The sequence below is a fragment of the Erwinia sp. HDF1-3R genome (assembly GCF_039621855.1).
In the GTDB taxonomy this organism is placed as follows: domain Bacteria; phylum Pseudomonadota; class Gammaproteobacteria; order Enterobacterales; family Enterobacteriaceae; genus Erwinia.
Genome location: NZ_CP155071.1, coordinates 171822 through 229492, shown reverse-complemented (window position 1 = coordinate 229492; position 57671 = coordinate 171822). Strand labels below are relative to the sequence as shown.

Genomic DNA, 57671 nt, shown 5'->3' with positions numbered 1-57671 from the left:
ATAAACGGTGGTCGGGCGACAGCAGGGTGCCATCAAGATCGGAAGCAACAATAGGGTACATAAAACCTCTGGTTAATCGGTTAGCGGACAGCGTTACCTGTCGGTTAAGAGTGATATCTGAGTGGGGCAATCAGGGATGCCGGGCAAAAAAAGCCACGATGGCATCCAGTGCTTCGGCACGCATGCTGTCTTTTTCAAACAAGATCTCATGACGCGCACCGACAATAACCTTCGGTTTTCCCCCTTCGCAGGGTTGACCCGCGGCAGTCATGGCCCGGCAAAACAGATCCTGGGCCCGGTTATCAACCACCTTATCCTCGCCGGCCTGCAGCAGCAGCAGCGGCGTTGAGATTTCTTTGGCTTTACTGAGAATACTTTTACCGGCCTGAATGCCTTCGCGCACCCAGTGCCAGGTGGGTCCCCCGACGCGCAGCTGGGGATCGTCGGCATAGAAGCGCAAATTTCGCCGGTAGCGTTCGCGGCTATGGGTCAGGTCGTTGATGCCAAACGGCCGCGGCCGCCATTTTCCGGTGCCGGGCGCATAACCTTCGCGCAGACCGGGATGCTTATCCGTCCAGTTCAGAATACGCTGAGCTACCCAGTGAGGCATCGACAGATAGATGCCGAACATCGGCGACGCCAGCGCCACCGCATCAAAGGCTTTGGGCTGGCGGGCCAGCATCAGCGTCAGGATAGCACCGCCCATCGAATGTGCCAGCGCATAGCGATGCCGATAGTGGCGGCTGACAATCTCTTTCAGATAGAGCGTTTCCAGGTCGTCAACATAGTGTTCAAACGCGTCCACATGTCCGCGATGGGGATCCGACAGCAGCCGCCCGGATCGTCCCTGACCACGATGATCGGGGATCAGCACGTCATAGCCGCAGTGAAAAAGATCCCAGGCCAGCTCAGGATACTTCACGTAGCTCTCGATACGTCCGGGACAGAGTAAAATAACCTTGTCGTGGTGCGCCGCATGAAAGCGAACGTAGCGGATAGGGATGTTATTTACGCCGGTAAATTCACCCTCTTCACGCGTCTGCCAGAACGCCAGCAGCGGCCCGGTAGCAAATGCCGCAAACGCTTTTTCCCGCGTTGGCCAGCCGTTACGATGGTTTTTCATCCGCTCATCGCTCACATCTTCAAACGCTCTGCATGACCCCGTGTCAGCCCGTAGCGCAACCCTTTAATATGTCGTATTGTGTCATACTTCTGCCTGTCCAGGGAGCCTTAACCAATGACCGTTGAATGGTGGATGACCTACCTTTTAACCACCACTGTTTTAAGCTTGTCGCCGGGTTCCGGCGCGATAAATACCATGAGCACCGGCATCAGCCACGGCTTTCGCGGGGCCGCCGCCTCTATTTCCGGTCTTCAGGTGGGTCTGTCGCTGCACATTCTGCTGGTTGGGATCGGGCTGGGCGCGCTCTTCTCCCATTCGGTACTGGCGTTTGAAATACTCAAGTGGGCCGGTGCCGCTTATCTGGTGTGGCTGGGCATTCAGCAGTGGCGTGCAGGCGGTGGCATCGATCTTCAGGCGGTAGCGAAAGCGATGCCGCGCCGCAGGCTGTTTAAGCGGGCGATCCTCGTCAATCTGACCAATCCGAAGAGTATCGTTTTTCTGGCCGCGCTGTTTCCGCAGTTTATCATTCCCCACCAGCCGCAGCTGATGCAGTACCTGATTCTGGGCGTCACTACCGTGGTGGTCGATATCATCGTGATGATTGGCTACGCCACGCTGGCAACGCGCATTGCGGGCTGGATTAAGGGCCCCCGGCAGATGACGCTGCTGAACAGAATTTTTGGCGGAATGTTTATGGCGGTGGGTGTCCTGTTAGCTTCTGCGCGACGCATGGCATAAAGCGAACAGGCTGAACCCGATTGACCTTTTCGTTCCCCGGGTACGCAAACCCGATTAAGCGTCAGTCCTCATCATCAATATGCTCTTTGATCATCATCAGAAAAGACTTTCCAAAACGCTCCAGTTTTCGTTGCCCCACGCCGTTGATACTGAGCATTTCCGAGGCGGTAACGGGCATCTGCTCCGCCATCTCGATAAGCGTGGCATCGTTAAAGACCACGTACGGCGGGATATTCTCTTCGTCGGCAATCGCTTTGCGTAGCTTTCGCAGTTTGGCAAACAGCTTGCGATCGTAATTACCGCCGAACGACTTCGGACTGCCGCTGCGTGGTTTCACGCTGACCAGGCGCGGCACGGCCAGCATCAGCGGCGTTTCGCCGCGTAACACGGGCCGGGCCGCTTCGGTAAGCTGTAGCGCAGAGTGCATAGCGATATTTTGCGTCACCAGACCCAGATGGATCAGCTGACGCAGCACGCTGACCCAGTGCTCGTTGGACTGCTCCCGCCCGATGCCGTAGACCGGCAGCTTGTCGTGCTGCATGTCGCGGATCCGCTGGTTATTCGATCCGCGCAGCACCTCAACAATGTAGCCCATGCCAAAGCGCTGCCCGACGCGGTAAATCCCTGAGAGGGCTTTCTGCGCCTCTACCAGACCATCGTAGCGACGCGGCGGATCGAGGCAGATATCACAGTTATCACAGGGCTGCTGACGGCCTTCACCAAAATAGTTGAGCAGCACCAGGCGGCGGCAGGTCTGCGCCTCGGCGAAGGCCCCCATCGCATTGAGCTTATGACGCTCAATGTCCTGTAGCGGCCCGGGCGCTTTTTCGTCCAGGCAGCGACGCAGCCACGCCATATCTGCCGGATCGTAAAGCATTAGCGCTTCGGCCGGCAGGCCGTCCCGCCCGGCGCGACCCGTCTCCTGGTAATAGGATTCGATATTGCGGGGGATATCAAAGTGCACCACAAAGCGCACGTTGGGTTTATTGATGCCCATGCCAAAGGCAACCGTTGCCACCACGATTTGCAGATCGTCGCGCTGGAAAGCCTCCTGGACCTGCGCGCGGTGGGCGTTGTCCATACCGGCATGATAGGCACCTACGCTCATACCCCGGCTTTGCAAACGGGCCGCGGTATCCTCAACCTTGGCGCGGCTGTTGCAGTAAATAATCCCGCACTTGCCGCGCTGATCCTGCACGTAGCGGATCAGCTGTTCGGTGGGCTTAAATTTTTCTACCAGCGTATAGCGGATGTTGGGGCGGTCAAAGCTACTGACCTGAATCAGCGGATCGTTAAGCTGAAGCAGCCGGGCAATATCGTTTCTGGTGGTTTCATCGGCGGTGGCGGTCAGCGCCATCACCGGCACGTCCGGTAGCCGCTGGCGCAGCTGCCCCAGCGCGCCATACTCCGGCCGGAAATCGTGCCCCCACTGGGAGATGCAGTGCGCTTCATCCACGGCCAGCATCGCCGGATTCCAGTGCATCAGGCCGTCGAGGAAGTTATCCATCATCAGACGTTCGGGCGCAATATAGAGCAGCCTGATCCGCCCGGTGCGACAGCCCGCCATCACTTCCTGCTGCTCTTCACGCGTCTGCGTTGAATTCAGACAGGCCGCCGCTACGCCGTTGGCCAGCAGCTGGTCCACCTGATCTTTCATCAGTGAAATAAGGGGGGAGACCACCAGCGTCAGGCCTTCGCGGACCAGCGCGGGGATTTGATAGCACAGCGACTTCCCGCCGCCGGTAGGCATGACCACCAGGCAATCTCGCCCTTTCAGCGAGGCCTGAATAATCGTTTGTTGTCCGGGGCGAAACTGCTGGTAGCCGAAGGTATCCTGTAGTACCTGTTCCGCCAACGCTTCCTGATTTATTACTGCTGCCGTAGACACATATTCCCCAAATCTGATGATGAGCGGGCCAGCGCCAGGCGGCCCACCCCGAGAGCATTAAAACAGGTCGTTCAGCATCACGCCGACGCCAATACGCGTCTGGCGATGATTGTAGTCAATCAGTGATTCACCGTAGCCGCTAAACAGCTGGGTGTAGAAGCGCATATGCTCACTGAGTGGATAACTCCAGCCCATCTCCGCGCCGCCGTAACCGGTGTTCCAGTTATAGTTGCTCTTCACGCTGAAGATGCTTTCGCCCCACTGATAGCCTACCGTCAGGCGATAATACCCCATGTACTTAGTGATATCTGGGTTATCATCATTATTTTCACTTTCTGGAATGCGGTACCAGGGTTTCGCTTCCACCATCCAGTTGCCGTTTTGCGCCATCAGCCGGGCGTATACGCGGTTCCAGCTGCGGGAGGTTGGATCGGAACGCCCGTTGGACTCATGGTTCAGGCCCGTTTCCACATCGCGCAGCGTCCAGCCCGCAAACGAGTAATCCGTTGCCCAGCCGATGAAAATCTGCGGCTGATAGTTCGTTTCGCGGAAGGGGGATGAGCCGCCCCGGTTGGAGATCTGCCACCAGGAATCCTGAGTATAAGAGGCCGCCAGCACCGAGTTGTCGCCCGCAATTCCGCGCCACAGCGGAAACGCCAGGCTCAGCTGGAATTTCGCCTCATCGTGCTTCGCCTTATTTGCCCAGTTATAAGACTTGATCGCCTCTTTATTGATGCTGCTGGTATCGGTATAAATGATGTAATTACTTTCATAGGGATAAAGCACAAAGGGGTTGTCATGCTTTTCCAGCAGGTTAGCAATGATACTGCCGCGCACGGCAGGCTGGTCATGTACTTCCGTGACCGTCGCTTCCTGTGCCAGCACTAACGAGGGAAACAGGAGTGCTGTCATCAGCAATCCTTTCAGCATAGCCATATGTGTTCTCCAGAATTGAACGTAATGTGGGTAAAAAGCACGCCATTCTACACAGAAACGTCGGGGGGCATTAGTGCTGATTGTGTAAAGTAAAACGCGGCAGGGGCTGAGCGTAAAACAGTGATGCCGTTGCCCTCTCTCTCTGTGCCATTTTGCCACAAAGGAAACGCCTTATGACCTCAGCTGTCTCTCTGCCTCAGGACGCTGCCCGCCGCCTGATCGGAGATATATTTGTCTATGATATGCCGTTCAATCAGGCACTGGGCCTGCGGTTGGATCGTCTGGAACCGGACTATGCCGAACTCAGTTTTGACAACCAGACAAAGCTGGTGGGCAACGTGGCACAACAAATTCTGCACGGTGGGGTGATTGCCGCCGTACTGGACGTTGCCGCAGGGCTAATCTGCGTGAGCAGTGCCCTCACCCGTCAGGAGAGCATCACCGAAGATGAGCTGCGCCAGCGACTTTCGCGCATGGGCACCATTGATATGCGCGTGGATTATCTGCGGCCGGGCCGGGGAGAGCGTTTTATCGCCAGCAGCAGCCTGCTACGCGCGGGGAACAAAGTGGCCGTTGCCCGGGTGGAGCTGCATAACGACACGGGGGTCTACATCGCCAGCGCGACGGCAACCTATCTTGTCGGCTAATAAAAAGTAAACCTTGTCTGCCCGTACAGCTTTTACCAACAAAAACTGCCTCTTATCCACTCATTTAACGGAGTAAATTTTCATGGACGCGCAACAAACGCGACAGGGCGTACTGTTCGCCCTGGGTGCCTATTTTATCTGGGGTATAGCACCCGCCTACTTCAAGCTGATTCAGGAGGTGCCACCCACTGAAATCATGACGCACCGGGTTATCTGGTCATTTTTCTTTATGCTGCTGTTGGTTAGCCTTTGCCGGAACTGGGAGAGCGTAAAGCTTACGCTTCGTCAGCCGAAGAAAGTGCTGCTGCTGGCGCTTTCCGCCACGGTGATAGCCGGTAACTGGCTGCTGTTTATCTGGGCGGTTAATAATCAGCATTTGCTGGAGGCCAGCCTGGGCTATTTCATTAATCCACTGCTCAACGTGCTGGTGGGGATGGTGTTTCTGGGGGAGCGTTTCCGGCGGGCTCAGTGGCTGGCGGTGATGCTGGCCGCCTGCGGCGTCCTGCTTCAGCTGTGGAAGTTTGGCTCGATACCGGTCATTGCGCTGGGTCTGGCGGTGACCTTTTCCTTTTACGGCCTGCTGCGCAAGAAAATTGGCGTGGATGCCCAGACCGGCATGCTGATTGAGACCACCTGGCTGCTCCCGGCGGCCGCCATTTACCTTTTCGGCGTGGCCGACAGCCACACCAGCCATTTGAGCCAGAATACCTTACATCTCAACCTGCTGCTGATTGCCGCAGGGGTGGTGACCACCGTACCGCTGATGCTATTCACCGCCGCCTGCACGCGCCTGCGCCTCTCCACGGTTGGTTTTTTTCAGTATCTTGGCCCGACGCTGATGTTCCTGCTGGCCGTTATTTTTTACGGCGAACAGATGACGCCCGATAAAGTCCTCTCCTTCAGCTTTATCTGGGCCGCGCTGGCGGTGTTTATTTTTGATGCGATATGGACGTTCAGGCGCAGGCAGCCGCTGCCTGTCTGACAGATGCCATTCACCCTGACCGTCGGGGTGAATGGCATCCGCATGGCGGCGTCAGAGCCAGTTTTTGCGCTTGAAGTAGGCGTAAGGCGCCAGCCCCGCCAGGATCATCAGAGTGATGGCGCCGGGGTAGCCAAAGCTCCACTTCAGCTCAGGCATAAACTCAAAGTTCATGCCGTAGCTGGAGGCCACCAGCGTTGGCGGCAGGAACACCACGGAGACCACCGAGAAGATTTTGATGATGCGGTTCTGTTCGATATTAATAAAGCCCATCGCCGCCTGCATCAGAAAGTTCACCTTCTGGAACAGGGATTCGTTATGCGGCAGCAGCGATTCAATGTCGCGCAGAATTTCCCGCGCCTGTTCAAGCTGATTACCCGGCAGGCGGGCCTTACGCACCAGGAAGTTAAGCGCGCGCTGGGTATCCATCAGGCAGAGGCGAACCTTCCAGCCGATATCTTCCAGTTCTGCCAGCGTTGACAGCGCAGAGTCAAACTCGTCGCCCTGCTGTCCTTCCATAATGACCCGGCTGAGCTTTTCCAGATCGCTGTAGATGTTTTCAATTTCATCCGCCAGCTGTTCGATTTTCGTTTCAAACAGGTCCAGCAGCAGTTCATACGCATTACCGTCAATCAGCACCTGATTACGCGCGCGCATGCGGTAGAGGCGAAACGCTGGGAGCTCACGTTCACGCAGGGTATAGAGGCGGCCTTCGCGAACGGTAAACGCGACCGTGGAGTTGCCGGCGTGGTCTTCTGCATCTTCATAAAAGAAAAAGGAGTGGATGTGCAGTCCGTCTTCGTCCTCGAAGAAACGTGCGGAGGCCTCAATATCTTCCAGCTCAGGGCGGGTAGCCAGGCTCTGGCCCAGCTCGGACTGGACGCGTGTGCGTTCCTGATCGTCAGGCTCGATCAGATCAACCCATACCGAACTGATCAGTTGATCGTTGGGCTCCTCAAGCTCAAGGCGGGTTAAGCGGCTTTGATCCAGTTTAAATGCGCTCAGCATAGCTGTACTCCCAATCTGCAGTAACATGGGACTAGCGTTGGAACACGGGAAACAAGCGTTTCGGTCAGCGAGTGAATCTGACTCAGAGCGACGGGAGGGCGGTCGCCAACAACCACGAAGGCTATCGGCAGAAGAGGATAGCCTTAGGAGTTGTACCTGTTATCCAGGTCAATGAGCCAGTATCTACTGGGTGTGTCCAAGGCGAATGTCCTCTTAGGGTAATGGTGCGCGCATGTTACGCTGTGCTGAAAATGCCGTCAACCTGTCGCCCACAATCATAGAAGGATCAAAATGAAACAAATTACGCATGCAGACCTGGTGAAAATGAGCGGGCAAGCCGCCAGCGTTCCGCGCCTTCGCGCGCACCGTACGCTGCACGAAGAGCTGAGCGATCCGGTTCAGCGTCTGGCAATTGCCATGGAGCCCGGCACTTACATTCGCCCGCACCGCCACCCCCAGACCTGGGAGCTGCTGACCCCGCTGAAGGGGCGCTTTGTGATGTTGCAATTTGATGATGAAGGCGCGGTGACCCATCGTACCGTGCTGGGTGAAGAAGTCCTGCTACAGGAGATCCCGGCATTGACCTGGCATGCGGTTTTGTCGCTGGATGCGGGCGGCGTTATCTTTGAAGTTAAGCACGGACCGTATCAGCCATTAACGGAAGATGACTGTATGCACTGGGCACCGCCGGAGGGCGCTGAGGGCACGGAAGCGGTGATGGCATGGTATGCACATGCCCAGCCGGGCGATCGGTTCGCCGGGTAAGCTACACCTACAGGTAAGTCGCTGAGATTCGTCGGGTAAGCCACACCTGGTAGTAAGTCGCTGATATTTAACCGTTAAGCAGACAGGCTCGCCCAACGGACAGGGCGCAGAGACTCGCCTTGTCCGTTAAAGCATAGGAGGCAAAGGGAACGTGCAAATCAGACCGTTTCCAGCTTCGCATAGGCGGCCACCAGCCACTTAATACCCTGCCCCTGAAACGCCACCTGGAGACGGCTGTGATCGCCGCTGCCTTCCAGGTTGACGATGGTTCCTTCGCCAAACTTAGCGTGGCGTACCCGCTGGCCCAGCGCAAACCCGCTGTCATTTTGCGTGACCGGCGTCCCCATGCGCTGATGGCTGACCGGACGGCTGATACTGGCGCGCAGGCGAACCTCTTCCACACACTCCTCAGGCAGTTCGCCAACGAAGCGAGAGGGACGGTGGAAAACCTCTTTGCCGTACAGGCGGCGGGTTTCCGCAAAGGTCAGCGTCAGTTTCTGCATGGCGCGCGTGACGCCGACGTAGGCCAGCCGACGCTCCTCTTCCAGCCTGCCGCCCTCTTCCAGCGACATCTGGCTGGGGAACATGCCCTCTTCCATTCCAACGATAAACACCTGCATAAACTCCAGGCCCTTCGCGGCATGCATGGTCATCAGCTGCACCGCGTCCTGCCATTTATCTGCCTGACCTTCGCCCGCCTCCAGCGCGGCATGCGAGAGAAAAGCCTGTAGCGGCATCAGATCTTCATCTTCATCCTGATAGCTGTACTGCCGGGTGGCGTTGACCAGCTCCTCAAGGTTCTCGACTCGCGCCTGGCCTTTTTCGCCCTTCTCCTGTTCGTACATTAACCACAGGCCCGAATCCTTAATCACCCGGTCGGTTTGAACGTGCAGCGGCAGCTCGCTGGTTTCCTGGGCCAGCGAATCCACCAGCTCGCTGAAGCGCTGTAGCGCCGAGGCGGCGCGTCCGGCCAGCGCTTTCTCCTGCAACAGCGCGCGCGTACTCTGCCACAGCGTTAACTGCCGTTCACGGGCGGTCTGTCTGACAACATCAAGTGTGCGATCGCCAATGCCGCGCGTTGGCGTGTTCACCACGCGCTCAAAGGCCGCATCGTCATTACGGTTAGCGATCAGCCGCAGATAGGCCAGCGAGTCTTTGATTTCCTGACGTTCAAAGAAGCGCATTCCGCCATAAATCCGGTAGGGCATGCTGGTTTGCAGCAGGGCTTCTTCCAGTACGCGCGACTGGGCATTGCTGCGATAGAGAATGGCGCAGTCGTTCAGCGCACCGCCGTTTTCCATCCATACCTTGATGCGGTTGACCACAAAGCGGGCTTCATCCAGCTCGTTAAAGGCGCAGTAGAGGGCAATCGGCTCACCGTCGCTGTCGTCGGTCCACAGCTCTTTGCCCAGCCGACCGGTATTGTTGGCGATCAGGGCATTGGCTGCCTTCAGTATGTTATTGGTCGAGCGGTAGTTCTGCTCAAGGCGGATTGTTTCCGCACCCGGGAAGTCGTTGAGGAAGCGCTGGATATTCTCAACCTGCGCGCCGCGCCAGCCGTAGATCGACTGATCGTCGTCACCCACGATAATCACTTTGCCGGTATCGCCCGCCAGCATGCGTATCCAGGCATACTGGATATTGTTGGTATCCTGGAATTCGTCCACCAGAATATTGGTAAAGCGCTCGCGGTAGTGATTGAGGATATGCGGCTTGTTGAGCCACAGCTCATGCGCGCGCAGCAGCAGTTCGGCAAAGTCCACCAATCCTGCCCGATCGCAGGCTTCCTGATAGGCCTGGTAGATGCGCAGCCAGGTCTGTTCAACCGGATTCCCGTAGCTTTCAATATGCTTTGGTCGCAGCCCTTCATCTTTTTTGCCGTTGATGTACCACATCCCCTGACGGGCAGGCCACTGCTTTTCGTCCAGATTCATCGCCTTGATCAGACGCTTGAGCAGGCGCATCTGATCCTCGCTGTCGAGGATCTGGAAGTCCTGCGGCAGACTGGCATCCAGATGGTGAGCGCGCAGCAGGCGGTGCGCCAGGCCGTGGAAGGTGCCGATCCACATGCCGCCCTGGCTGGTGCCAATCAGCTGCTCGATGCGGTGGCGCATTTCGGCTGCCGCTTTGTTGGTGAAGGTCACCGCCATGATTGAATAGGGAGAGCAGTTCTCTACCGCCATCAGCCAGGCGATGCGGTGCACCAGCACGCGGGTTTTACCGCTGCCTGCCCCCGCCAGCACCAGTAAGTTGCTGCGCGGCGCGGCAACGGCCTCGCGTTGTTTGTCATTCAAACTGTCCAGCAACTCAGAAACGTCCACAGGCACCACCAGAAAAAGAGAAAAGGAGCGTCACGCGCCCCACTGGATATTTAACCAGCATATTATATCAGCGTGGTCAGCGATGCCAACCGTGAAATTTCCAGCGTGGGCAGCAATCGGGCATCATCAATATGCATCAGATTGCCGCCGTGCAGGTTAATCCAGCAGGCCTGCATGCCGCTGCGCACCGCGCCCGCCACGTCCGTGGTCAGGTCGTCACCCACGTGCAGAATGCTTTCCAGCGGCAGATTAAGCCTTTCTGCAGCCAGGTGATACATGTCCTGGTACGGCTTGGCGCGCCCGTGCGGGCCGGCTCGCAGAATAAAGGTAAAATAGTCTTCCAGGCCAAACAGATGCGGATCGGCATTGCCGTTGGTGATCGCTATCAGCGGCAGCTTTTCCGCCAGTGCAGCAAGCGTGGTGTGGGTTTCGTCCGGCACCGCAATCTGATTTCGCCAGTGGGTGAAATGCGTCATTACCACCCGCGATCCCTTATCCGCTTCGCTGTCGCTCAGTCCTGCCTGGCGCATCGCCAGCTCAATGGCCCGACGACGCCATTCGCTGACGTCATGATAGATGTCCGGCTCCTGCTCGCGCAGGCTGTCGCGCAGCTGCTGGTAGTTCTCTACGCTGAATCCGTTAAGCGCGGGATGATACTGCTGTAAAAAAGCGTGGGATTCCTGGGTCGTACGACGGATAACCGGGTGATTATCGTACAGCGTGTCGTCGAGATCGAACGACATCGCCGCCACAGGTCGCAGCGGGCGGTAAAAGTGCATCAGGATTTTCCTCGTTTCGCACGGGGATGGGCAGCATCGTAGACCGACGCCAGATGTTGGAAGTCGAGATGGGTATAGATTTGCGTCGTGCTCAGGTTGGCGTGCCCCAGCAGCTCCTGTACGGCGCGCAGATCGCCGCTGGACTCCAGCATATGGGTCGCAAAGGAGTGGCGCAGCTTGTGCGGATGAATATGGCTGGAGATGCCCTGCTTTACGCCCCATTCGGCAAAACGCTTCTGCACGTTGCGCGTCGAGATGCGCTTGCCCTGCTTTGACAGGAAGACCGCGCCGTCTTCGGGGGCAAAGAGTTCACGCAGCGCCAGCCAGTGTTCCATCCAGGTTACCGCCGTCCGGCCTATCGGCAGGCGGCGCTCTTTACTGCCCTTGCCCACCACCCAGACTTCACCCGATGCCAGATCAAGATGGCCGGTGTCGATCCCGACCAGTTCAGAGAGACGAAGCCCGGCGCCGTACATGATCTCCAGCATGGCCCGATCGCGCACCGCCAGCGGATCGTTAATGTCGATCTCCAGCAGGCGATTCACATCGTCCACGTCAATATTCTTAGGCAGGTGACGCGGCGCGCGCGGTGTCGCAACGCCTTTTGCCGGGTTGGCTTTTATCACCCCCTGCGCGACCAGCCAGTCGAGAAAGCTGCGCAGCGCGGAGAGGCGCAGCGCCAGGCTGGCAGGCTTTAAACCGGCGCGACGGCTGCGTGCCGCCAGCGAACGAACCCGGGCGGCATCAAGCTGCTGCCAGTCGGGCAGTTTCATCTCTTCCAGCAGGGCGATGCAGGCGGCCAGCTGGCGCTGGTAGTTGATTTGCGTCAGCGGACTTAGCTGGCGTTCAACCTTAAGATAACGCAGAAAGCCCTCTACGGCGTTAAGTAGAGGCGCGTCGCTACTCATACGCGCTCAACCCACCGCGCCAGCAGTTCGGGCAGCATCAGGGAGAGATGCTGGAGCAGTACCGTCCCCATGCCTGACTGGTAGTGTTGGGTGTCGCGACTGCTGAAAATGAGTACGCCCAGATCGCCCTGCTCGCCCATCAGCGACAGGGCAACCGAGCCAATCGCCTTCGCCTGCGGCAGCAGCAGCAGCAGCTCGGGGCCATTCAGGCTGCCTAAGAAGTGCTGCTTATTGCCGAGCCGCTGAATACGAACGGGTTCAAACGCCTGGCGTGACAGCGCAAGCTGGGTAAAATCCGAAGGTGCGCCTATGCGCCACTTTTCGCTGAACAGACGCACATTCGCCCCGGCCAGTCCCAGTTCACGCGCCCAGCGATGCAAGCGGTTAAGCATCTCATGCAGGTTGGGGGCAGAGGCCAGACGGGCCTGGAGCGTCAGCAGACGATCGAACAGCTGCTGATTGGCGCTGGCCTGCTCCATCAGCAGGGTAATCTCTTCTTCCAGCTGGCTGATATGATGCCGCTGACGGCCCAGCTGCCATTCCACCAGGGATACGCTGCCGCGTACGGGGTGAGGCACCAGCATCTGCTCAACCTGCCGCGCATTGCGAATAAAGAAGTCCGGATTTTGCAGCAGGTAATCGCTAACGGCACGATCGTCCAGCATCAGTTCGCTGGTAACCCGTTGTTCCCCGACATTTTTCATAAGTGGATAAGCCCGTCATAAACGTGAGTGGCAGGGCCGGTCATATAGAGCGGATGACCGGGACCTTTCCAGGCAATATTTAAGCTGCCGCCGGGCAGATCGACCCGAACCTGTTCTGCCAGCAGCGCCTGCTGGATGCCAACCGCCACGGCCGCACAGGCGCCGCTGCCGCAGGCCTGCGTCTCACCCGCGCCGCGCTCATAGACGCGCAGGCGGATATGCCCGCTGTCAACAATCTCCATAAAGCCGACGTTAACCCGCTCGGGAAAACGCTCGTGGCTTTCGAGCACCGGCCCCAGTATCGCAACCTGCGCGGTTTTAACGCTGTCGACCTGGAGCACGCAGTGAGGATTTCCCATCGACACCACGCCGCACATCACCGTCTGCTCGGCCGTGCGCATCAGGTAGAGAATTTCGGCTTTATTGGCGCGAAAAGGCACCTGCTGGGGTTCAAAGTTGGGTTCACCCATATTCACGCAGACCCGTTCATCCTGGGTCACGCTGAGCACCATGCGCCCTGACTGCGTACTGACCTGGATATCTTTTTTATTGGTCAGCCCCTTCAGGCGAACAAAGCGGGCAAAACAGCGCGCGCCATTGCCACACTGGGCGACTTCACTGCCGTCAGCGTTGAAAATGCGATAGTGGAAATCCAGATCGGGATCGTAGGGCGGTTCAACGATCAGCAGCTGATCAAAACCAATCCCCAGATGACGATCGGCCAGACGCCGGATCAGCTCGGGCGAGAAATAGACGTTTTGTGTAACGGCATCGACCACCATAAAGTCATTGCCCAGACCGTGCATCTTCGAGAACTGCATTTTCTGCTCCGACGAATATGTCATAGTTTACTGAGCCGACGTCGTGCCCGATTCAGTGGTCTCTGACGACGTACTGGTCTGCGTCGGGTCGGTGGTGGTTGTCTGCTTCTGCGCATCGGCGCGGGTTGGCTTATAGTCGCTTGCGCTGGTTTGCTTTTTTGGCTGTTCCTGAGGAGGAAAGTAGAGTGGCCCTTTTAGTCCACATCCCGTCAGGCTGGCCACAGCCAGCACCAGCGCCATCCGGCAAATCACTTTGTTCATGCTTATTCTGCTCGTTATCAGTGCCTGTTGGATGTCTATCATCGCAGGTGAAGTGCTAAAAGCAACTGAAATGGTGATCCTGTTTCTCAATTGGCGAAGCGAAGCAGGTTTGGCTTAGTGCATCTGAATGTGCTGGGCGTAATCCCCGCCGGAGGCATTATCTGATACGTTGGCGCAGAGCTGCGCCAGGGTCTGACTGCGGAAGGGGATCACCTGAAAACGATCGTCGACCTGCACAATCTGATAAAACTGCGGCAGATTGAAATTGATAAAGCTGGAACCGTAGGTGAAGCGATCGTGTGAGGATGAGTAGAATCGACTGACATCGCGCACCAGCTCCTCTTTGCTGCCTTCACAGTGGTGGTAAATCTCGACCCGGTTGGTTTCATCCAGAATATAGATGTTGAATCCATGGTCGTCTTTGGTGTCCTCAAAGAAGAACTGAATGATGCCTTCACTGGCATAGCCATTCACCACCGAGGGCAGGCGCGACTGATCCGTTTCCACCTTAATAGACAGGCCGTGCAGCTTGTTGTTGGAGATGGCGCCATAGAACTCCACCGCATTCTCCAGCTTTTGCACCGAGACACTCATGCGCTCGAAGAACAGCCCCCACGTCTGGCCTGCCACGCGGACCGCTTTGAAGCGGCCCGGTTCCTGACGCGTACTGGAAAGTCTAAGCTCAATACATTCCGATACCAACTGCTGAACGCGGGTGCGGATCAGCCCCCTGAGATGCTGGCTGTAGCAGAAAACCTCTACCGCATCCGGCGGGGCCGCATCCTGATGCATTTTGCCCAGAATGGTTTTCAGCGCCTCAATCATCGCCTGCTCGCCGTTAAAGTGCAGCGTACGCACCTCATTCCACGAGTTGCGATAGAGCAGATCGATACTGCCAATTAAACACTGCTGCTGCTGGCCGAAGCTAAACACGTCGAGCTTGCGGAAGTCGAAATGCACCACCTGATTACGGAACGCGGCGGTCGGGTCATATTCCAGATTCACGATAATCGCCAGATGGCGAATCTCGCAGGGGCTATAGAGCGCTTTCGCCGTGGGGGACGGCAGGCGCAGCGGGAAGTGATGGGAGACATCCGCCACCAGCTCCTGCAATCGCGCCAGATCGCATACGGCATTACCTTTAATGTGCAGCCGCGTATCGCGGGTCAGCAGGCCGTTAAACCATGCCCAGGCCACCAGTTTGTTGAGGTAGCGGTTATATTCCAGCGGCTGGTGGCTGATAATAGACTGCATATCCGGCGACTGATTGTAGAGATACCAGCCAGCACGATTGGCGCGCCCGTTAGGCACGTGAATAAAGGTCAGATGCGCTTCGGAAAGGTCGGGCGAAATCTGCGGGTTGAGCAGCGTCACCTTGCCGGGCAGCGCTTCAAAAGCCGCATAGAGCTTACGCGTCAGGACGCCGATATCCTGCGGGCTGGCGCTAACGCTCAGGTTATTGCGCCGCGCAAAGCGAATCAGGTTGCGATAGCTCTGCATCATCGCATCCAGCAGTTCGTTATGGGCCTCGCGCACGCGGCCAATTTTCCAGTTGGCACGGTTATCAAGAATTTCCAGACGCGCGTCGTCCCAGCCCCACTCCTTCACCAGCTGGCTCAGGATCTCGCGCCGCCAGCCGGACTGCTCTCCCTCAATGGAGAGCTTTTCGCACACCTTAAGGTAAAAGCAGCGGCGCACCAGGTCCAGCCGGGCAGTATCATCAATTTTGGTGAGGTATTGCGTGACCCTTTCCAGCATCATGCAGTAGGGATCAAGCCCGTAAGAGACGATTTCGCCATCATGCAGGCGCTGCTTAATATCCATCGCCAGCAGCCGGGTCGCCGGATACTCCCAGGAGTAGGCTTCCAGCAGCAGCGTTTTCAGCACCGCTTTATACGGGGAATCAATGCTTTTATAGAGCTGCCACAGGCTGGCACCAAAATACTCTTCCGCGGACAGCGTGCCCAGACCACCCAGATCCAGCCACTCATTCGGCGTCAGTACGCCTTTCTGATAAAGCGACATGACATAGTCGTCGTAGTGCTCTTCCTCTTCGCCCGGCACCATATTCCACAGAATACGCTTGCCAGCCATGCGAACGGCAGTACGATAAAATTCGTCCAGCAGCAGTATATGCTGCGTAGAGCCGCAGTCTTCGCCGCCCAGACTGCCGCTTTCATTATGGCGGAAGCGGTTTTCATCAATCAGGAAGAAGCTGACTTCCACGCCCATCGCCGCACACCAGGTTTGCAGCAGGGTGCACTTTTTCTGTAAGCACAGGCGCTCTTCGTTATCCAGCCATGACTGGTGGCACACCCAGATATCCAGATCCGAGGTAAAGTTCTGCCCGACGGAAGAGGTGCTGCCCATAGAGTAAACCCCGGTAATGGGCATTTCACCCTCGGGAGGTAACGCGGCACTGGCACCAGACTCGCCCTCGAGATCAGCCAGCCAGGCACGTTGGCTTTCATCAGGCGCGTAGAAACCGATGCCATGTGGAACGTTACCCTCAAGGTAACCCGGCATCAGTGGGTGATGATAATGTAATAACGTTGGCAGCAGACTGTAAACCTGTTGAAAGGCAGGCCCCATTGCAGCCAGCGCGCGATCAACGCGCAGCTGGTTGATGGCATCCAGTCTCTGTTTCAGTGTCTCTATATAGAGGTACAAGACGTCTCGCCCGATTGTCCCAGTGCATATAAAAAAGCCTGTTTCCGCCATCCGCCGCGTGTTTTTTGAAAATAGTCGTACGGATTTTTGCTGGAAACGTGATCAATCTAACACCTGGTAGCTTGACCGTAAAGAAAGTTGCGCTACAGAACAGTTTAGCACGATTTACGATATCCCCTGCCCATGTGTACGGAATCCGTTTCTTCCCAGCCGTTTAAGGCCGCGGAAACTGACAGCCTTCACGGTTCAATGATAGGATAATCAATGAACGATAAAAACGGTAAGAAGCATGTTAGACAAAATTTTAAGAATTGCTACCAGACAAAGCCCACTTGCACTGTGGCAGGCACATTATGTGCAGCAGCGCCTGATGGCATGCCATCCGGGGCTTAACGTCGAACTGGTGCCTATGGTGACGAAGGGCGACATCATCCTGGACACGCCGCTGGCGAAGGTCGGCGGTAAGGGGCTGTTCGTCAAAGAACTGGAACAGGCTATGCTCGCCGATCGCGCGGATATCGCCGTGCATTCGATGAAAGACGTGCCGGTCGCCTTCCCGGAAGGCCTTGGACTGGTGACGATCTGCGAGCGCGAAGATCCGCTCGACGCCTTCGTTTCTAATAGGTTTGACTCGGTGGACGATCTGCCGCACGGCGCGGTGGTGGGCACCTCCAGCCTGCGACGCCAGTGTCAGCTGAGCGCCCGTCGCCCGGACCTGATTATTCGCTCGCTGCGCGGCAACGTCGGGACGCGGTTAGCGAAGCTGGATGCGGGCAACTATGACGCCATTATCCTTGCCGTCGCGGGCCTTAAGCGCCTGGGGCTGGGTGACCGTATTCGTCACGCCATGCCTGCCGAAGAGTCGCTGCCCGCCGTTGGCCAGGGCGCGGTCGGCATTGAGTGCCGCCTTGAGGATGCGCAAACCATCGCGCTGCTGACGGCGCTCAATGATGAGGATACCGCGACACGCGTCCGGGCCGAGCGGGCGATGAATACCCGCCTTGAAGGGGGCTGTCAGGTGCCGATTGGCAGCTACGCCGTACTTGTGGATGACCAGATCTGGCTACGCGGGCTAATCGGCGCGCCGGACGGTAAAACCATGGTACGCGGTGAGCGGCGCGGTCCGCGCGAGGATGCAGAGAAAATGGGCATTTCCCTGGCGGAAGAGCTGTTAAATAACGGTGGCCGGGAAATCCTCGCTGAGGTTTATCAGGGAAATCCACCCGAATGAGCATCCTGGTAACCCGTCCGGCGCCTGCGGCTGATGAGCTGGTCAGCCGCTTGCGTAAAGCCGGTCAGGTCGCCTGGGCTATGCCCCTGATTGAGTTCACCCCCGGTACGCAGCTGGAGAGCCTCCCGACACAGATAGCCAGCCTGCGCGACGACGATCTGGTGTTTATCCTGTCGCAGCACGCTATTCACTACGCCCAGCCCGCGCTGGTAAAGGCGGGAGGCAGCTGGCCCGCAAATCTCAACTATTATGCGATAGGCCGCTCTACCGCGCTGGCGCTGCACGCCGTCAGCGGGCTGAATGTGGTCTGGCCGCACGAGCGCGAAACCAGCGAGGTGCTGATACAATTACCTGCACTTCAGCAGGTGGCTGGAAAGCGGGCCCTGATATTGCGCGGCAATGGCGGCAGGGAATTACTTGCTGAAACCTTGCAACAGCGCGGGGCTGATGTACAGTTTATCGAGTGCTATCAACGCTGTGCGAAATATTACCACGGCCCGGTAGAGGGACGACGCTGGCGGGACCGGGGGATTACCACGCTGGTAGTGACCAGCGGCGAGATGTTGCATCAGCTTTTTTCGCTATTCCCCGCAATCGATCGCGAGGAGTGGCTTCTCCACTGTCGGCTGATTGTCGTCAGTGAACGCCTGGCAACCTGCGCCAGGGAACTGGGTTGGCGCGAAATCAGGGTTGCGGATGGTGCTGATAACGACGCATTGCTCCGCGCGTTACAATAAACTTTTAAACGGGAAAGCCACAATGACGGAACACAAAGATCCCTCGGCCAGCCTTGAGGAGACCACGCCAGCGGTCGAGCCCTCTCTGGCTGAGAGTAAAACGCCCCATAAGTCGAAGAATACCGGCACTGCGCTGGCCGTTGTGGCAATTGCTATCGCGCTGGCCGTTGGCGGTGGCCTCTATTTTAACGGCAAGCATCAGGCGCAGCAGCAGGCGGCCGCCAGCAAAGCGCTGGCCGATCAGCTCTCTCAGCTTCAGCAGCAGGCCGTTAGCGATAAACAGACGCTGGGACAGCAGCTGACAACGCAAACCGCCGCGCTGGATGCCGCCAGGCAGCAGCAGGCGGTAATGAGCAAGCAGCTTGATGAGTTAAAACAGAAGGTGGCGACCATTTCCGGGAATGATGCCCATACCTGGCTGCTGGCGCAGGCCGATTATCTGGTGAAGCTGGCGGGTCGTAAACTGTGGAGCGATCGGGATGTGACCACGGCCGCCGCGCTGCTCAAAAGTGCAGATGCCAGCCTGGCCGATATGAACGATCCCAGCCTGATAGAGGTGCGCCGCGCCCTGACGCAGGATATCAGCAGCCTCTCATCGGTCAGCCAGGTGGACTACGACGGCATTATCCTCAAGCTTAACCAGCTATCAAACGGTGTGGATAACCTGCGCCTGGCGGATAACGATAACGACGATACGCCGATGGATGCCGATAGCGGCGAGCTAACCTCTTCTCTGCGGGAGTGGCGCCAGAACCTGGTGAAAAGCTGGCACTATTTCATGGATGATTTCATCACCGTGCGTCGCCGTGATACAACGGCAGAACCTCTGCTGGCTCCGAATCAGGACATTTATCTGCGCGAAAATATCCGTTCCCGTCTGCTGATTGCGGCACAGGCGGTTCCCCGCCATCAGGATGAGATCTATAAGCAGTCCATTGATACCGTATCGGCCTGGGTGCGGGCCTGGTTTGATACCAGCGACCCGGCCACGAAGGCTTTCTTAAGCCAGTTGGACGATCTCAGTCAGCAAAGCATCTCGATGGATCTTCCTGAGTCGCTACAGAGCCAGCCAATGCTGGATAAACTGATGCAGACGCGCGTGCGCAACCTGCTGGCACAGCCCAGTGCCGGGCAACAGCAGCAGGGAGAATAAGCATGCTTAAGGTACTGATACTATTCCTTTTACTCATCGCAGGCGTCGTGCTTGGCCCGATGCTGGCGGGTCACCAGGGCTACGTGCTCATTCAGACCGATAACTGGAATATCGAAACCAGCGTCACCGGTTTGGCCATCATTCTGCTGCTTTCGCTGGTGATCATTCTGTTTATTGAGTGGATCCTGCGTCGTGTGTTGCGCACTGGCGTCAGAACACGCGGCTGGTTCCTTGGACGTAAAGGCAAGCGGGCCCGTAAACAGACCAATGCCGCGCTGGTGAAGCTGGCGGAAGGGGATTATCGCCAGGTTGAAAAACTGCTGTCGCGCAATGCCGATCACGCCGAACAGCCGGTGGTGAATTACCTGCTGGCAGCGGAAGCGGCGCAGCAGCGTAACGACGATACGCGCGCCAATCAGCATCTGGAACGTGCTGCCGAACTGGCAGGAGGCGATCAGCTGCCGGTGGAAATCACCCGCGTCCGCATCCAGCTGGCCAGAAATGAAGATCACGCGGCCCGTAACGGGGTAGACCGCCTGCTCGAAGTAGCCCCACGTCATCCGGAAGTGCTGCGTCTTGCCGAACAGGCTTACGTCCGCACCGGTGCCTGGAGCGCCCTGCTTGATATCCTGCCGTCAATGGAAAAAGCGCAGGTTTCAGACGACGTTCACCGTCAGGCGCTCAAACAGGAGGCCTGGCTGGGACTGATGAATCAGGCCATGGCGGATCAGGGCAGCGATGGCCTGAAGCGCTGGTGGCAGTCGCAGAGTCGTAAAACGCGGCATGAAACGGCGCTCCAGGTGGCGATGGCTGACCATCTGATTGTGTGTAACGATCATGAAACGGCGCAGCAAATCGTGCTGGACGGGTTGAAGCGGGCCTATGACGAACGCCTGATACTGTTAATGCCCCGACTGAAAACCGGCAATCCGGAACAGCTGGAGAAAGCGCTGCGTCACCAGATTAAACAGCATGGCGCGACCCCGCTGCTGCACAGCACGCTGGGACAGCTGTTGATGCAGCACGGTGAGTGGGAGCAGGCCAGCGAGGCGTTCAGGGAAGCCCTTAAGCAGCGCCCGGACGCCTTCGACTACGCCTGGCTGGCTGACACGCTGGATCATCAGCATAAGCCGGAAGAAGCCGCCCAGATGCGTCGTGACGGTTTACTGATCACGCTGAAGAATAACCCGTAATCCTCTTTCTCCCGGCGGTTAAGCCGGGCAGCCCAAAAAAAACACCTGCCGGTCAGGCAGGTGTGAAATCAGGTCGGTAAGACAATTGGCGGATACCTGACTCAACGTCGTGTCCGGGCTTCCCGTAAGGTCAACAACGATACGGGCAGGTGGACAACAGGTACCATAAAGGGCTCTGCATCATTCCGGGTCTTATGAAGCCTGAGCGAGCATAAGCAGTGGAATGAGCATCTACACCTGCGTTATTGCACACATCATGCCATCCTGCTTATTAACCGAAAAATTTCATTTATTCGTCTGTTTTTTATGCCTTTACTCACCTGAATTTCCGTCTCCTCGCTTTGCATGGTCATAAAAGTGCGACCCCCCTCTCCTTTTCTGTCCCTTTTCGGCGACAGCAATCCGATGATTAATTAAATTTCAGGTAATACATCGGCTTATACGTCTCATGCCGGCGACAGTGGGTGAGCGCGTTGCCATTGCAGATGCCCGGGGCATTAACGCACAGTCCGGAACAAGCGCAGCGGGTAGCAGGTAGCAGGTAGCAGGTAGCAGGTAGCAGGTAGTGAAGCGTAAAGCCTGGTGGGGATATGTTACAGGAATCAGAGGGAGATATGTCGCTGGAGTCACAGGGATGTGTCACGGAAGCAGGGGAGAGGTATGTCGCTGGAGCGAGAGATATTTTGCTGGGGCCAGAGGGACGTGTCACGGAATCAGGGGAGAGGTAAGCCGCTGGAGCGAGAGATATTTTGCTGGAGTCAGAGAATGATGCCTTGCCGGAAAGGGTTAGCCGTGTGAGCGACTATGCAAAACAAAAAACCCCGCCGAAGCGGGGTTTCTAAGATGGTCGGCGAGAGAGGATTCGAACCTCCGACCCACTGGTCCCAAACCAGTTGCGCTACCAAGCTGCGCTACTCGCCGAAATACTGCGGTACTGCCCTGCTCAGATCCTCAGACCTTAAGCAAAAAACCTCGCCACAGCAAGGTCTTGAAAAGTGGTCGGCGAGAGAGGATTCGAACCTCCGACCCACTGGTCCCAAACCAGTTGCGCTACCAAGCTGCGCTACTCGCCGAAATACTGCGACTTCTTTACTGCTGCTGATTTTGTGGTGCGAAGAGAGGGACTTGAACCCTCACGTCCGTTAAGACACTAACACCTGAAGCTAGCGCGTCTACCAATTCCGCCACCTTCGCATACCGAACAAAATCTGGGGTGGCTAATGGGACTCGAACCCACGACAACTGGAATCACAATCCAGGGCTCTACCAACTGAGCTATAGCCACCACCCCTACTGCTTACTTCTGTACTGCTTTACTAACGCGGTTGTTACCACCGCAGCTCTTGCACACAACTTAATGGTGCGCCCGACAGGATTCGAACCTGAGACCTCTGCCTCCGGAGGGCAGCGCTCTATCCAGCTGAGCTACGGGCGCATAGCGCCGTTGCGGATGGGCATACTACGGATTCGAGCCGATCCTGTCCAGTGCTTTTTTAATAAAAAATCGCGTTTGCTTACGCTTTGTGCGTTCTGTCTAAAGCACGTACGGAATGTATAGAAAACGGACGAAAAATGTTTGCATTCCAACGATTACCGCAGGACAAAAAGTATTTTAAAGATCGCCGCGTAAATGATACTTCAGGTATTTAAGCAGTTTTAACTGCCTGCGCAGCCGGGAAGGTTGCATAAGAAGCCGATACAGCCACTCCAGACCCATCTTCTGCCAGAACAGGGGCGCACGCTTCACCCGACCGGTGAACACGTCATAGGTACCGCCTACGCCCATATACAGGGCATCAGGATTAATCATCTTACAGTCGCGCATCAGCACTTCCTGCCGGGGCGATCCCATGGCTACCGTCACAATTCGGGCACCGCTGGCGGCAACGCGTGCAAACAGCGCATCGCGATCCGCGGGCGCGAAATAGCCATCCTGCGCACCCACGATATTCACATTCCACTGGCGTCGCAGTTTAGCCTGCGTCTGCTCAAGCACTTCAGGCTTGCCGCCAATCAGGAAAACAGGCGTACCTTCACGGCCTGCACGCTCCATCAACGCTTCCCACAGGTCGGCACCGGCGATGCGGGCAATCTGCGCCTCGGGATATTTTTTGCGTACCGAGCGGACAATACTGATGCCGTCAGCATATTTATATTCCGCCGCCTCAATCAATTCGCGAACCATCGGCTGACTCTCTGCCGTCAGGACTTTTTCGGCATTTATCGCCACCAGCGTTCCGGTCTTCAGGGTGCTTCCCTGATAGAGGTAGTCAAGGAAGCCAGCCATATCGCGAAAACCCAGCAGCGAAAAGCCGCGGATCTGGTAGTGCGGTACAGAAGAAGGGGCATCCATGAGCGTTTCCTTAAGGTAAAAATAGCCTGGCGGACAGACGTGTCCGCTCGGGCTTAATGCGACTGGGGCTGAACCGAGGCCTTTTTCGCCCGGACCACGCCTGCACTATCCAGCAGCCAGTAGAGCAGCTTTGCCACCACGACCGTCGCGACAAAAATCAGGCAAAAGAAGACGACCCGGGATGCAAACGCATCCAGGCCCTCTCTGGCAAGCACAATCATATTGAAAACAGCACCAAAGCAGAAGCTTTGTAATATCGCAGCCTTATAGCGATTACTCTCCTGCTGGCCTTTCTGATACAGCCAGTCAAACCATTTTATAACCATCCCGACTGCGATGGCGCCGGGCAGAATAAACCCTACTCCCCCCATCACCACCAGTGAGCCGATGAGCGTGGGTGAAATCGCCAAGCCTGAGTGGTTATTAAGCACTTCCCAGGTGAAGTAGTTAGCGCTGTTCAGCACCATTGTCGGCCTGTCCGGCCACAGCCAGCTCGGGATAAATACGTAGAAATCCCGCACTATCGGCGCCAGCCCCTGAAAGTCGATCTTATCGTAGTTTTGCAACAGCAGCCCCAGGTTCTCCCAGGGCGAGAAGGTATCGCGCGTCAGATAGAGGAAGGTATAGAATGCCTCTGCACCGCGGACGTCAAGGTTATAACGTTTCAGCGCCAGCCAGAACATCGCCACCACCCCGGCCACGCCCGCCATCGCCAGCATCCACAGCGTGATCCAGCCGCGAATAATGCCGATAAACAGAAACAGGGCAAAGGCGATGATGATGTTAGCGCGCGTACCGCCCACAATGACGTAGGTCAACAGGCCGAATCCCACCGTCGCCACCAGAAACAGCAGCCAGTTTCGCATTCGCTGATCGAGGAAATAGACCACCAGCATGGCGGGGATAAAAAAGTAGAAAAAGCGCTTAAGCGCCACGCCCGAGACGTCGCTGGAGAAAATCTGGCTGTAGCTGTGCAACCTGAATAACAGAAAGCCGTTATGCAGAAAGAACACCAGCACCGTGCCCAGCGCAATCAGGGCCAGAATCCCCCAGGTCAAATGCGTCTCAACGCGATTCATGGTAAAGACAGGCCTGGAGGGCCGCGCTGAGACCGCCCTCAGGCGCGTTTTATAGCTCACGTAGTAAATTGCGTAAAAGCACGTCGCCGAGAGCAGCGCCTCAAGCAGATTTTCAGGCGGCACCACCTGCACGTTGAATCTGAATACCAGCAGGCAGGTCAGCGGGAAGCCGAAATAGAAGGTCAGCAGGAACAGCAGCGAAAAGAAGACGTTAAAATTAAAACGTACCCGGCGAAACTCACGCCACGTCAGCGTCAGCACCACGCCGAGCGATAACAGCCAGACCACCAGCAGGCCAGCAAACTGCGACAGCGTCATACCTGTTCCTCTTCCGCCAGCGTAAGCGCATGACACCAGCCTTCGATATATGCCGGGTCAAAAAAGGCGATGGCCGACTTATCCAGCAGCGCCATTTGCCGCTGAGCTTCCTTAACCCGTGGCCCATCCAGCGTATCACCAGCGAACAGTACCGGGACGTTTTGCTCAACCAGGTCCTGCCAGAACGGGTTTTTACGGTTCACCACAACGGGAATATTGGCCTGGATCAGCAGGCACAGGGTGCCAATCCCCTGCTGGCGCTCAAAAATAAAGTAGCCTAAATCGCAGCGCGAAATCAGCTCAAGATAAGCGGTAAAATCGAGTTTTTCAGTAAGAATATGGAGTTTATCCGCGCTGAACAGCCGCTCGCCTGCCTCCCGTACCTGCTGGATCCAGGCATCGTTATTCTCAGGATACCCGAGTGGCACGATGACCGAGGCTTTGTCGCCAAACTGCTGAGCTATCTCCTGTAGCGCCTGAACGTGACGATTGCTGCTATCCCCGGAGTTACCCACCAGAATCGTCAACTCATCCGCTTTTTTCTCTCCGGCGGGCAGGATCGTCTGTGCCATCCGGGTAGGGAAATAGAGCAGCGAGGCGGGCACCCGCGGGCAGCGCTGCTGAAACCAGGTGATGTCGCCACGCGTTGCGAACACCCGTCCCACGCGCTTCTGCGCCAGACGACGCAGCAGGTAAAACAGCCGGAATCGCCAGCCTTTTCCCTGTTCGTAGAGATCGGCCCCCCAGATATGCCAGTAGCACTGCGCGGCTTTGATTTTCCCCACCAGCAGCGCCAGCCATAATGCGGCATTGAACTGCCCGAGGAAGAAGAAGCGGGTTTGCCGCGACGCCCTGGCCCTGGCGACGATCGCCTGGGCGATCGCGCGTTTATCCGCGAAGTAGCGAATGTCCAGCTGGCTGAACTCAGACGGCACGGGTGCTTCACCCACTACCCAGAAATGACGCGGCGCCGCGCCGGGCATCCGTACGGAAAGTACGTCGTTAAAAAAACGCAGCACGGTCTGATTATGATGGGGAATGGGTGAGCCGAGAACGTAAATCAATGTGGTCATACTTTTCTACGATAGAGAAGAAAGGCGCTGGTGCAGAGCGCAAAATAGACGATGTAGCTGGCCATATAGGCCTGGGCGGCACCTGTTGCACCGTGCAAAGGGATAAGCCAGCGAGCAAACAACGTCAGCAACAGAAACTGGCTGACCTCTGTCAGAATGTAAAATCGTAGCGACGCTTTAGCAATCACCAGATAGCCAAACACATAGGAGCCAACCTTAAAAATATCGCCCGTCAGCTGCCAGATAAACAGGTCGCGCATGGCGTGAAACTGGCTGGAAAACAGCAGCCAGATAGCCACATCCCGCAGCAGCCAGACGGTCAGGCTAACCGCAGCCACCACCGGCAGCACAAAGCTGAGCGAGCGAACGATCTCGCGGGAGATCGCCTGCCGGCTGGTGAGGCGGGAGAGCGTGGGCAGCAGATAAACGCTGAAAGAGGCGGTAATAAATTGCAGATAGGCATCCGAAATACTGGTCACGCCCTGCCAGAGCCCAACCTGATCCCAGCCGCTGTGCGCCGCCAGCAGATTACGCATCATTACCCACGCGATCGGCAGCGTAACCGCGGTGATCAGCGCCATAAGCGTAAATTTGCTCAGGTTCGCGGCTATCGTCGGATCCCAACGGGGGAGCAGAAAGCGCACGGGCAGATGATCCCGGCGGGCCAGTATTATCGCCGCCGGAAAGACCACCAGCGCGGGAACCATCGCCAGCCCTACCAGCGCACCGCTGTAGCCGCCCAGCCAGTAGCAGATAAACCAGGCTACCACGCCCACCAGGCTGCCCAGGATAAGGGCCAGCGCGTTCCCCCGCGCATCGCGGAAGCCTTTCAACACCGCCAGCGTCAGGTTGGCCCAGGCGATACCCACCTGCAAAAAGGCGACGATCCGCACCACGTTCTGATAATGGTCGTGCCCAAACAGGGCGGTGCTAATCGGGGCGGCGAAGAGTAAAAAGCCCACCGCCAGCAGCGTGGAGAAGCCCAGCACCATGGCCGAAGCCGTTCCGGTAATGGCGCGTAATGCCGGCGTCGGCTGCGACTGTTCCGCAACGTATTTGGTCACGCCATTAAAAATCCCGGCGCCCGCCAGCACGCCCAGCACGGTAATAAGCTGCCGGAAATTACCCGCCTGCCCCACGCCAGCCGGGCCGAACGACACCGCCAGCATCTTCACTACCAGCAGTCCCGCCGTAATCTTGACCAGCGTAGAGGCCGCCGTCCATACCGATGCTTTAGCCAGTGACATATCAGGAAAAAAAGCTCAGCAGCGAGTTGATCACCGTTTTCTGATTATTATCAGAAAGGTTGTAAAACAGCGGCAGGCGGAGCAGGCGTTCGCTTTCAAACTGCGTATGATGGTCATCCCCGTGGAAGCGGCCAAAACGCTGACCGGCCGGTGAGGAATGGAGCGGAATGTAATGGAACACCGCCAGGATCTCAGCCTCATTCAGCCAGTCAATCAGCGCACTGCGATCCGGATTGTCGTGCAGCTTAATATAAAACATATGCGCGTTATGCTGGCACTCAGGCGGCATGGAGGGCAGCGTAATGCGTCCAGTCTGTGCAATCGGCTCGAGAGCATCATAGTAACGCTGCCAGAGCGCAAGACGACGGGCATTAATCTGTTCTGCCGCTTCAAGCTGCGCCCAGAGCCAGGCGGCCTGAAGATCCGACATCAGGTAGCTGGAACCTATATCCCGCCAGGTGTATTTATCGACCTGCCCACGGAAAAACTGGCTGCGGTTAGTGCCTTTCTCCCGGATGATCTCCGCACGTTCGATAAGCGCCGCGTCGTTTATCAGCGTCGCGCCACCCTCGCCTCCGGCGGTGTAATTTTTGGTCTCATGAAAGCTGAAGCAGCCGATGTCGCCAATGGTACCCAGCGGCCTGCCTTTGTAGGTGGACATGATCCCCTGCGCGGCATCTTCAATGACGAACAGCTTGTAACGGCTGGCGAGGTCCATGATGGCGTCCATTTCGCAGGCTACACCGGCATAGTGAACGGGCACAATGGCTTTGGTTTTCGGCGTGATCGCTGCTTCAATCAGGGTTTCATCAATGTTCAGCGTGTCGGGGCGGATATCCACAAACACGATTACCGCCCCGCGCAGCACAAAGGCATTGGCGGTCGAGACGAAGGTATAGCTCGGCATAATGACTTCATCGCCAGGCTGAATATTGATTAGCAGGGCCGCCATCTCCAGCGAGGCGGTGCAGGAGGGCGTCATCAGGACCTTTTTACAGCCAAAGCGATGCTCCATCCACTGCTGACAGCGCCGCGTAAAGCCGCCGTCGCCGCTGAGCTTTCCGCTCCCCATTGCCGACTGCATATACGCTAGTTCAGTACCTACAATCGGTGGCGAATTGAAGGGGATCATCATGTTACCTGTCATACCAGTAGGTGAAGCGTTAAACGGATTCATGGTTGTTACCTGTAAAGCCAGTAGGCGGTGCGTTCAACCACGCCACCGCAACGATGATAAAGCCGGAGAGCGGGGAGATTGCTCAGCTGGGTGGCGATATGTAAACGCGACAGGCGGCGAACCCGACACCAGTCTGTGGCAGCAGCAATCATCCGCTGACCGACGCCTAGCCCCTGCGCTTCCGGCAGCGTGGCCAGCAGGCCGACTCTGCCGCTGCCGTCCGGCAGCTCGCGCAATGAAATAAACCCCTGCATATCGCCCTGCTCATTGACGGCAAGCAGGCACTGGTGGTCAAACGTCCCGCGTACGGCGTTTTCTATCCACTGTGCATAAAACCGGCCGCTGTCGGCGGGCTGATACCAGGGCGCACGAAACCGACTGAAGGCAAACGCGGCGCTGGCTGCCTCACGCAGCAGGGGAATATGCTCAGCGCGGGCAATTCGTATGCCGTCCGGGCGCGACGTCGCGGACACGCCCAGCACGCAGTCCACTTCACCTTCAACCAGGCGAAATCCCATCTCGCCCAGTGCATCCAGCTCGGCGGTCTGCTGCGAAAGCACCCGGCACTGGACGATATCAAAGCCCTGCAATCCGTCACTATTAAGCACAGTTCCCCGGGCGTCCAGGCTCAACAGGGCGCTATTCACCGCGAAAAAGTCATTTTCCCATCTCAGGGGCTCAATGCGGCCCAGCACGGTTGTACTCACTGCCAGACGCCTTTGGTATCGACAATCCAGTGCGGTCCGGACTGAGCAACGTCTGCCGTTTTAAAAGCGGCATGGTCAACCAGCATCACCAGAACGTCAGCCTGGTGAAGGGCCTCATCCAGCGGTGCCAGTTCGGCTTTCCCGGCCAGCCGCGCAGGCAGCTGACGAATATGCGGTTCGATTACCAGCGTGGTGCCGAAATGCCAGTTGGCGATCATCTCTGCCACCTCCATGGCCGGGCTTTCGCGCAGATCGTCAATGTCTGGTTTAAACGCCAGTCCAAAGCAGGCGATAGTCACTTCGCTGGCGCGTTTGTCGCTGGCCGTCAGACACTCTGCCAGCGCCTTTTTCACCTGCTCCAGTACCCAGTGAGGCTTACTGTCGTTGACTTCACGCGCAGTACGAATGAGGCGCGCCTGGACCGGGTTCTGTGCCACGATAAACCAGGGATCGACGGCGATGCAGTGGCCGCCGACGCCCGGGCCTGGCTGGAGGATGTTGACCCGGGGATGTCGATTGGCCAGCCGGATCAGTTCCCAGACGTTAATCCCCTGATCGGCGCAGATCAGCGACAGCTCATTGGCGAAAGCGATATTCACATCGCGAAAGCTGTTCTCGGTGAGCTTACACATCTCCGCCGTTCGTGAATTGGTAATCACGCATTCGCCTTCCACGAAGAGCATATAAAGCGCCTTCGCCCGCTCGGAACAGGCTGGCGTCATGCCACCGATAACCCGATCGTTCTTAAACAGCTCAAGCATAATCTTTCCGGGCAGCACGCGCTCGGGGCAGTAGGCAATCTGAATATCGGCTGCCTCACCGGCCTGCTGTGGAAAGCGGAGATCGGGACGTTCCGTGGCCAGCCACTCGGCCATTTGCTCGGTGGCACCCACCGGGGAAGTGGACTCGAGGATCACTAAATCCCCGCGCTTCAGCACCGGGGCAATCGACAGTGCCGCAGCCTTAACCCATGACATATCCGGCTGATGTTCGTCCTGAAACGGCGTTGGGACGGCGATCAGAAAGGCATCAGCCGCTACCGGTTTGGTGGCAGCCCGCAGGTAGCCCTGCCCGACGGCGGTTTTCACCACCTGGTCGAGTTCGGGTTCCACTATATGGATTTCGCCACGGTTAATGGTTTCTACGGCATCGGCATTAATATCAATGCCAACCACGGTGTGGCCCCGCGAAGCAAAGGCAGCAGCGGTAGGCAGGCCAATGTAGCCCAGCCCGATAATTGAGATGGTATTGAACGTCATAAATAAACCCGATTATTTTTTAGCGCCTGCACAATACGCTGACAGGCCTGGCCGTCCCCATAAGGGTTGTGGGCACGACTCATTGAATGGTATGCCAGCTCATCCGTGAGTAAACGCGATACTTCACTGACAATCTTCTGCACGTCAGTTCCCACCAGTCTGACCGTGCCCGCCTCTACCGCTTCCGGACGCTCGGTGGTGTCGCGCATCACCAGAACCGGTTTGCCCAGCGAGGGGGCTTCTTCCTGGATGCCGCCTGAGTCCGTGAGGATAAGCCAGGCATGCACCATCAGCCACACAAAGGGCAGGTACTCCTGCGGCTCGATCAGCACGATGTTATCAATGCCGCGCAGAATGCGATTGACCGGCTCGCTGACGTTGGGGTTCAGGTGCACCGGATAGACGATGAGTACGTCGGGATGTAGCCGGGCGATCTCGGCCAGCGCGCTGCAAATTCGCTCGAATCCGCCGCCGAAGCTCTCCCGCCGGTGGCCAGTAACCAGAATCATCTTCTTACCGGCTTCCAGGAAGGGATAGCGCGCGGTCAGGCTGTTTCTGAGCGTCTCATCGCTCAGCACCCGATCGCGGACCCAGAAAAGGGCATCAATGACCGTATTGCCGGTCACAAACATGCGGTCCCCGCGCAAATTCTCACGCAGGAGGTTATTACGCGCGGTTTCCGTCGGCGTGAAGTGATACGAAGCCAGATGGCCGGTCAGGGTGCGGTTCGCTTCTTCCGGCCAGGGGGAATAGAGATCGCCCGTACGCAGCCCGGCTTCGACGTGACCCACGGGAATACGGTGATAGAAGGCCGCCAGGCTGGCGGCAAAGGTAGTGGTGGTATCGCCGTGAACCAATACGACATCAGGGGTAAATTCGTCAAAGACGCCTTTCAGCCCCTCCAGAATACGGCTGGTGATTTCGCTTAGCGCCTGGCCGGGACGCATAATATTGAGATCGTAATCCGGTACGATCGCAAAAAGTTTCAGAACCTGATCCAGCATCTCACGATGCTGCGCAGTGACGCACAGACGCGCTTCTATCTCGCTATCCTGTGCGAGTGCATGAACCAGCGGAGCCATTTTAATCGCTTCCGGGCGCGTGCCAAAAACAGTTAGTACTTTCACTGTGACTCTCTTCGTTCGTCTGTTAGGTCGCTGAATGCGCATTACGCGCCCGACCACGAGGGCGGCGTACCAGAGCAGTCCCTGCCCCGGCTAAAGCGCCTACTGCACCCCACATAATCATTAAAAACAGGCGACGCGGGCTGTCGCGTTTCACTGGCTCCTCTGGCGTACGCAGATAGCGATAAGTCTGGAAAGACTCCACCAGGGTGGGACCCACGTTGAGGGTGGACAACATCGCTCTGTTTTGCAGGTAGTCCAGCTCGTAGCCGGGGCCGGTGGCCTGCAAATTCTCCAGCCGCCCCTGTAGCAGAGGGCGTCCCAGCAGGAAGAGTTCAGAGTCAGGCAGCTGCTCGACCGGCGTGGAGGTCTTCGCCTGCTCAAAACCCTGCTGGCGGGCAATTTTTAATGCCTGCTCTACGCTGTTCACCTGACGCTGGTATATCGCGTTGGCAACCGCCTCCTGCCGCTTCACCTGCGCTTTCAGCTGAATAGTGCGCGCTGCCCAGGCACCGGTTACGTCGTCGTTCAGATGCGTGGCCGCCCGCTGATTAGCGAAGGCCACGTACTGGCGCAGCAGCGTATTGGCATCCGCAGAGGTTTCTGCCACCAGCCTGACCGTGTCACTGACATTTTTGGCCGTATCCGCGGGCTGAAACTGAATATTGTTTATCATCTCATCCAGTTTCGTCGCGTCGTCATGCGCGTTGCCGGTTTGCCGCTGTTTGTAGTAGCGGGATTGCAGCCAGAAGTCCCGCCGCGTATCCCAGGCCGAAAGCTGCCTGACGAATTCCTGATAGGCCTGATCCATCACGGACGGCGGCGTGACGCTGCCATTGCTGGCATGAGTATCCAGATTATTCAAAAACTGCTGCTGCGAGTAATAGCCGCCCAGCAGAGTAACCGTTGGGCGATCGGTAATGGCAGTCGTGCTCCACTGTGGCGTCATCAGCAGCGAGCCGAGAAAGGCCAGCAGCGCCAGCGCCAGCGCACCGCCGATAATCCACAGCTTCCCCCTCCAGAGGGCGCAGCAAAGGCCGCGAATATCCAGTTCGTTATCGGCAGCATCAGGATGCGTCATACATAATTTTCCTTTTAATCAGCGTATCGGAATCGTGCAATTGGGCTCAGCGGTAATTACTGCGCCCTGCGCAGGCGTCTTTTTACTCTTTTTATCAGCCGAGCCACGCGCCATGCCCGCTTGATGCAGTAGCCGTAAAGCATAAACGCCAGTAAAAACAGCAGCAGCATGGCCCAGTCCGGGACAAAAGAGAGGGATTCGCCCAACACGCCGACGCCGGCCAGCAGCGCGGCGGCAAGCGTAATTAACAGGCAGGCCTGCCGCGAGGAGAAACCCGCCCGCATAATCAGATGATGAATATGCTGACGGTCAGCGGAGAAGGGGCTCATGCCCTTACTCAGGCGGCGATACATAATGGCCACCATATCCATTAGCGGGATAGCAATCAGCCACAGCGCCGTGACCGGCGTAATCGGATGAGACTGGCCCTGCGTCGCTTCCAGCAGGATCCAGATAATGGTAAAGCCGATTAGCGTGCTGCCTGCATCGCCCATAAACACCTTATACCGGCGACCAAATACGCCGAGATTCAGCAAAATATAGGGCACGATGGCCGCGATCATAGCAAAGCACCACATCGCCAGGCTTTGCTGTCCGTCAAGCAGGAGAATAATGCCCATCGCCAGGAAGGTGACGCAGGAGAGACCACCCAGCAGCCCGTCAATGCCATCGACCATATTGAAAGCGTTGATGGCGGCCCAGACGGCAAACAGCGTCAGCACATAGCCAAACGGCCCGACGATCAGTTCCCAGGGGCCAAAGATATACCCCAGGCTCAGCAGGTAGAGCTTACCGAAGGTCATCATCACCACGGCGATTGCCGCCTGGACGATGGCACGGAATTTCACGCTGATATCAAAACGATCGTCAAGCGCACCGACCAGCACCAGCATGCCCGCGCAGCCCAGATAAAGAACAAAATGAGGGAGATAGTAATTACTGATGGTGTAGCTAAAACAGATTCCTGCAAAAACAGAGATGCCGCCTACCAGGGGAACGACGCCCTGATGACGTTTGCGATAGTTAGGCTTATCAACCAGCCCCACCTTTTTAGCTGCTTTACGGGCAAAAAAGAGAAATACCAGTGAAAACAAAAATATTAAGGCAAGCTCTGTACTCATATTGAGTAAATTCACATTAAACAGCTCTCAGCAAAGAATCTCGCAGTGTTATAAGCAACTATTGTGCCATTAAACATCCGCAGATTTCTGATTTCCATTGTGCTTCCATTCAAAACTCCATCATGCGCTGAAATTTTATCCTGAAAGGCACCTTTATTTAATTCTCCGGTAGCTGAATATCGTATAGCCCACAAACGAAAAACGCCACGTTTGAACGTGGCGTTGCCCGAGTTTTCTTTTTGCCCGTTGACCGCCCATAAAGTTCAAAGCGGTCATAATGGCACCTGTCAGCGGCCTGAGGCCGCCGTACAGGCGAAACGCGTTACGAGCGTTTCATCATATCGAAGAACTCATCGTTAGTTTTCGTCATAGCCAGTTTGTTGATGAGGAACTCCATGGCGTCAATTTCACCCATTGGGTGAATGATTTTGCGCAGGATCCACATTTTCTGCAGTTCTTCCGAGCTGGTAAGCAGCTCTTCTTTACGCGTACCGGAACGATTGTAATCAATCGCTGGGAACACACGCTTCTCGGCGATTTTACGCGCCAGATGCAGTTCCATATTACCGGTACCCTTGAATTCTTCGTAAATGACTTCGTCCATTTTTGAACCGGTATCGACCAGCGCTGTCGCGATGATGGTCAGGCTTCCGCCCTCCTCAACGTTACGTGCCGCACCGAAGAAGCGTTTCGGACGATGCAGGGCGTTCGCGTCCACACCACCGGTCAGTACTTTACCGGAAGCCGGTACGACGGTGTTGTAGGCACGGGCCAGGCGGGTAATGGAGTCCAGCAGGATGATCACATCTTTTTTGTGCTCAACCAGGCGCTTGGCCTTCTCAATTACCATCTCCGCAACCTGAACGTGACGTGACGCGGGTTCGTCAAAGGTAGAAGCAATCACTTCACCCTTAACCAGACGCTGCATCTCGGTCACTTCTTCCGGACGCTCGTCAATCAGCAGCACCATCAGCACGCAGTCTGGGTGATTATAGGCGATGCTCTGCGCGATATTTTGCAGCAGCATGGTTTTACCGGCTTTAGGCGGTGCGACGATCAGACCGCGCTGTCCGCGACCGATTGGCGACGCCAGGTCCAGTACGCGAGCGGTTAAATCTTCAGTAGAACCGTTACCACGCTCCATCCGCAGGCGTGAATTCGCATGCAGTGGGGTTAAGTTTTCGAACAGGATCTTGTTACGCGCATTTTCCGGCTTATCGTAGTTAACTTCGTTAACTTTCAGCAGGGCAAAATAACGCTCACCTTCTTTCGGCGGACGGATCTTGCCGGAAATGGTGTCACCTGTGCGGAGGTTAAAGCGGCGGATCTGGCTGGGGGAAACGTAAATATCATCAGGGCCGGCGAGGTAGGAGCTGTCTCCAGAGCGGAGGAAACCAAATCCATCCTGCAATATCTCCAGTACGCCATCGCCGAAGATATCTTCGCCGCTTTTTGCATGTTGCTTAAGGATGGAGAAAATGATGTCCTGCTTACGCAGACGCGCCAGGTTTTCCAGCCCCATATTTTCGCCGAGTATTATCAGGTCAGAAACCGGCGTATTTTTTAGTTCGGTAAGATTCATAATGGTGGGTTCTTAAACTCGGGGTAAATCTCGAAATGTTTGTCGTAAGTGGAATGGCGAAAAATCCATGCCTGTTAATGGCACTCTTGTCTGGGTCCGCTCGATGATTACGTGCAGGATAACGCAAATCTGAGACGAGGGACGGTAAGGACAAGACGCCGGAAATGCTGATGATGCTAACCGTCAGATTGCTGAATATCTGTAAGATTTAGATGAAAACAGTGTTCAACAAGGAGTAAAACTTAGAGTCTTAGTACAGGTAAGTACAGAGTGCAGTAAAAGTAAGTTAGCACGCTTAATGGCCTGCGTCCAGCGCGGAGCTGAAATTTCGCTCTCTGCCGGACGCAGCCAGACTGTCAGCCCAGATTCGCGTTCAGGAACTCTTTAAGCTGACCTTTAGACAGTGCGCCAACCTTGGTCGCGGCCACTTCACCATCCTTAAACAGCAGCAAAGTAGGAATACCGCGAATACCATACTTTGGTGCCGTGCCCGGATTATCGTCGATATTCAGTTTGGCGATTGTCAGCTTGCCGTCGTACTCTTCGGCCACTTCATCAAGAATGGGGGCGATCATTTTGCAAGGGCCACACCACTCTGCCCAGAAGTCGACCAGCGTCAAACCTTCTGCTTTTAATACGTCGGTTTCGAAGCTGTCATCGGTCAGGTGAACAATTTTATCGCTGCTCATGTCTTACTCCAAAAGATTATGCCTGGCTGGTTGGCGTAAAATCTGCCAACTTAGGTTGACTTTATTTCACCGGATACGCTTTCGTAAAGCAATAGTAAGCTGATATTCTACCACACTATGAGCAAAACACACTTAACTGAACAGAAGTTTTCCGACTTCGCCCTGCACCCTCAGGTCATTGAAGCCCTTGAAACTAAAGGCTTTCATAACTGCACGCCTATACAGGCGCTCGCACTACCTTTCACCCTTCAGGGGCGTGATGTAGCGGGACAGGCGCAAACCGGTACCGGCAAAACGATGGCGTTTCTGACGTCAACGTTCCATCATCTTCTTTCTCACCCAGCACCTGTTGGTCGACAGATTAATCAGCCACGCGCGCTGATCCTGGCGCCAACGCGCGAATTAGCCGTGCAAATTCATGCAGATGCTGAACCGCTGACCCAGGCTACCGGCCTGAAGCTGGGGCTGGCCTACGGCGGCGACGGCTACGACAAACAGCTTAAGGTGCTGGAAAGCGGCGTTGATATCCTGATTGGCACGACCGGTCGGCTGATTGATTACGCCAAACAGAATCACGTTAATTTAGGTGCTATTCAGGTTGTTGTGCTCGACGAAGCCGATCGCATGTTCGACCTCGGCTTTATCAAAGATATTCGCTGGCTGTTCCGCCGCATGCCTGCGGCTAACCAGCGGCTGAACATGCTCTTTTCCGCAACCCTCTCCTTCCGCGTCCGCGAGCTGGCGTTCGAAAATATGAACAACGCCGAGTACGTCGAAGTTGAGCCGGAGCAGAAAACCGGACACCGTATCAAAGAAGAACTTTTCTATCCGTCTAACGAAGAAAAAATGCGTCTTCTGCAAACGCTGCTGGAAGAAGAGTGGCCCGATCGGGCGATTATTTTCGCCAATACCAAGCACCGCTGTGAAGATATCTGGGGCCATCTGGCCGCCGATGGCCATCGCGTTGGCCTGCTAACCGGCGATGTGGCTCAGAAAAAGCGTCTGCGCATTCTGGACGACTTTACCAAAGGTGATGTGGATATTCTGGTCGCCACCGACGTTGCCGCGCGTGGCCTGCATATTCCCGCCGTTACCCACGTCTTTAACTACGACCTGCCGGACGATCGCGAAGACTACGTGCACCGTATTGGACGCACCGGTCGCGCAGGGGCCAACGGGCACTCCATCAGCCTGGCCTGTGAAGAGTACGCGCTGAATCTGCCCGCGATTGAAGAGTATATTGGCCACAGCATTACCGTCAGCCGCTATAACAGCGATGCGCTAATGACCGATCTTCCGCCACCTAAGCGCCTGACGCGTCCCCGCTCTGGCAATGGGCCTCGTCGCGGTGGCAATAACAACCGTCGCAGCGGCGCGCCGCGTAATAGTAACCGTAAACGATCGGGATAAGCCTGCCATGCTGAGCGCATCATCACTTTATGCAGCAATAGATCTGGGATCGAACAGCTTCCATATGCTGGTGGTGCGCGAGGTTGCCGGAGGCATCCAGACGGTGGCGCGCATTAAGCGCAAAGTGCGTCTGGCCGCTGGCCTCGACAGTGACAGTCATCTCTCCGACGAGGCCATGGCCCGCGGCTGGCACTGCCTGCGGCTCTTTTCAGAGCAGCTGCAGGATATTCCCCCGCCGCAAATCCGCGTAGTGGCAACCGCCACGCTGCGTCTTGCCGCTAACGCGGGCACCTTTTTGCAAACGGCACAGGAAATTCTTGGCTGCCCGATAAACGTTATCAGTGGTGAAGAAGAAGCCCGTCTGATTTATCAGGGGGTTGCCCATACCACCGGCGGCCCGGATAAGCGCCTGGTGGTGGATATCGGCGGCGGCAGCACCGAACTGGTCACGGGCAGCGGATCGCAAACGACCTCTTTGTTTAGCCTGTCGATGGGCTGCGTCACCTGGCTGGAGCGCTACTTTGCCGATCGCCATTTGGGTAAAGAAAATTTCGAGCAGGCGGAACGGGCGGCGCGCGATATGATCCGCCCTGTCGCCCATTCGCTTCGCGAACAGGGGTGGCAGGTATGCGTGGGGGCGTCCGGCACCGTTCAGGCGTTGCAGGAGATCATGATGGCGCAGGGCATGGATGAGCACATCACGCTGGGTAAACTGCAACAGCTCAGACAGCGCGCCATTCAGTGCGGCAAGCTGGAGGAGCTGGAGATTGAAGGCCTGACCCTCGAGCGGGCGCTGGTGTTTCCCAGCGGGCTGTCGATCCTGATTGCGATTTTCAATGAGCTGAACATCAGCAGCATGACGCTGGCCGGTGGCGCACTGCGTGAAGGTCTGGTGTACGGCATGCTGCATCTGCCGGTCGATCGCGATATCCGCAGCCGTACGCTGCGCACTATCCAGCGCCGGTTTGCCATTGATGCCGAGCAGGCCGAACGCGTACGCCACCTTGCCGATAGTTTTGCCCGGCAGGTTGGTGAGAGCTGGAAGCTGGATGAACGATGTCGGGAACTGCTCGACAGCGCCAGTCAGATCCATGAAATCGGACTGAGCGTAGATTTTAAACAGTCCCCTCAGCATGCCGCCTATCTGATCCGCCATCTCGACCTGCCAGGCTTCACGCCCGCCCAGAAGAAACTTATCGCCACGCTGCTAAAAAACCAGGCAAACAGCATCGATCTGGCGCTACTGAGCCAACAAAATGCATTGCCACCGCGCATGGCGGAGCGCCTCTGTCGTCTGCTGCGGCTGGCAATTATTTTTGCCAGCCGACGCCGTGATAATATGCTGCCAGCGATCACACTGGAGGCCGATGAGGACAATCTGATCGTAACGCTGCCTGACGGCTGGCTGGAGGCGCACCCACTTCGCGCTGAGCTGCTGGAGCAGGAGTGCCACTGGCAGAGCTACGCGCACTGGTCCCTGACCATTCACTGACAGAGTCAGGAACCCGCGCTCCCCTTCGCTTTTTCCAGCATCGCTTTCAGACCGGCTACGCGGCTCTGTCCAGTCTGCATTCGCTGTTGCGGACTGACCACCTTCCGCTCGGTTTCCCAGTTCAGATCATCCTGCGGAAGCTCAAGCAGAAAACGACTGGGTTCAGGACGAATCAGCTCACCGTACTGTCGCCGTTCGCGACAGAGCGTAAAGGTCAGCTCCTTCTGCGCGCGGGTGATACCCACGTAGGCCAGCCGGCGCTCCTCTTCGACGTTGTTCTCGTCAATACTGCTCTGATGCGGCAGCAGCCCTTCTTCCATCCCTACCAGATAGACATAGGGAAATTCCAGCCCCTTAGAGGCATGCAGCGTCATTAGCTGTACCTGGTCGGACTCTTCATCGCTTTCGCCCCGCTCCATCATATCGCGCAGCGTAAAACGGGTAACCACCTGGGTTAACGTCATCGGCTCATCAATATCGCTGCCTTCCAGCATTTCGGACATCCACTGGAACAGCGTGTTGACGTTTTTCATCCGCATTTCAGCGGCTTTCGGGCTGGCGGAGGTTTCAAACAGCCAGCTTTCGTAATCAACACCGCGAATCAAATCGCGCACGGCGTTCACCGGCTCACGTTCCGCCAGCTGAGCGATCTCCCGTAGCCAGCCGGTAAAGCGCTGCAACGATTCCAGTCCCCTTCCCGATAGCGTCTGCTCAAGCCCAATATCAAAGCTGGCGCTAAACAGGCTTTTGTTACGCTGCATCGCCCACTCGCCCAGCTTCTGGAGCGTTGCCGAGCCAATTTCACGTCTCGGCGTGTTAACAATGCGCATAAATGCGCTGTCGTCGTCGGCGTTGGTCAGCACCCGCAGATAGGCCAGCAGATCCTTGATCTCCGGACGGGAGAAAAAGGAGGTACCGCCGGAAATATGGTACGGGATACGGTTCTGCATCAGCATCTTTTCAAAGACGCGGGACTGATGGTTGCCGCGATAGAGAATTGCGTAATCCTTGTACTGGGTTTTATTGACGAAGTGGTGGGCGATCAGCTCGCCGATCACCCGTTCTGCCTCATGATCTTCCTGATTGGCCGTCACCACTTTCAGTTCCGCACCGTAGCCCAGCTCGGAAAAAAGACGCTTTTCAAAGACGTGAGGATTATTGGCAATCAGAATGTTGGCCGCTTTCAGGATCCGTTCAGAGGAGCGATAGTTCTGCTCCAGTTTGATCACCTGTAGCGCCGGGAAATCCTCCTTCAGCAGCACCAGGTTTTGCGGCCTGGCCCCGCGCCAGGAGTAGATTGACTGGTCATCATCGCCCACCACGGTAAAGCGGGCTCGCGCACCCACCAGCAGTTTTACCAGTTCATACTGGCTGGTATTGGTGTCCTGATATTCATCCACCAGCAGATAGCGAATGCGCTGTTGCCAGCGCTCAAGCACCTCGGTATTACGCTGGAACAGCAGCGTGGGCAGCAGGATTAAATCGTCAAAATCCAGCACGTTACAGGACTTAAGATGCCGATCGTACAGGCCGTAGCAGTGCGCAAACAGGCGGTCGCGATCGGTGATCGCGGCGGCCGCAGCGCGTGAGGGATCCATCAGATCGTTTTTCCAGTTACCGATCGTCGAAATCAACTGCTGCAAAAGGTTTTTATCGTTCTCCAGCCACTCTTCCGTCAAATCCTTCAGCAGGGCAAGCTGGTCCTGGTCATCAAACAGTGAGAAGTTCGATTTCATCCCCAGGGCGGCGTATTCACGCTTGATAATTTCCAGGCCCAGCGTATGGAAGGTGGAGATGGTCAGGCCGCGCGCCTCTTTACGTCCGAGCGTCTGCGCCACGCGCTCTTTCATTTCGCGCGAGGCCTTGTTGGTAAAGGTTACCGCAGCAATGTGTCTGGCCTGATAGCCGCATTCGCGGATCAGGTGGGCGATTTTGTTGGTGATAACGCGCGTTTTCCCCGATCCCGCCCCGGCTAATACCAGACAGGGTCCGGTAACGAATTCGACGGCGTGTTGCTGGCCAGGATTAAGACGCATAAGGAAATCGCTCGATGAAATGACAGAGGGAAAGAAATCACAGCGTGGTAGTATAGCCAGCAGCATCCATACGACTCAAGGTACGATCATGGCAAAAACCGCAGCAGCACTGCATATCCTTGTAAAGGAAGAGAAACAAGCGCAGGACATTCTGGCTCAGCTGGAACAGGGCGCCGATTTTGAAAAGCTGGCAAAAAAGCACTCCATCTGTCCATCGGGCAAAAAGGGTGGGCATCTGGGCGAGTTTAAACAGGGCGCAATGGTCCCCGCTTTCGATAAAGTGGTGTTCTCCTGCCCGCTTATCACCCCTTATGGCCCGCTGCATACTCAGTTCGGTTATCACATCATCAAGGTGCTGTACCGTAACTAACCGGTTCCCGATCCTGTCAGCATAAAAAAACCACCGAAAAGGTGGTTTGATCGAAAGGTGGGTCAGCTGACAGAGCGGCATCATCGGGTCATCATTAAAAGCGCGGAGCTCCGCGCTTTTTTTGTTTTCAGCCCGCCGTACGCAACCGCTCAGACCGCTCCATTAACCGGCCACGGCAATGCGCTTCATATCCGTCATGTAGCCGCGCAGCTTGCGTCCTACGGCTTCAATAGGGTGCTGGCGGATGGCTTCGTTCACATCGCGCAGCTGAGCGTTGTCCACGGTGGCGGAAGCCGCCGCAGATTTACCCAAATCGCCCGCCTGGAGGGTGGTCATAAACTCTTTCAGCAGCGGCACCGCAGCATAGGAGAACAGATAGTTGCCGTATTCGGCGGTGTCTGAGATAACCACGTTCATTTCGTACAGGCGCTTACGGGCAATGGTGTTGGCGATCAGCGGCAGTTCGTGCAGTGACTCGTAGTAGGCAGACTCTTCAATGATCCCCGCATCAACCATGGTCTCAAACGCCAGCTCAACGCCCGCTTTCACCATCGCAATCATGACCACGCCTTCATCGAAGTAATCCTGCTCGGCAATCTTACCTTCAAACTGCGGTGCCGTTTCGAACGCGGTTTTACCGGTCTCTTCGCGCCAGCCCAGCAGCTTTTTGTCATCGTTCGCCCAGTCGGCCATCATGCCGGAAGAGAACTCACCGGAGATGATGTCATCCATATGCTTCTGGAACAGCGGGGCCATGATGGTTTTCAGCTGTTCAGAGAGCGCAAACGCGCGCAGCTTAGCGGGATTAGACAGGCGATCCATCATCAGGGTGATCCCGCCCTGCTTCAGCGCTTCAGTTACGGTTTCCCAGCCAAACTGAATCAGTTTCTCGGCGTAAGCCGCATCGGTACCTTCAGCCACCAGCTTGTCAAAGCAGAGCAGAGAGCCGGCCTGCAGCATGCCGCACAGGATAGTCTGCTCACCCATCAGGTCGGACTTCACTTCGGCAACGAAGGAGGATTCCAGCACGCCCGCACGATGGCCACCGGTCGCCGCAGCCCAGGCTTTGGCGATCGCCATGCCTTCGCCTTTCGGATCGTTTTCCGGGTGAACCGCGATCAGCGTTGGAACGCCGAAACCACGCTTGTACTCTTCACGCACTTCCGTGCCCGGACATTTCGGCGCAACCATCACCACGGTGATGTCTTTACGCACCTGCTCGCCGACTTCAACGATGTTGAAACCGTGGGAGTAGCCCAGCGCCGCGCCATCTTTCATCAGCGGCTGAACGGCGCGCACCACGGAGGTGTGCTGTTTGTCTGGCGTCAGGTTAACCACCAGGTCAGCCTGCGGGATCAGCTCTTCGTAAGTACCCACTTTGAAACCGTTTTCGGTCGCTTTGCGCCAGGAGGCACGTTTTTCAGCGATGGCTTCAGCCCGCAGCGCATAGGCGATGTCCAGGCCGGAATCGCGCATGTTAAGACCCTGGTTCAGGCCCTGAGCGCCGCAGCCAACGATAACCACTTTTTTGCCTTTCAGGTAGCTGGCTTCATCCGCAAATTCATCGCGCATCATAAAGCGGCATTTGCCTAATTGCGCCAGCTGATTGCGCAGGTTCAGTGTGTTGAAATAGTTAGCCATGGGTACTCCGTATGAGGTTGTGTTTCGCATTTTATTTATCGGTGTCGCCGCATCCCGGCTCACCCTGTCTGTTCCCCATCATATGACAGGAAATGCATTGCTGAAATTGATATATTAACAATATCATGTTGCATAAAATGCAACGTTAAAACGAGACCTGAAGCCTATGGATCTGCGTGACCTTAAACTGTTTCTCCACCTTGCCGAAAGCCGTCACTTTGGCCGCAGCGCCCGCGCCATGCACGTCAGCCCGTCCACGCTGTCGCGGCAGATCCAGCGGCTGGAAGAAGATCTCGGCCAGCCGCTTTTCCTGCGTGATAACCGCACCGTTACGCTGACCGATGCGGGTGAGGAACTGCGCCAGTTCGCCCAGCAGACGCTGCTGCAATATCAGCAGCTTCGCCATACTCTCGGCCAGCATGGGCCGTCGCTCAGCGGCGAGCTAAGGCTGTTCTGTTCGGTGACGGCAGCCTACAGCCATCTGCCGCCGATCCTCGACCGCTTCCGTGCCGAACATCCGCTTGTTGAAATCAAACTCACCACCGGCGATGCGGCGGATGCCGTGGATAAAGTGCAGGGCACCGAGGCGGACATTGCTATTGCAGGTCGCCCGGCAACCCTGCCTGCCAGCATCGGCTTTATGCCGCTGGGGCTTATCCCGCTGATCCTGATAGCGCCCGCGCTACCCTGTCCGGTACGCAGCCAGGCCACCCAGCCTGACCCGGACTGGTCGCAAATTCCGTTTATCCTGCCCGACCAGGGGCCTGCCCGGCAGCGCATTGACCTGTGGTTCCGCCGCCAGCGCATTCCTAATCCGCTGATTTACGCCACCGTCTCCGGCCACGAAGCCATTGTTTCGATGGTGGCACTGGGCTGCGGCATAGCGCTGCTGCCGGATGTGGTGCTGGAAAACAGCCCGGAGCCGATACGCAATCGCATTCTCGAGCTGGACAACGTCGAGATGGTCGCCCCCTTTGAGCTGGGCATCTGCGTGCAGAAGAAGCGGCTTAACGAACCGCTTATCGACGCGTTCTGGAGCCTGATGTAAGCCTAACCCGCCAGGAAGAAGCGAAACGCAGGGTTACTGGTTTCATCATGGAAATCGTAACCCAGCGCCGCCAGATGCTCCGCAAACTGTGGTTCATTGTCGCTCAGTTCAAAGGCCGCCAGTACGCGACCATAGTCGGTGCCGTGGCTGCGATAGTGGAACAGCGAAATATTCCAGTGTGTCCCCAGCGTTTGCAGGAAGCGCAGAAGCGCGCCAGGCGCTTCAGGAAATTCAAAGCTGAACAGCTTCTCCCGCAGGGGTTTTCCAGGCCGCCCACCCACCATATAGCGGACGTGCAGCTTGGCCATCTCATCATCGGAGAGATCGACCACCTTGTAACCACCCGCCTCAAGCTGATGCAGGATTTCGCTGCGCTCTTCCACACCACGGGACAGCCGTACGCCGACAAAAATGCAGGCGCTATCCGGGCTGGCATAGCGATAGTTGAACTCCGTGACCGCGCGGCCACCGAGGATCTGGCAAAATCGCAGGAAGCTCCCTTGCTGCTCAGGGATGGTGACCGCCAGCAGCGCTTCGCGTTGCTCACCCAGCTCGCAGCGTTCTGATACATAACGTAAAGCATGGAAGTTAACGTTAGCCCCGGACAGCACGTGGGCCAGCCGCTCACCTTTGATCTGGTGCTGCTGGATATATTTCTTCATTCCCGCCAGCGCCAGCGCCCCTGAGGGTTCCGCTATGGCCCGCGTATCCTCAAACAGATCCTTCACCGCCGCGCAGATCGCATCACTGTCAACGGTGACGATGTCGTCCAGGTACTGCTGACAGAGCCGGAAGGTTTCGCTGCCGATACGCCTGACCGCTACGCCCTCGGCAAACAGCCCGACGCGGGACAGATCGACCGGTTCACCGGCCTCAAGCGCCGCTTTCAGGCAGGCAGAATCCTCCGCCTCGACGCCGATCACTTTGATCTGCGGCATCAGCTGTTTGATCAGTACCGCCACGCCCGCTGCCAGGCCGCCGCCGCCCACCGGCACAAATACGCGATCGATATGCGCATCCTGCTGGAGCAGCTCCATTGCCAGCGTGCCCTGACCGGCTATGACCATGGGGTGATCGAACGGCGGGATAAAGGTGTAGCCGCTCTGTTCCGCCATTTCGAGGGCTTTCCCCCTCGCCTCGTCGAAGTTGGCCCCAAACAGATAAGCCTCACCGCCAAATGCCCTTACCGCCTCAACTTTGATATCGGCGGTAGTCACCGGCATTACGATCAGCGATTTTATCCCCAGACGCGTTGCCGACAGCGCCACGCCCTGGGCATGGTTGCCCGCCGACGCGGTGACGACACCCGCTGCCCGCTGCTGCGCATTCAGAGAGGCGATCATGGCATATGCGCCGCGCAGCTTGAAGCTGTGTACCGGCTGCCTGTCTTCACGCTTTACCAGAATCGTATTGCCGAGCCGGGAAGAGATCTTCTCCATTTTCTGCAACGGGGTGACCTGCGCCACCTCATAAACGGGAGAACGCAGAACCGCACGCAGATACTCAGCTCCACTGGGCTGAGCGGATAGCGGATGAGATTCAGCCATCGTTTTTAGCCTCCCAGCTTGCTCTTATCACGGACAGCGCCTTTATCCGCGCTGGTTGCCAGTAAGGCGTAGGCGCGCAGGGCGAAGGAGACTTCACGCTCACGACCATGTGGCGTGTAGGCCTCGCTACCGCGGGCTTCTTCTTCTTCACGACGGGCATGCAGCACGTTATCAGGCACATCAACCCTGATGCCGCGATTAGGAATATTGATGTCAATCATATCGCCGTCTCTGACCAGCGCAATGGTTCCGCCGCTGGCCGCTTCTGGTGAAGCATGGCCAATTGACAGGCCGGAGGTCCCGCCCGAGAAGCGTCCATCGGTGATCAGCGCACAGCTTTTACCCAGGCCCATCGATTTCAGATAGGTGGTCGGGTAAAGCATTTCCTGCATGCCCGGTCCGCCTTTAGGCCCTTCGTAACGGATTACAACCACATCACCGGCAACCACTTTGCCACCCAGGATCGCCGCAACGGCATCATCCTGGCTTTCGTAAACTTTGGCCGGACCACGGAAGGTGTGGCTCTCTTTTTCCACGCCCGCAGTTTTAACGATGCAGCCATCTTCAGCGAGGTTACCGTACAGCACGGCCAGACCACCGTCCTGGCTAAAGGCGAATTCACGTGTGCGAATACAGCCTTCTTTACGATCGTCATCCAGCGTTTCCCAACGGCAATCCTGAGAGAACGCCTGAGTGGTGCGGATACCGGCCGGGCCGGCACGGAACATTTTCTTCACGTCTTCATCTTTGGTCAGCATGATGTCGTACTGGTCCAGCGTTTCCTGCAGAGTCAGACCCAGCACGTTACGAACGCTTTGATCCATCAGGCCGGCTCGGCTTAATTCGCCGAGGATACCGAATACGCCACCTGCGCGGTGCACGTCTTCCATATGGTATTTCGGGGTGCTCGGCGCCACTTTACACAGGTGCGGCACTTTGCGTGACAGACGGTCGATGTCAGACATATTGAAGTCGATATCACCTTCCAGCGCAGCGGCCAGCAGGTGCAGAACGGTGTTAGTGGAACCGCCCATGGCGATATCCAGCGTCATGGCGTTCTCGAAAGCCGCTTTATTGGCGATGTTACGCGGCAGCGCGCTTTCATCATCCTGCTGATACCAGCGTTTGGTCAGTTCAACAATGCGCTTGCCGGCATTCAGGAACAGATCTTTACGGTCGGCATGAGTTGCCAGAAGCGAACCGTTACCCGGCTGGGAAAGGCCCAGCGCTTCGGTCAGGCAGTTCATTGAGTTGGCGGTAAACATACCGGAACAGGAACCACAGGTCGGGCACGCGGAGCGTTCGATCTGCTCGCTGTCGGCATCGCTAACGTTCGGGTTAGCGCCCTGGATCATCGCATCGACCAGATCCAGCTTGATGATTTTGTCAGAGAGCTTAGTTTTACCGGCTTCCATCGGGCCGCCAGAAACGAAGATCACTGGAATATTCAGACGCAGGGAAGCCATCAGCATTCCCGGGGTGATTTTGTCGCAGTTGGAGATACAGACCATCGCATCGGCACAGTGCGCATTCACCATGTACTCGACCGAGTCTGCAATCAATTCACGCGACGGCAGGGAGTAAAGCATGCCGCCATGCCCCATCGCGATCCCATCATCCACCGCAATAGTGTTGAACTCTTTTGCCACGCCGCCGGACGCTTCAATCTGCTCAGCGACCAATTTACCCATGTCGCGCAGGTGAACGTGGCCCGGTACGAACTGGGTAAAGGAGTTAACTACCGCAATGATTGGCTTACCGAAATCATCGTCGGTCATTCCAGTAGCGCGCCAGAGGGCACGGGCACCGGCCATATTGCGGCCATGTGTGGTGGTAGCGGAACGTAACTTAGGCATGCTCATACTCCAGGATCAGATAGTGCGCGGGCGTCATCTGCCGCCCGCTCAGGTATTTTTTTATTATGGGTTAACCGAATCCAGCCAGCCCCATTTGTCTTCTGTTTCGCCAGTGAACAGGCCGAAGAAGGCAGACTGAATGCGGGCAGTAACCGGACCGCGCTTGCCTTCACCGACCTGGATACCATCCACGCTACGTACCGGGGTAATTTCAGCAGCCGTACCGGACATAAATACCTCATCGGCCAGGTAGAGGGATTCGCGTGACAGCACCTGCTCGCGCACTTCGATGCCCATATCTTTTGCCAGCTTGATAATGGCGTCGCGGGTGATGCCCGGCAGCGCTGAAGAGGTGAACGGAGGCGTAAACAGAATGCCATCTTTCACTTCAAACAGGTTTTCGCCCGCACCTTCAGAGATATAACCCTGTGTATCCAGCGCAATGCCTTCCTGATAACCGTGACGACGCGCTTCACTGCCGACCAGCAGTGAAGAGAGGTAGTTACCGCCCGCTTTTGCCGCCGTTGGCAGGGTGTTAGGTGCCACGCGGTTCCACGAAGAGACCATCGCATCAATACCCTGTTCCAGCGCTTCAGCACCCAGGTAAGCGCCCCACGGGAAGGCGGCAATGATCACGTCAGTTTCGTAGCCATCCGGCGGGTTCACGCCCAGACCCACGTCACCGACGAACACCAGCGGACGGATATAGGCGCTTTTCAGTTTGTTGACGCGTAGCACCTCGCGACAGGCTTCCATCAGCTCATCCACGCTCTGGCTGACCGGGAAACGATAGATTTTTGCCGAATCGTGCAGGCGCTGCATATGTTCCCGGTGGCGGAAGACGACCGGGCCTTTGTGCGAGTCGTAGCAGCGAACACCTTCAAACACCGACGTACCGTAATGCAGCGCGTGGGACATAACGCTGACTTTCGCCTCTTCCCACTTAACCATCTCGCCATTGAACCAGATAAAGTCAGCTTTCTTCGTCATTCTTATTTCCTTTGCGCTCAGGCGCTGATTTGTTGTGTTGTCTGTTGTTGGATCTGGACGCTCGCGACATCCATCAATTTAGTTAACTGGGTTGACAGTAAATCGACCGGGCGGAGGCTGGCAACGGTCATTTCAATATTAATATTGTCGCTGCCCGCTCCTGCCGCCATATGCATGGTGCAGATTTGAAAGCCACGGTGGCGGATCACGCGGAGAATGCGTTCCAGTATTTCGGGTCGGAAACGCGCTTCGATAGACAATTGATGCTGCATCATGAGGTTTTCTCCATCATATGTTCGTTGCTGGCGCCCGGCGGCACCAGGGGCCAGACGTTTTCATGTTCGTCTATGGCGACATGGAGCAGGTAAGGCCCTTCACTCTGTAGCAAAGCGTCTAATGCCGCATCGACCTCATCTTTACGGGTAATCCGCTGGCCGGGAATATCGAAGGCGCTAGCCAGGGTCAGAAAATCGGGATTGTCAGATAAATTCGTTTCGCTGTAGCGCTCGGAGAAGAACAGCTCCTGCCACTGGCGGACCATCCCTAAGCGTTGGTTATCCAACAGGACGATCTTCACCGGCAGTTTTTTTCGCTTAATCGTACCCAGCTCCTGCACGTTCATCATGAACGAGCCGTCGCCAGAGACGCAGATAACCGTATCGTCGGGACGCGCAACCTGTGCGCCAACGGCTGCGGGCAGGCCAAAGCCCATGGTTCCCAACCCGCTGGAGGTGATGAAGTTTTCGGGGCGGGTGTGGTTTATATGCTGGGCGGCCCACATCTGATGCTGGCCGACGTCGGTGGTCACCACCGCGCTACGGGGTTTACGGTCGGAGAGCTGCCTGAGGAACAGCGGAGCGAAAATGGCATCCCCCGGATGATCGTAGCGCCAGCCATGTTCCGCCTTCAGGGCCTGCACATGTTCACGCCAGGCGTCGATTTCAACCGGGTGGTAGAGATCCGGCAACAGCTTATTGAGATCACCGCGCAGGGCGATATGCGCCCGACGCAGCTTGTTCAGTTCGGCAGGATCGACATCCATATGGATTACGCGAGCATGGGGGGCGAACGCGTTAAGTTTACCCGTTACGCGGTCATCAAAGCGTGCGCCAACGGCGATCAGCAGATCGCACTGCTGCACCGCCAGGTTGGCCGCTTTCGTTCCGTGCATCCCTAACATGCCCAGATAGCAGGGGTCGTCACTGTCCGGCGACCCCAGGCCCTTAAGCGTAGCGACAACAGGAATGCCGCTCTCTTTGGCAAAGGTGCGCAGGGCATCTACGGCACCCGCCATTCCCACACCACCGCCGACGTACAGTACCGGCTTTTCCGCCTGAGCCAGCAGAGTGCGCGCCTGCTGTAATGCCTGATGAGGATGTTCGGCCTCGGCTTCAACCGGAACAAGATGGGCGGTAAGGTCGCCGCTGGCCAGCTGGATATCTTTAGGGATGTCGATCAGCACAGGGCCGGGGCGGCCGGAGGCGGCGATAGCAAATGCCTCAGCCATGATTTCCGGCAGCTCATTAAGTGACTGAACCAGAAAGCTGTGCTTCGTGCAGGAGAGGGACATGCCCAGCACGTCGATTTCCTGAAAGGCATCGGTTCCGATCACGGCGGTTGAAACCTGACCCGTGATGGCAACCAGTGGGACTGAGTCCAGCATCGCATCCGCCAGGCCGGTAATCAGGTTAGTGGCACCGGGACCCGACGTTGCGATACAGACGCCCACTTTACCGGTCGCCCTGGCATAGCCAATGGCAGCCATCGCAGCGCCCTGTTCATGGCGGCAAAGTAGGTGTTCGACGCCACCGTCATAGAGCGCGTCATAGACCGGCATAATCGCACCACCGGGATAGCCGAAAACTGTTTCGACACCCTGCGTACGCAACGCTTGAACCACCCACTGAGCACCATTCATAGTTATTTCCCCGCCTCTTGTGGGGAACAACAGCATTTTATTCTACTGTTCATCTTCTGTTCCTCTGTCGTTGATGAGTTGCAAAAAAAAACCCCCGGACCTTTCGGTGCGGGGGTTCTTTCGAAATCAGGCTTGATTTTTAAGCCTTTCTTCCTCCGAGCGTAGCCCCGCACGGCGTGATAATAATCACGACGACGTTAATGACGACTAGGCTTAGGACGCGTAGGAGGGCTTTCATTTGTATTCTGTATATTCGCTTGTTCGAAGTAATGCCTACAGAGTTATCACAGTTTCTGCGGGCCTTTCAACTTTTTTTACGTTTTAATTTTTGCCACTCATGAGAGATTTCCAGAAAAAACCCTATTTTTCAGGAAATAAGCAGACAGTGAGAATTATTCATTACCCACACGCCGTAATGAGTTGTGCGGCGTTTGGGTGGGTTGATTAACGGGATCCATTTTGAAGATCGTCATGTAATGATGCGAAAAAAAATATAAATTTTTCGGCGTCGCTCGGTGAAACAGATCTTTGCGCTCGTTTTACGTACAGCATGGATGCAGGGTATGACGTCATAAGGAGATGATATGTCGCTATCCATAGCCTGTACCCGTGCCGCAATCGGCGTTGATGCCCCTCTGGTATCCGTAGAAGTTCATCTGAGTAACGGTTTGCCCGCGCTGGTGCTGGTCGGCCTGCCCGAAACCACGGTCAAAGAAGCGCGCGAGCGTGTGCGAAGTGCAATCCTTAACTGTGGCTTCACCTTCCCTGCCCGGCGTATCACCGTTAACCTGGCACCGGCTGACCTGCCTAAAGAGGGAGGACGTTACGATCTCCCCATTGCTATTGCCATTCTGGGCGCCTCTGAACAGATTCCAGCGGACAAACTGAGCCAATATGAGTTCCTGGGTGAACTGGCGCTTACAGGCGCTCTGCGAGGCGTACAGGGCGCAATCCCCGCCGCTCTGGCGGCTTCCGCCGCCCAGCGCCAGCTTATTCTCTCTACTGATAACCTGAGCGAGGTGGGATTAATCAAAAACGGCAATAGCTTAACCGCCGGGCACCTGCTTGAGGTATGTGCCTTCCTCCATGGGCAGTCACCACTTGGGAAAGCACAATATACCCAACAGGATGCTCTGCCTCAGAGCGAAGATTTGCAGGACATTATTGGTCAGCAGCAGGCTAAAAGGGCACTTGAAATCACCGCTGCGGGTGGACATAACCTGCTGCTGATAGGGCCACCCGGCACGGGAAAGACCATGCTTGCAACCAGACTCAACGGGTTAATGCCTCCGCTGAGCGACGCAGAAGCACTTGAAAGCGCTGCGATCACCAGCCTTTCCAGCATCGGCGCAATGCGGCGACAGTGGCGCCAGCGCCCTTTCCGCTCCCCTCATCATACTTCATCACGCTATGCCCTGGTGGGGGGCGGCTCAATCCCCAAGCCCGGAGAGATTTCACTGGCCCATCACGGCGTACTTTTTCTGGATGAGCTTCCCGAGTTTGACCGAAAGACGCTTGAAGCATTGAGAGAACCCCTCGAATCGGGCGAGATCTGTATTTCGCGTGCCCGCGCCCGGGTGACTTACCCCGCCCGCTTTCAACTGGTCGCCGCAATGAACCCCAGCCCCGGCGGTCATTATCACGGCCCTCATAATCTCTGCACCCCGCAGCAAACGTTACGCTATCTGAATCGTCTGTCCGGCCCTTTCCTCGATCGCTTTGATCTTTCACTGGAGGTTCCACTGCTTCCCTCAGGCACCCTGAGTAATCCGCATATCGCGCGCGAAGGAAGCGAAGTCGTTCGTCTAAGGGTGCTGGCGGCGCGGGAAAAGCAGATGATGAGGGGAGGAAAAATCAATGCACATCTTAATCCCACTGAGATTCATCAATCCTGTCAGCTGGAACGGCAGGATGCATTGTGGCTGGAGGAGGTACTTAATCAGCTGGGACTGTCCGTGCGGGCGTGGCAGCGCATCTTAAAAGTGGCCAGAACCATTGCCGATCTCGCGGGAGATGAACAGCTTCAGCGCGAACATCTGCAGGAAGCGGTAAGTTATCGGGGCATTGACCGGTTGCTTATACACCTGCATAAAAGTCTGGAGTAGCACCATCTACTCTCTTAATGCTAACCTGAAGTTGAACCCTCTGCTGCGCCCGGCCAGATCAGCAGGACGCTCTCGGACTTTAGCGCAGTGGGTTAAGTGATACAGACCTAAGCTCAGGCGAAAAAAAAGGGCCTTTTCAGGCCCTTTCTCTTAATCGTCGCTGTCCGTATAATCCTCAGCCCCTTCCGCTTGAGGCTTACCGCCTGAAAGGGTATGAAAACGTTTAGGACGCTTGATACGCGACATGTATTTCGACCAGACGCGCTCTGCTTCGGTTTGTGGCTCGCGAATACCGCGACATACTTCAATGAACAGACGCTCTTCTTCCGTCACAGGTTCACGCTTTACCAGATCCAGCTCGTTAAAAGCGTAACCATAACGCTCAAGCAGCTGGGCCTCTTTGATTGTGAAATCACCGTGACGGGAAAAACCGCGTGGATAATGTTTGTTATCAAAAAAACGATTTGTTGTTGCGAAGCTTTCCGCCATTTTACACGCTCCTAACTCTTTTATGGCCGTGCTATTTATGGCGCGGAGTATTAGATACGCTTGACAGAGTGTAAAACAAAACATTTAAATCATAACGACAAATGTTTTTTAGGAGATGGCCGTGGATACGGAATTATTAAAGACCTTTCTTGAAGTGAGCAGAACCCGCCACTTTGGACGTGCCGCTGAAGCGCTCTATCTCACTCAATCTGCCGTTAGCTTTCGCATCAGGCAGCTTGAAACCCAGCTGGGCGTGGATCTCTTCACCCGTCACCGTAATAATATCCGGCTGACATCGGCAGGCGAGCGCCTTCTTCCCTACGCCGAAAGTCTGATGAGCACCTGGATGATGGCAAAGAAAGAGGTGTCGCATACGCCGCAGCATCATGAACTGTCGATTGGAGCCAGCGCCTCGCTGTGGGAAGTCTATCTTACGCCCTGGCTACAGACGCTTTATGAAAGCCGTGAGAGCCTTCACCTTGAGGCACGTGTGGCGCAGCGCCATTTATTGGTTAAGCAGCTTCATGAACGCCAGCTAGACCTGTTGATAACCACTGAAGCGCCCAAAATGGACGAGCTAACCAGTCAGCAAATTGGTCATATCTCGCTCACGCTGTTTTGTTCACAACAATCTGGCAAGCGGGAGAAATATGATTATATCAAGCTGGAATGGGGGGCAGATTTTCACCAGCATCAAAGCTATATGGCCGGTGCGGATGATGTTCCGGTTTTAACGACTACTTCAGCCCACCTGACGCGCCAGCTCCTGCACACCACTGGAGCCTGTGCCTTCTTACCCGATTTCTGGCAAAACGAATACGCCGATCTCACAGTCATTCCAGATACGCCCGTCGTAGTCAGGCCACTGTATGCCGTTTGGTTACAAAATAGCGACCAGCAATCACACATCCATCAGCTGTTGGCCTGCCCGGTAAACACGGAATGATGCGTGAATAACAGAGTTAATTATTGATGGCCAGTAATACTGGTCATTGTTACGGAAATCAGAAAGTCAATCGCAGGTAGCAGGTAGCAGGTAGCAGGTAGCAGGTAGCAGGTAGCAGGTAGCAGGTAGCAGGTAGCAGGTAGCAGGTAGCAGGTAGCAGGTAGAAGGATACAACATATATAGAGGGAATGAAGGTAGAAAGTAAGGAACTGAAGAGTGAAGAGTGAAGAGTGAAGAGTGAAGAGTGAAGAGTATGATCGAATAAATGTGTTGGAAGTGCTTTATTTAACGTAAAAAAAATCCTTCGCAAATGCAAAGGATTATTTTCTGGCAGGGGCGGAGGGACTCGAACCCCCAACACCCGGTTTTGGAGACCGGTGCTCTACCAATTGAACTACGCCCCTAAATAGGGTGGCGGAACGGACGGGGCTCGAACCCGCGACCCCCTGCGTGACAGGCAGGTATTCTAACCAACTGAACTACCGCTCCACCGATTCTGTACTGAATTCAGAATATTGCTTCTGATATCAGGTATTTCGCCCAATCCACGTCACTGGAGTGGTCATGACCAGCGTACTGGTCTAAATTGATGCCTGGCAGTTCCCTACTCTCGCATGGGGAGACCCCACACTACCATCGGCGCTACGGCGTTTCACTTCTGAGTTCGGCATGGGGTCAGGTGGGACCACCGCGCTAAAGCCGCCAGGCAAATCTTGGTGCACGGAACGAATATTTTGCGCTGCTGCTGCGCTGGCTTCACCTGCAAACTCAGTCACATACTTCAGTATGCTCCTTCCTTCGCTGCGTTTGCCGCCCTGCTTCAGCACAAACTCTTTCGTTCCCGCTAATCTTTTAAATCACACTCCGCAGACTCACGTCCGCAGGGCAGATAAAATCTCCTGCTCTGTCCCGCATGCGTAATATGCAGAACAGCTTAATTCTTGTCCGGATAAGCTGAAAATTGTCTTTCTGTCTCTCAACGCCCACCAGAACGCTTCTGGTGTTGTAAGGTTAAGCCTCACGGGTCATTAGTACCGGTTAGCTCAACGCATCGCTGCGCTTACACACCCGGCCTATCAACGTCGTAGTCTTCAACGTCCCTTCAGGACCCTTAAAGGGTCAGGGAAGATTCATCTCGAGGCAAGTTTCGCGCTTAGATGCTTTCAGCGCTTATCTTTTCCGCACTTAGCTACCGGGCAATGCCATTGGCATGACAACCCGAACACCAGTGGTGCGTTCACTCCGGTCCTCTCGTACTAGGAGCAACCCCTCTCAATCTTCCAGCGCCCACGGCAGATAGGGACCGAACTGTCTCACGACGTTCTAAACCCAGCTCGCGTACCACTTTAAACGGCGAACAGCCGTACCCTTGGGACCTACTTCAGCCCCAGGATGTGATGAGCCGACATCGAGGTGCCAAACACCGCCGTCGATATGAACTCTTGGGCGGTATCAGCCTGTTATCCCCGGAGTACCTTTTATCCGTTGAGCGATGGCCCTTCCATTCAGAACCACCGGATCACTATGACCTGCTTTCGCACCTGCTCGAGCCGTCACTCTCGCAGTCAAGCCAGCTTATGCCATTGCACTAACCTCACGATGTCCGACCGTGATTAGCTGACCTTCGTGCTCCTCCGTTACTCTTTAGGAGGAGACCGCCCCAGTCAAACTACCCACCAGACACTGTCCCCACGCCGGATTACGGCGCCAGGTTAGAACATCAAACGTTAAAGGGTGGTATTTCAAGGTTGGCTCCACGCAGACTGGCGTCCACGCTTCAAAGCCTCCCACCTATCCTACACATCAAGGCTCAATGTTCAGTGTCAAGCTGTAGTAAAGGTTCACGGGGTCTTTCCGTCTTGCCGCGGGTACACTGCATCTTCACAGCGAGTTCAATTTCACTGAGTCTCGGGTGGAGACAGCCTGGCCATCATTACGCCATTCGTGCAGGTCGGAACTTACCCGACAAGGAATTTCGCTACCTTAGGACCGTTATAGTTACGGCCGCCGTTTACCGGGGCTTCGATCAGGAGCTTCTCTTGCGATAACCCCATCAATTAACCTTCCGGCACCGGGCAGGCGTCACACCGTATACGTCCACTTTCGTGTTTGCACAGTGCTGTGTTTTTAATAAACAGTTGCAGCCAGCTGGTATCTTCGACTGGCTTCAGCTCCGCGAGCAAGTCGCTTCACCTACGCACCAGCGTGCCTTCTCCCGAAGTTACGGCACCATTTTGCCTAGTTCCTTCACCCGAGTTCTCTCAAGCGCCTTGGTATTCTCTACCTGACCACCTGTGTCGGTTTGGGGTACGATTCGTTGTTACCTGATGCTTAGAGGCTTTTCCTGGAAGCAGGGCATTTGTTACTTCAGCACCGTAGTGCCTCGTCATCACGCCTCAGCCTTAAGGCATTCCGGATTTACCTGGAACACCAGCCTACACGCTTAAACCGGGACAACCGTCGCCCGGCTAACATAGCCTTCTCCGTCCCCCCTTCGCAGTAACACCGAGTACAGGAATATTAACCTGTTTCCCATCGACTACGCCTTTCGGCCTCGCCTTAGGGGTCGACTCACCCTGCCCCGATTAACGTTGGACAGGAACCCTTGGTCTTCCGGCGAGCGGGCTTTTCACCCGCTTTATCGTTACTCATGTCAGCATTCGCACTTCTGATACCTCCAGCAGACCTCACAGTCCACCTTCAACGGCTTACAGAACGCTCCCCTACCCAACAACACGTAAGTGTCGCTGCCGCAGCTTCGGTGCATGGTTTAGCCCCGTTACATCTTCCGCGCAGGCCGACTCGACCAGTGAGCTATTACGCTTTCTTTAAATGATGGCTGCTTCTAAGCCAACATCCTGGCTGTCTGTGCCTTCCCACATCGTTTCCCACTTAACCATGACTTTGGGACCTTAGCTGGCGGTCTGGGTTGTTTCCCTCTTCACGACGGACGTTAGCACCCGCCGTGTGTCTCCCGTGATAACATTCTCCGGTATTCGCAGTTTGCATCGGGTTGGTAAGCCGGGATGGCCCCCTAGCCGAAACAGTGCTCTACCCCCGGAGATGAGTTCACGAGGCGCTACCTAAATAGCTTTCGGGGAGAACCAGCTATCTCCCGGTTTGATTGGCCTTTCACCCCCAGCCACAGGTCATCCGCTAATTTTTCAACATTAGTCGGTTCGGTCCTCCAGTTAGTGTTACCCAACCTTCAACCTGCCCATGGCTAGATCACCGGGTTTCGGGTCTATACCCTGCAACTTAACGCCCAGTTAAGACTCGGTTTCCCTGCGGCTCCCCTATACGGTTAACCTTGCTACAGAATATAAGTCGCTGACCCATTATACAAAAGGTACGCAGTCACACCACGAAGGTGCTCCCACTGCTTGTACGTACACGGTTTCAGGTTCTGTTTCACTCCCCTCGCCGGGGTTCTTTTCGCCTTTCCCTCACGGTACTGGTTCACTATCGGTCAGTCAGGAGTATTTAGCCTTGGAGGATGGTCCCCCCATATTCAGACAGGATATCACGTGTCCCGCCCTACTCTTCGAACTCACAGCAAGTGCATCTTTGTGTACGGGAGTGTCACCCTGTACCCTGCGACTTTCCAGACGCTTCCACTGATGCACAAACTGATTCAGGTTCTGGGCTCCTCCCCGTTCGCTCGCCGCTACTGGGGGAATCTCGGTTGATTTCTTTTCCTCGGGGTACTTAGATGTTTCAGTTCCCCCGGTTCGCCTCGCAACACTATGTATTCATGTTGCGATAGTGTGTCGAAACACACTGGGTTTCCCCATTCGGGTATCGCCGGTTGTTGCGGTTCATATCACCTTACCGGCGCTTATCGCAGATTAGCACGCCCTTCATCGCCTCTGACTGCCAGGGCATCCACCGTGTACGCTTAGTCACTTAACCTCACAACCCAGAAGATTCTGGCTGCGTGACCCGTCTGAACTGCGGCGTTGCTCCGGTGCTCGCAACTGCTCATGGACATGAAGTCCACTGCGCGTTGCTGTGCGCCGGGCGCCCTGCATTTCAGCCGTTCACTCAGCCCTCAGCTTTCTGAGGAGTAAGCATTTGAGAGACTCGACTGTATCGTGTTGTTTCATTCTTATTACGGAGAATGAAAACGATACGTCGTTTCAATTTTCAGC

Annotated in this window: 47 protein-coding genes, 7 tRNA genes and 2 rRNA genes (1 of these 56 only partly in view); 14 read left to right on the top strand and 42 right to left on the bottom strand. The window is 56.2% G+C overall.

From position 1 onward, the window contains the following. Window positions 1-61, bottom strand: the 5' end (the start) of a protein-coding gene (gene yigL / locus AAGR22_RS01085; RefSeq protein WP_067709762.1) for a sugar/pyridoxal phosphate phosphatase YigL. 740 nt of this gene lie to the left of the window's left edge; the window shows 61 of its 801 coding nt (coding positions 1-61); its start codon is at window positions 59-61; its stop codon lies beyond the left edge, outside the window. A 69-nt stretch (window positions 62-130) separates the two neighbouring features. Next, entirely contained in the window at window positions 131-1123 is a 993-nt protein-coding gene (pldB, locus tag AAGR22_RS01080) for a lysophospholipase L2 (protein WP_067709760.1), read from the bottom strand. 114 nt (window positions 1124-1237) lie between these two features. On the opposite strand from pldB, the gene rhtB reads away from it, so the two are divergent. Further along, window positions 1238-1861 (top strand): homoserine/homoserine lactone efflux protein, encoded by a 624-nt coding sequence (gene rhtB / locus AAGR22_RS01075; protein WP_345829793.1) that lies wholly within the window; start codon window positions 1238-1240, stop codon window positions 1859-1861. Window positions 1862-1922: 61 nt separating this feature from the next. Here rhtB and recQ read toward each other — a convergent pair whose 3' ends face one another. Next, entirely contained in the window at window positions 1923-3749 is a 1827-nt protein-coding gene (gene recQ / locus AAGR22_RS01070; protein WP_067709755.1) for an ATP-dependent DNA helicase RecQ, read from the bottom strand. Window positions 3750-3806: 57 nt separating this feature from the next. Next, entirely contained in the window at window positions 3807-4685 is an 879-nt protein-coding gene (gene pldA, locus AAGR22_RS01065; protein ID WP_067709753.1) for a phospholipase A, read from the bottom strand. A 173-nt stretch (window positions 4686-4858) separates the two neighbouring features. On the opposite strand from pldA, the gene AAGR22_RS01060 reads away from it, so the two are divergent. Together AAGR22_RS01060 and rarD are read left to right on the top strand one after the other, a co-directional pair. Next, window positions 4859-5332, top strand: a complete 474-nt coding sequence (locus AAGR22_RS01060; RefSeq protein WP_067709751.1) for a thioesterase family protein — start codon at window positions 4859-4861, stop codon at window positions 5330-5332. A gap of 82 nt (window positions 5333-5414) precedes the next feature. Further along, window positions 5415-6314, top strand: a complete 900-nt coding sequence (gene rarD / locus AAGR22_RS01055; RefSeq protein WP_345829790.1) for an EamA family transporter RarD — start codon at window positions 5415-5417, stop codon at window positions 6312-6314. Between the two features lie 51 nt (window positions 6315-6365). On the opposite strand, the gene corA is transcribed toward rarD, so the two are convergent. Beyond that, window positions 6366-7319 carry a magnesium/cobalt transporter CorA gene (gene corA / locus AAGR22_RS01050; RefSeq protein WP_067709831.1) on the bottom strand — a complete coding sequence of 318 codons (954 nt, stop codon included), beginning with the start codon at window positions 7317-7319 and terminating at the stop codon, window positions 6366-6368. 291 nt (window positions 7320-7610) lie between these two features. On the opposite strand from corA, the gene AAGR22_RS01045 reads away from it, so the two are divergent. Next, on the top strand, window positions 7611-8084 hold the full coding sequence (locus AAGR22_RS01045) for a WbuC family cupin fold metalloprotein (RefSeq protein ID WP_067709745.1): 474 nt from the start codon (window positions 7611-7613) through the stop codon (window positions 8082-8084). 158 nt (window positions 8085-8242) lie between these two features. Here the strand turns inward: AAGR22_RS01045 and uvrD are convergent, their stop codons facing one another. The 7 genes from uvrD to AAGR22_RS01010 form a co-directional block, all read right to left on the bottom strand. Next, the gene (uvrD, locus tag AAGR22_RS01040; RefSeq protein WP_067709743.1) at window positions 8243-10405 is read right to left on the bottom strand and encodes a DNA helicase II; all 2163 of its coding nucleotides are present in this window, start codon (window positions 10403-10405) and stop codon (window positions 8243-8245) included. Window positions 10406-10467: 62 nt separating this feature from the next. Beyond that, the gene (yigB, locus tag AAGR22_RS01035) at window positions 10468-11184 is read right to left on the bottom strand and encodes a 5-amino-6-(5-phospho-D-ribitylamino)uracil phosphatase YigB (protein ID WP_067709741.1); all 717 of its coding nucleotides are present in this window, start codon (window positions 11182-11184) and stop codon (window positions 10468-10470) included. Then, window positions 11184-12092, bottom strand: a complete 909-nt coding sequence (gene xerC, locus AAGR22_RS01030) for a tyrosine recombinase XerC (protein ID WP_345829788.1) — start codon at window positions 12090-12092, stop codon at window positions 11184-11186. The genes yigB and xerC overlap by 1 nt, the downstream gene beginning before the upstream one ends. Beyond that, the gene (locus AAGR22_RS01025; RefSeq protein ID WP_067709735.1) at window positions 12089-12796 is read right to left on the bottom strand and encodes a DUF484 domain-containing protein; all 708 of its coding nucleotides are present in this window, start codon (window positions 12794-12796) and stop codon (window positions 12089-12091) included. Before AAGR22_RS01025 ends, xerC begins: the two co-directional genes overlap by 4 nt. After that, window positions 12793-13617: a diaminopimelate epimerase gene (gene dapF / locus AAGR22_RS01020; protein WP_067709733.1), complete on the bottom strand. Its 825-nt coding sequence runs from the start codon at window positions 13615-13617 to the stop codon at window positions 12793-12795. The genes AAGR22_RS01025 and dapF overlap by 4 nt, the downstream gene beginning before the upstream one ends. A 27-nt stretch (window positions 13618-13644) precedes the next feature. Further along, a complete protein-coding gene (locus AAGR22_RS01015) occupies window positions 13645-13878 on the bottom strand; it encodes a lipoprotein (protein ID WP_073981057.1) in 234 nt (77 codons plus the stop codon). Window positions 13879-13992: 114 nt separating this feature from the next. Beyond that, window positions 13993-16548 carry a class I adenylate cyclase gene (locus AAGR22_RS01010; protein WP_345829784.1) on the bottom strand — a complete coding sequence of 852 codons (2556 nt, stop codon included), beginning with the start codon at window positions 16546-16548 and terminating at the stop codon, window positions 13993-13995. A gap of 289 nt (window positions 16549-16837) precedes the next feature. Between AAGR22_RS01010 and hemC the strand changes: the two genes are divergently transcribed. Genes hemC through hemY form a run of 4 tightly spaced genes read left to right on the top strand, consistent with a single transcriptional unit; the run spans window position 16838 to window position 20862 of the window. Continuing rightward, entirely contained in the window at window positions 16838-17779 is a 942-nt protein-coding gene (hemC, locus tag AAGR22_RS01005; protein WP_067709726.1) for a hydroxymethylbilane synthase, read from the top strand. Continuing rightward, window positions 17776-18516, top strand: coding sequence for a uroporphyrinogen-III synthase (gene hemD / locus AAGR22_RS01000; protein WP_345829782.1), 741 nt, complete (start codon window positions 17776-17778; stop codon window positions 18514-18516). The genes hemC and hemD overlap by 4 nt, the downstream gene beginning before the upstream one ends. Window positions 18517-18538: 22 nt before the next feature. Further along, window positions 18539-19669, top strand: a complete 1131-nt coding sequence (hemX, locus tag AAGR22_RS00995) for a uroporphyrinogen-III C-methyltransferase (protein WP_345829781.1) — start codon at window positions 18539-18541, stop codon at window positions 19667-19669. 2 nt (window positions 19670-19671) lie between these two features. Further along, the gene (gene hemY, locus AAGR22_RS00990) at window positions 19672-20862 is read left to right on the top strand and encodes a protoheme IX biogenesis protein HemY (protein WP_067709719.1); all 1191 of its coding nucleotides are present in this window, start codon (window positions 19672-19674) and stop codon (window positions 20860-20862) included. 844 nt (window positions 20863-21706) lie between these two features. Here the strand turns inward: hemY and AAGR22_RS00985 are convergent. The 17 genes from AAGR22_RS00985 to trxA all read right to left on the bottom strand — a co-directional run bounded on the left by AAGR22_RS00985 (window position 21707) and on the right by trxA (window position 35672). Beyond that, window positions 21707-21783 (bottom strand) — tRNA-Pro (locus tag AAGR22_RS00985). A gap of 75 nt (window positions 21784-21858) precedes the next feature. Further along, window positions 21859-21935: transfer RNA gene (locus AAGR22_RS00980), tRNA-Pro, on the bottom strand. A gap of 34 nt (window positions 21936-21969) precedes the next feature. Next, window positions 21970-22056, bottom strand: a tRNA-Leu gene (locus AAGR22_RS00975). Window positions 22057-22071: 15 nt separating this feature from the next. Beyond that, a tRNA-His gene (locus tag AAGR22_RS00970) sits at window positions 22072-22147 on the bottom strand. Between the two features lie 73 nt (window positions 22148-22220). Continuing rightward, window positions 22221-22297, bottom strand: a tRNA-Arg gene (locus AAGR22_RS00965). A gap of 177 nt (window positions 22298-22474) precedes the next feature. Next, the gene (wecG, locus tag AAGR22_RS00960; RefSeq protein ID WP_345829778.1) at window positions 22475-23215 is read right to left on the bottom strand and encodes a lipopolysaccharide N-acetylmannosaminouronosyltransferase; all 741 of its coding nucleotides are present in this window, start codon (window positions 23213-23215) and stop codon (window positions 22475-22477) included. A gap of 53 nt (window positions 23216-23268) precedes the next feature. Continuing rightward, window positions 23269-24612 (bottom strand): ECA oligosaccharide polymerase, encoded by a 1344-nt coding sequence (wzyE, locus tag AAGR22_RS00955; protein ID WP_345829777.1) that lies wholly within the window; start codon window positions 24610-24612, stop codon window positions 23269-23271. Then, window positions 24609-25685 carry a TDP-N-acetylfucosamine:lipid II N-acetylfucosaminyltransferase gene (locus AAGR22_RS00950; RefSeq protein WP_345829775.1) on the bottom strand — a complete coding sequence of 359 codons (1077 nt, stop codon included), beginning with the start codon at window positions 25683-25685 and terminating at the stop codon, window positions 24609-24611. The genes wzyE and AAGR22_RS00950 overlap by 4 nt, the downstream gene beginning before the upstream one ends. Continuing rightward, window positions 25682-26932: a lipid III flippase WzxE gene (gene wzxE / locus AAGR22_RS00945; protein ID WP_345829774.1), complete on the bottom strand. Its 1251-nt coding sequence runs from the start codon at window positions 26930-26932 to the stop codon at window positions 25682-25684. Before wzxE ends, AAGR22_RS00950 begins: the two co-directional genes overlap by 4 nt. Window position 26933: 1 nt before the next feature. Further along, a complete protein-coding gene (gene rffA, locus AAGR22_RS00940; protein ID WP_345831525.1) occupies window positions 26934-28064 on the bottom strand; it encodes a dTDP-4-amino-4,6-dideoxygalactose transaminase in 1131 nt (376 codons plus the stop codon). A gap of 50 nt (window positions 28065-28114) precedes the next feature. Further along, entirely contained in the window at window positions 28115-28816 is a 702-nt protein-coding gene (gene rffC, locus AAGR22_RS00935) for a dTDP-4-amino-4,6-dideoxy-D-galactose acyltransferase (RefSeq protein ID WP_345829773.1), read from the bottom strand. Next, window positions 28813-30075, bottom strand: coding sequence for a UDP-N-acetyl-D-mannosamine dehydrogenase (gene wecC / locus AAGR22_RS00930; RefSeq protein ID WP_067709708.1), 1263 nt, complete (start codon window positions 30073-30075; stop codon window positions 28813-28815). The genes rffC and wecC overlap by 4 nt, the downstream gene beginning before the upstream one ends. After that, complete coding sequence (wecB, locus tag AAGR22_RS00925; RefSeq protein WP_156485040.1) at window positions 30072-31202, bottom strand: UDP-N-acetylglucosamine 2-epimerase (non-hydrolyzing); 1131 nt, start codon at window positions 31200-31202, stop codon at window positions 30072-30074. Before wecB ends, wecC begins: the two co-directional genes overlap by 4 nt. Before the next feature lie 22 nt (window positions 31203-31224). Then, a complete protein-coding gene (wzzE, locus tag AAGR22_RS00920; RefSeq protein ID WP_067709703.1) occupies window positions 31225-32280 on the bottom strand; it encodes an ECA polysaccharide chain length modulation protein in 1056 nt (351 codons plus the stop codon). Window positions 32281-32336: 56 nt separating this feature from the next. Further along, the gene (gene wecA / locus AAGR22_RS00915; protein WP_067709701.1) at window positions 32337-33416 is read right to left on the bottom strand and encodes a UDP-N-acetylglucosamine--undecaprenyl-phosphate N-acetylglucosaminephosphotransferase; all 1080 of its coding nucleotides are present in this window, start codon (window positions 33414-33416) and stop codon (window positions 32337-32339) included. A 307-nt stretch (window positions 33417-33723) separates the two neighbouring features. Then, the gene (rho, locus tag AAGR22_RS00910) at window positions 33724-34983 is read right to left on the bottom strand and encodes a transcription termination factor Rho (protein ID WP_067709698.1); all 1260 of its coding nucleotides are present in this window, start codon (window positions 34981-34983) and stop codon (window positions 33724-33726) included. Window positions 34984-35339: 356 nt separating this feature from the next. Beyond that, window positions 35340-35672, bottom strand: coding sequence for a thioredoxin TrxA (gene trxA / locus AAGR22_RS00905; RefSeq protein ID WP_067709696.1), 333 nt, complete (start codon window positions 35670-35672; stop codon window positions 35340-35342). 117 nt (window positions 35673-35789) lie between these two features. Here trxA and rhlB point away from each other — a divergent pair, with 117 nt between their 5' ends. Continuing rightward, window positions 35790-37082 carry an ATP-dependent RNA helicase RhlB gene (gene rhlB / locus AAGR22_RS00900; RefSeq protein WP_067709694.1) on the top strand — a complete coding sequence of 431 codons (1293 nt, stop codon included), beginning with the start codon at window positions 35790-35792 and terminating at the stop codon, window positions 37080-37082. 7 nt (window positions 37083-37089) lie between these two features. Continuing rightward, on the top strand, window positions 37090-38574 hold the full coding sequence (gene gppA / locus AAGR22_RS00895; protein ID WP_345831524.1) for a guanosine-5'-triphosphate,3'-diphosphate diphosphatase: 1485 nt from the start codon (window positions 37090-37092) through the stop codon (window positions 38572-38574). Between the two features lie 5 nt (window positions 38575-38579). On the opposite strand, the gene rep is transcribed toward gppA, so the two are convergent. After that, the gene (gene rep, locus AAGR22_RS00890) at window positions 38580-40610 is read right to left on the bottom strand and encodes a DNA helicase Rep (protein WP_067709689.1); all 2031 of its coding nucleotides are present in this window, start codon (window positions 40608-40610) and stop codon (window positions 38580-38582) included. An 88-nt stretch (window positions 40611-40698) separates the two neighbouring features. Between rep and ppiC the strand changes: the two genes are divergently transcribed. Further along, complete coding sequence (gene ppiC / locus AAGR22_RS00885) at window positions 40699-40980, top strand: peptidylprolyl isomerase PpiC (protein WP_034938966.1); 282 nt, start codon at window positions 40699-40701, stop codon at window positions 40978-40980. Window positions 40981-41142: 162 nt separating this feature from the next. Here ppiC and ilvC read toward each other — a convergent pair whose 3' ends face one another. Further along, window positions 41143-42621 (bottom strand): ketol-acid reductoisomerase, encoded by a 1479-nt coding sequence (ilvC, locus tag AAGR22_RS00880; RefSeq protein WP_345829765.1) that lies wholly within the window; start codon window positions 42619-42621, stop codon window positions 41143-41145. Window positions 42622-42787: 166 nt separating this feature from the next. Here ilvC and ilvY point away from each other — a divergent pair, with 166 nt between their 5' ends. After that, on the top strand, window positions 42788-43669 hold the full coding sequence (gene ilvY / locus AAGR22_RS00875; protein WP_345829764.1) for an HTH-type transcriptional activator IlvY: 882 nt from the start codon (window positions 42788-42790) through the stop codon (window positions 43667-43669). Window positions 43670-43671: 2 nt separating this feature from the next. On the opposite strand, the gene ilvA is transcribed toward ilvY, so the two are convergent. From ilvA to ilvL, 6 genes are all read right to left on the bottom strand, one after another. Continuing rightward, on the bottom strand, window positions 43672-45216 hold the full coding sequence (gene ilvA, locus AAGR22_RS00870; protein WP_067709683.1) for a threonine ammonia-lyase, biosynthetic: 1545 nt from the start codon (window positions 45214-45216) through the stop codon (window positions 43672-43674). A 5-nt stretch (window positions 45217-45221) separates the two neighbouring features. After that, window positions 45222-47072, bottom strand: coding sequence for a dihydroxy-acid dehydratase (gene ilvD / locus AAGR22_RS00865; RefSeq protein ID WP_067709681.1), 1851 nt, complete (start codon window positions 47070-47072; stop codon window positions 45222-45224). Window positions 47073-47135: 63 nt separating this feature from the next. After that, on the bottom strand, window positions 47136-48062 hold the full coding sequence (locus AAGR22_RS00860; RefSeq protein ID WP_067709679.1) for a branched-chain amino acid transaminase: 927 nt from the start codon (window positions 48060-48062) through the stop codon (window positions 47136-47138). Window positions 48063-48079: 17 nt separating this feature from the next. Continuing rightward, on the bottom strand, window positions 48080-48337 hold the full coding sequence (gene ilvM, locus AAGR22_RS00855) for an acetolactate synthase 2 small subunit (protein WP_345829761.1): 258 nt from the start codon (window positions 48335-48337) through the stop codon (window positions 48080-48082). Beyond that, a complete protein-coding gene (gene ilvG, locus AAGR22_RS00850) occupies window positions 48334-49980 on the bottom strand; it encodes an acetolactate synthase 2 catalytic subunit (RefSeq protein WP_345829759.1) in 1647 nt (548 codons plus the stop codon). Before ilvG ends, ilvM begins: the two co-directional genes overlap by 4 nt. 139 nt (window positions 49981-50119) lie before the next feature. Beyond that, entirely contained in the window at window positions 50120-50218 is a 99-nt protein-coding gene (gene ilvL, locus AAGR22_RS00845; RefSeq protein ID WP_124234468.1) for an ilv operon leader peptide, read from the bottom strand. A 346-nt stretch (window positions 50219-50564) separates the two neighbouring features. Here ilvL and AAGR22_RS00840 point away from each other — a divergent pair, with 346 nt between their 5' ends. Next, a complete protein-coding gene (locus tag AAGR22_RS00840) occupies window positions 50565-52085 on the top strand; it encodes a YifB family Mg chelatase-like AAA ATPase (protein ID WP_345829756.1) in 1521 nt (506 codons plus the stop codon). Between the two features lie 150 nt (window positions 52086-52235). Here the strand turns inward: AAGR22_RS00840 and AAGR22_RS00835 are convergent, their stop codons facing one another. Next, entirely contained in the window at window positions 52236-52574 is a 339-nt protein-coding gene (locus AAGR22_RS00835; RefSeq protein ID WP_067709670.1) for a DUF413 domain-containing protein, read from the bottom strand. A gap of 121 nt (window positions 52575-52695) precedes the next feature. Between AAGR22_RS00835 and hdfR the strand changes: the two genes are divergently transcribed. Next, the gene (hdfR, locus tag AAGR22_RS00830) at window positions 52696-53520 is read left to right on the top strand and encodes an HTH-type transcriptional regulator HdfR (protein ID WP_067709827.1); all 825 of its coding nucleotides are present in this window, start codon (window positions 52696-52698) and stop codon (window positions 53518-53520) included. A gap of 328 nt (window positions 53521-53848) precedes the next feature. On the opposite strand, the gene AAGR22_RS00825 is transcribed toward hdfR, so the two are convergent. The 4 genes from AAGR22_RS00825 to AAGR22_RS00810 form a co-directional block, all read right to left on the bottom strand. Further along, window positions 53849-53924 (bottom strand) — tRNA-Trp (locus tag AAGR22_RS00825). A gap of 8 nt (window positions 53925-53932) precedes the next feature. Next, window positions 53933-54009: transfer RNA gene (locus AAGR22_RS00820), tRNA-Asp, on the bottom strand. Between the two features lie 102 nt (window positions 54010-54111). Beyond that, a 5S ribosomal RNA gene (rrf, locus tag AAGR22_RS00815) occupies window positions 54112-54227 on the bottom strand. A gap of 300 nt (window positions 54228-54527) precedes the next feature. Then, a 23S ribosomal RNA gene (locus AAGR22_RS00810) occupies window positions 54528-57432 on the bottom strand. Window positions 57433-57671 lie beyond the last annotated feature (239 nt).

Coding starts and splice junctions, on each gene's coding strand:
- pldB (WP_067709760.1), bottom strand. CDS start 1,123: ATGAAAAACCATCGTAACGGCTGGCCAACGCGGGAAAAAGCGTTTGCG.
- rhtB (WP_345829793.1), top strand. CDS start 1,238: ATGACCGTTGAATGGTGGATGACCTACCTTTTAACCACCACTGTTTTA.
- pldA (WP_067709753.1), bottom strand. CDS start 4,685: ATGGCTATGCTGAAAGGATTGCTGATGACAGCACTCCTGTTTCCCTCG.
- AAGR22_RS01060 (WP_067709751.1), top strand. CDS start 4,859: ATGACCTCAGCTGTCTCTCTGCCTCAGGACGCTGCCCGCCGCCTGATC.
- rarD (WP_345829790.1), top strand. CDS start 5,415: ATGGACGCGCAACAAACGCGACAGGGCGTACTGTTCGCCCTGGGTGCC.
- corA (WP_067709831.1), bottom strand. CDS start 7,319: ATGCTGAGCGCATTTAAACTGGATCAAAGCCGCTTAACCCGCCTTGAG.
- AAGR22_RS01045 (WP_067709745.1), top strand. CDS start 7,611: ATGAAACAAATTACGCATGCAGACCTGGTGAAAATGAGCGGGCAAGCC.
- yigB (WP_067709741.1), bottom strand. CDS start 11,184: ATGCACTTTTACCGCCCGCTGCGACCTGTGGCGGCGATGTCGTTCGAT.
- xerC (WP_345829788.1), bottom strand. CDS start 12,092: ATGAGTAGCGACGCGCCTCTACTTAACGCCGTAGAGGGCTTTCTGCGT.
- AAGR22_RS01025 (WP_067709735.1), bottom strand. CDS start 12,796: ATGAAAAATGTCGGGGAACAACGGGTTACCAGCGAACTGATGCTGGAC.
- dapF (WP_067709733.1), bottom strand. CDS start 13,617: ATGCAGTTCTCGAAGATGCACGGTCTGGGCAATGACTTTATGGTGGTC.
- AAGR22_RS01015 (WP_073981057.1), bottom strand. CDS start 13,878: ATGAACAAAGTGATTTGCCGGATGGCGCTGGTGCTGGCTGTGGCCAGC.
- hemC (WP_067709726.1), top strand. CDS start 16,838: ATGTTAGACAAAATTTTAAGAATTGCTACCAGACAAAGCCCACTTGCA.
- hemD (WP_345829782.1), top strand. CDS start 17,776: ATGAGCATCCTGGTAACCCGTCCGGCGCCTGCGGCTGATGAGCTGGTC.
- hemX (WP_345829781.1), top strand. CDS start 18,539: ATGACGGAACACAAAGATCCCTCGGCCAGCCTTGAGGAGACCACGCCA.
- hemY (WP_067709719.1), top strand. CDS start 19,672: ATGCTTAAGGTACTGATACTATTCCTTTTACTCATCGCAGGCGTCGTG.
- wecG (WP_345829778.1), bottom strand. CDS start 23,215: ATGGATGCCCCTTCTTCTGTACCGCACTACCAGATCCGCGGCTTTTCG.
- wzyE (WP_345829777.1), bottom strand. CDS start 24,612: ATGACGCTGTCGCAGTTTGCTGGCCTGCTGGTGGTCTGGCTGTTATCG.
- AAGR22_RS00950 (WP_345829775.1), bottom strand. CDS start 25,685: ATGACCACATTGATTTACGTTCTCGGCTCACCCATTCCCCATCATAAT.
- wzxE (WP_345829774.1), bottom strand. CDS start 26,932: ATGTCACTGGCTAAAGCATCGGTATGGACGGCGGCCTCTACGCTGGTC.
- rffA (WP_345831525.1), bottom strand. CDS start 28,064: ATGATCCCCTTCAATTCGCCACCGATTGTAGGTACTGAACTAGCGTAT.
- wecC (WP_067709708.1), bottom strand. CDS start 30,075: ATGACGTTCAATACCATCTCAATTATCGGGCTGGGCTACATTGGCCTG.
- wzzE (WP_067709703.1), bottom strand. CDS start 32,280: ATGACGCATCCTGATGCTGCCGATAACGAACTGGATATTCGCGGCCTT.
- rho (WP_067709698.1), bottom strand. CDS start 34,983: ATGAATCTTACCGAACTAAAAAATACGCCGGTTTCTGACCTGATAATA.
- trxA (WP_067709696.1), bottom strand. CDS start 35,672: ATGAGCAGCGATAAAATTGTTCACCTGACCGATGACAGCTTCGAAACC.
- rhlB (WP_067709694.1), top strand. CDS start 35,790: ATGAGCAAAACACACTTAACTGAACAGAAGTTTTCCGACTTCGCCCTG.
- gppA (WP_345831524.1), top strand. CDS start 37,090: ATGCTGAGCGCATCATCACTTTATGCAGCAATAGATCTGGGATCGAAC.
- rep (WP_067709689.1), bottom strand. CDS start 40,610: ATGCGTCTTAATCCTGGCCAGCAACACGCCGTCGAATTCGTTACCGGA.
- ppiC (WP_034938966.1), top strand. CDS start 40,699: ATGGCAAAAACCGCAGCAGCACTGCATATCCTTGTAAAGGAAGAGAAA.
- ilvC (WP_345829765.1), bottom strand. CDS start 42,621: ATGGCTAACTATTTCAACACACTGAACCTGCGCAATCAGCTGGCGCAA.
- ilvY (WP_345829764.1), top strand. CDS start 42,788: ATGGATCTGCGTGACCTTAAACTGTTTCTCCACCTTGCCGAAAGCCGT.
- ilvA (WP_067709683.1), bottom strand. CDS start 45,216: ATGGCTGAATCTCATCCGCTATCCGCTCAGCCCAGTGGAGCTGAGTAT.
- ilvD (WP_067709681.1), bottom strand. CDS start 47,072: ATGCCTAAGTTACGTTCCGCTACCACCACACATGGCCGCAATATGGCC.
- AAGR22_RS00860 (WP_067709679.1), bottom strand. CDS start 48,062: ATGACGAAGAAAGCTGACTTTATCTGGTTCAATGGCGAGATGGTTAAG.
- ilvM (WP_345829761.1), bottom strand. CDS start 48,337: ATGATGCAGCATCAATTGTCTATCGAAGCGCGTTTCCGACCCGAAATA.
- ilvG (WP_345829759.1), bottom strand. CDS start 49,980: ATGAATGGTGCTCAGTGGGTGGTTCAAGCGTTGCGTACGCAGGGTGTC.
- ilvL (WP_124234468.1), bottom strand. CDS start 50,218: ATGAAAGCCCTCCTACGCGTCCTAAGCCTAGTCGTCATTAACGTCGTC.
- AAGR22_RS00840 (WP_345829756.1), top strand. CDS start 50,565: ATGTCGCTATCCATAGCCTGTACCCGTGCCGCAATCGGCGTTGATGCC.
- AAGR22_RS00835 (WP_067709670.1), bottom strand. CDS start 52,574: ATGGCGGAAAGCTTCGCAACAACAAATCGTTTTTTTGATAACAAACAT.